The sequence below is a fragment of the Shinella sp. SUS2 genome, from assembly GCF_001262505.1.
Lineage (GTDB): Bacteria > Pseudomonadota > Alphaproteobacteria > Rhizobiales > Rhizobiaceae > Shinella.
Genome location: NZ_KQ410728.1, coordinates 165,046 through 220,362, shown reverse-complemented (window position 1 = coordinate 220,362; position 55,317 = coordinate 165,046). Strand labels below are relative to the sequence as shown.

The following is a 55,317-nucleotide window of genomic DNA, read 5'->3' as shown; positions in this document are numbered from 1 at the left end:
ACTGGAGCCTACCCAGGAGGCAACCATGACACATGATCTGGTAGAGCGGCTGCGGAAAACCGGGCATACGGACTACGCCTTAATGGATGAAGCCGCAGACAAGCTGGAAGCCTACATGGCCGAAAACGCAGCTCTCCGCGCCGAGAGGGACGACATACGGAAGGCACTGGAGCCGTTTGCGAAACTTGCTGGACGCTTCATGGATGAAACCAGCCGGCGGCTGAAGCCCGATGACCACAACGTTTGGGGGTATGGCGACGAGACGCTGACCTATGGCGATTTCCGTCTGGCTGCCGCCGCCATCCGCAATATGGGAGAGCGGACATGAAGCTGACAGACGATCAGTCGCGCGTCCTACGCTATCTCGCCCGCCGCAAAGAATACGATGGACCACCGGCCGGCCCAGAGATTTCAAAGGCGCTCGGGCACTCTGTGCGATGGGCTTCCGGCAAGATATCGTCCCTTGAGAAGGCGGGGCTTGTCGAGCGCCTGGGGACAACCTTCAGCAGCGGAGTTTGCTACCGCATCACCCCCGCCGGCCGCGCTGCGCTGGAGAAGGAGCCGCGAGATGGCTGAACTATCGCATCATGCAGACCATCCCGGCGTCCTCGCAGTCGGTTGTCCGCTGCGGATCACCGTCACCGCTCGCCGTACGGATGGCGGGCGCGGCGGGTATGCATGCTCCTACACGGGAGGACATTGCTTGCCGGGGGATCAATGCGCAGATCGGCGCGCCGAGGCTGCTGAGGAGCCGCGAGATTGACGGCGCCTGCGCCTATCCAACTGCCGAAACGGATTCGCGCCAGTGAGCGGGCGCTTAGGATTGCTCTGAAGGTTGTTCAGGAAACCGGGCGGCCTGTGGAGAAGCTGTGCGTAACCGGTGGACAAATTGAAATCCATTGCGGCCACGTTGATGCCGCCGCCCCCTCACCCGACCATGGAGGCCTCAAGGATTGGTGAGGGGTTCCATGAAGGTCAATTATCCGGGCCTGATACGGCAGGTGCTGCCGTCGGGCACCGTCGTGTATCGCGTCCGCCCAAAGGGCCAGCATGGCAAGCGAATACAGATCAGCGGAATACCGGGGAGCGAGGAGTTCAGCCGGCAGTACACGCTCGCGCGTCGGGGCGTGAAGCCTGACCCCGCGAAAAAGCCCTCTGAAGAAGCTATCCCTCAATCTATAGGCTGGCTCGTCCATACCTACCTCGAGTATCTTGAGGAGCGAGTAAAGGCCGGGAACACGAGCGCCAAGACCGTCAAGAAAAAGAGGAACCTGCTTGCAAAGCTCATCGCGGATCCTGATCGCAAGATGCAGGTCCCGCGGGAGAAGCTAATCGAAATTCAGGATAAGATGGCCGCTTCTCCCGCTCAAGCAGACGCCTTTATTGAGGCCGTCGCCGTCTTGTTCGATTGGGCGATCGATCGAAAATATCTCAAGGAAAACACCGCACGGGGCATCAAGTCCGTGTATCGGAAGGGTGACGGGGCGAAGCCATGGAAGGCCGCAGACGTCACCGCGTTCTTTGCCAAGCACAAGACCGTCACGACCCCTCACGTCGCCATGTCCGTCCTCCTTTGGACCGGATGCCGAATCGAAGACTTAACGATCCTCGGCCGTGAGCATGAGTGCGTCATCGATGGCATTGAGGCGCTTCGGTGGGTTCCGCTGAAGAAGGGATCGACGGAGGTATGCATACCCTTGCTTGACCCGTTGAAGGCCGCGGTACGCGCGCCGAAGGTGTTGGCAACGACCTATGTCGCGAAGCGTGGGGGGATACCTATGCCAGCGGTGACGCGATGTCTGCCATGTTCAAGCGCTGGTGCCAGGATGCAGGTCTCGGGCACTTGTCTGCGCACGGGGTGCGAAAGGGCTTGGCGGAGGTGCTGGCTGAGATGGGGAGTTCGCAATACGACATCATGGCCATCCTGGGCCATTCCGAGGCAAAAACCAGCGAGGTTTACACCCGCCGCGTCGAGCGCTGGAACCTAGCCAAGGCTGCGCTGGCGAAGGTGGGGAAAATGGGTGGGTGGGGATGATTGGTCCAATGCGCCGAAAACGTTGGACCACGCGAAAATCTAAGTCATTGACCAGAAAAAGAAAAACCCGGCACTAGGCCGGGTTCTTGGTGCGGTCGAGAAGACTCGAACTTCCACGGGTTGCCCCACAGCGACCTCAACGCTGCGCGTCTACCAATTCCGCCACGACCGCATCGTGGTAGGTGTCGTCTTGCGGCGACGGGGGTCATGTAGCAAAAGGATTTTGGGTGCACAAGGCCGTTGCGAAAGAAAAATGACGAAAAGCGAACTATTTCAACAGCGCCTGTGTAAACACACTGAAACCCCTGAAATCCTTGCAGGATCGCGCCTATATCTGGCACAACGGAACGAAAAGGACGGCCCTCATGCAGCGTCAGGACATTTCCACCTCTCTTCATGCCCTCCCCGGCTCGCCGCCGGTGCGCTGGCGCGTTGCACAGGACCTCGTCGGCTACGATGAAGCCGTCGAAACCATGGAAAAAGAGGCCACGGCGATCGCCAACGGCGAGGCAGACGAGCTTGTCTGGCTGGTCGAACATCCCCCGCTCTACACGGCCGGTACCAGCGCGGATGCAGCCGACCTCGTGGCGCCGGATCGCTTTCCGGTGTTTTCCACAGGCCGCGGCGGCGAATACACCTATCACGGCCCCGGCCAGCGGGTCGTCTATGTCATGCTGGACCTCAAGCGGCGGCGCCAGGACGTGCGCGCCTTCGTGGCGGCACTTGAAGAGGTCGTCATCGATACGCTGTCCTCGATGAACGTGCGCGGCGAGCGGCGCGAGGACCGGGTCGGCGTGTGGGTGCGCCGACCGGACCGCCCGCCGCTGCCGGACGGTTCACCGGCGGAGGACAAGGTGGCGGCCATCGGCATCCGCCTGCGACGCTGGGTGAGCTTTCACGGCTTCTCGCTCAATGTCGATCCGGATCTCGACCATTTTTCCGGCATCGTGCCCTGTGGTATCCGTGGTTACGGGGTGACCAGCCTCGTCGATCTCGGCCTGCCCGTCATGATGAGCGATGTGGATGTGCGCATCCGCGATTCCTTCGAGCACGTGTTCGGACCCACCGTTTCGGATGCGCACTGTCAGCCGAGCAGCCTGTCGCAGGCATAGACGATCGCATAGCCGTGCAAGACGATGGCGGCATAGAGGCCGAATCCGGCGAGCAGGCGCTGCGGCGCAGTCATCGGGTCGAGCGCCGCCTTGGGCTTCACTCCGCCTGCGCCGATGAGGCTCAAGGCCGTGAAGACCGCAAGGCCGGCCATCAGCAGGCCGACCGGCAACCCGATCCGCCAGCCCACCCAGACAATCGCGAGCGTCACCAGGAAACTCGCAGCCAGAAGGCTGCGCCGGGTCGAAAAGACCTGCCGCAGCACCTGTCCACCGTCGAAACGGTGCATGGGCAGGAGGTTCAGGAGATTGAAGGCTCCGAGAATCAACAGGAAGATCAACAGTATCGCGCCCGTGGGGCGACCCGCCGCATCGTGCAGCGCAATGAGCGGCGGTACGAGAAAGGCCGGCATGCCGGCGCCCATCAGGGCGCACACCGCGACCTCGAAGCGCGAATTGTACGGCCGCCCGCCGACGGCGATGCCGCCGAGCAGCGGTACGAAGATCATGCGCACCCGCTGGTGCCCGAAGGCGCGGTAGGCGGCCATGTGGCCAAGCTCGTGGAGCACGATCACCACCGTCAAGAGGGTCGATAGCAGGAGGCCACGGGCATTCAGCCCGAAGAACGGCCAGAGCAGCAGTGTGGAAAGCACCGCAAGCCCCGCCTGCGTCACCGGTCGCTCCAGCACGCCGCGCACCTCGCCGCTCCCCGTCTCCAGCCACTGTTCGAGTGCCTTCATCTCCCGGCGGAGCTGGATGTAGCGGTAAAGCAGGAAGGCGACACCGCGATAGCGGTCGGTCTGCTCGACGGTCAGGGCCGTACCGCCCGCCACCGGACGTAGCGTGCGCCGCTCCACAAAATGGTGCCAGAAGGCGGCGTCGAGCGCACTGTCCTCGATCACCCGTGTTTCGCAAGCGATGGTTTCCGCTTCTGCCGCCTCGTTCACCGCCAGCATGCGGGTGATCGGGTTTCCTTGGCGGTCGGGATGGGAGAAGGTCTGCCGGACCCGTTCGGCCGACAGCCGCTCGCTGGAGAGGATCGAGGGATGCCAGTCCGCCTCTCTGCCGAGCGGACTGACGAGCGCGGCGATCCGCGGCGGGGAAGCCTTGAAGGTGCGGGTGATCTGCAGCGTCCGGCGACCGATTGGCGCCGCGATCAGCAGCCAGATCAGGCCGAGGTTGATCGCAAGAAGCAGGATGACCGAAACCGATGTCGACATGCCGTCCTCCCCGGCCGTCATGGCAGGCAGGATCAGGCTAGTGGCAATATCCTAACAAATATTAAGGTTCGGCCCGCATCGAAGAACCGTCACTCGAAGGCGATGTCGGCCTTGAGCTTGCGGCTCCTGTGCTCGCGCCAGATGATGAAGAGGCCGGAGGCGACGATGATCGCGATGCCGAGCCATTTCGACGGCGTCGGGAAGTCGCCGAAAATGGCGTAGCCGAGCACGGTGGCCGAGATGATCTCGAAATACTGGAACGGGGCGAGCAGCGAGAGCGGTGCCATGCGGAAAGCGCGCACGACCAGCATATGGGCATAGCCGGAGAGCGCACCGAGGATGACGAGCAGGATAAGGGCGAAGAGCGACCCCGGCAGCGAGAGCTCGAAATCGGCGATGCCGGCGGAATTGCCGAGGAACAACGCCGCGCCCATGAAGATCGTGCCGCCGAAGCCGGCGATGGTCTGCATGGTCAAGGGCGAATCGGCATCGCCGATCGCCCGGTTCATGAAAAGATAGATGGAGTAGAGGAAGGCGCAGGCGACCGGCAGCAGCGCCGTCCAGCCGAACAGCACGAAGCTCGGCTGGATGACGATCAGCGCGCCGCCAAAGCCGACGACGATGGCGAGCCAGCGCCGCCAGCCGACCTTGTCGCCGAGGAAGGCCGCGGACATGGCGGTCAGGATGAAGGGCTCGACGAAGTAGATCGCGAAGACGTCGGCAAGCGGCATGTATTTCACCGCCGCGAAGAACAGGAGGCTTGCCGCCCCGTGGATCGCGCCGCGCAACAGGTTGAGCCAGGGCCGCTTCGGCCGCAGCATGGCGCCGCCGGCGACCGTGAAGATCAGCGGGATCGTGCAGACCACCTGGAAGAAGAAGCGGTAGAACGTCACCTGGCCCGGCGACATGCCCGCGAAGGTCGCCATATATTTGGCGATGGCGTCCATGCAGGGGAGCAGCAGCATGGCGACGGCCATCAGTGCCACGCCCTGCATCGTGCCGGCGCCGGGCTGGTCGTTGGTGCTGGTCGTGGTGTTCATCCGCGTCTCCTTCGTTCGCCCTTGCATATTCCTTTTCCGCACGCTGGCAATGCCGGAAATCGCGTCATCGGCGCGGCGCATTTGGGGCAGCCTGCCGGCACGCCTTGCCTGTAGACTGGCGGCAAAGACAATGGAGGCCGCGATGACCTTTCCCGGCGAGAGCAACACCATCCCCTTCCCTTCGGGCCGCGCCGACGGCGATACGCTCGGTGGGCGCATCTGGCGGGCGCGTGATGCGCTGGGGCTCAGCCTGGAAGACCTCGCCTCCCGCCTCGGTCTGCCGGAGGGCACGGTGAGCGGCTGGGAGCGCGACCATGCCGAGCCCGAGACGAAGGCGCTGTTCATGCTGGCCGGCGTCCTCTCGGTCTCACCCTCCTGGCTGATCGCCGGCATCGGCGAGGCGCCGGCGGACCCTTCCGGCGAGGAGCACCTGCATCCGCTGCTGCGCCAGCTGCAGGAAATCCACCAGCTGCACGACCAGACGGGCAAGGCGATCGCCGCGCTCGAAACCGAGGTCGCAAAATTGATCAAAAAAGATCAAGGCTGACATTTTTCCATATACCGCACTTGAGAGGCCGGACCCGCTCTGCAATGGTCGGCCCGACACAGAATCCGCATAGGGAGACGAAGATGGACGTACGCGCCGCCGTTGCCGTTCAGGCTGGAAAACCACTTGAGATCATGACCGTACAGCTCGAAGGCCCGCGTGCCGGCGAGGTTCTGGTCGAGGTGAAGGCGACGGGCATCTGCCATACGGACGACTTCACCCTGTCGGGCGCCGATCCGGAAGGCCTCTTCCCGGCCATCCTCGGCCACGAGGGTGCCGGCGTGGTCGTCGATGTCGGCCCGGGCGTCACCTCCGTGAAGAAGGGCGACCATGTCATCCCGCTCTACACGCCCGAATGCCGCGAATGTTACTCCTGCCTGTCGCGCAAGACGAACCTGTGCACGGCCATCCGTTCGACACAGGGCCAGGGCCTGATGCCCGACGGCACCTCGCGCTTCTCCATCGGCAAGGACAAGATCCACCACTATATGGGCTGCTCCACCTTCGCCAACTACACGGTCCTGCCGGAGATCGCGCTGGCCAAGGTCAATCCGGACGCCCCCTTCGACAAGATCTGCTACATCGGCTGCGGCGTGACCACCGGCATCGGCGCCGTCATCAACACGGCCAAGGTCGAGATCGGCTCGACGGCCATCGTCTTCGGCCTCGGCGGCATCGGCCTCAACGTGCTGCAGGGCCTGCGCCTTGCCGGCGCGGACATGATCGTCGGCGTCGACATCAATCCCGACCGCAAGGCATGGGGCGAAAAATTCGGCATGACGCATTTCGTCAATCCGAAGGAGGTCGAGGGCGACATCGTGCCCTATCTCGTCAACCTGACGAAGCGGAACGGCGACCTGATCGGCGGGGCGGACTATACGTTCGACTGCACGGGCAACACGAAGGTGATGCGCCAGGCGCTGGAATCGGCCCATCGCGGCTGGGGCAAGTCGGTCATCATCGGCGTTGCCGGCGCGGGACAGGAGATCTCGACGCGTCCGTTCCAGCTCGTCACCGGCCGCCAGTGGATGGGCACGGCCTTCGGCGGGGCGCGCGGGCGTACCGACGTTCCGAAGATCGTCGACTGGTACATGGACGGCAAGATCCAGATCGACCCGATGATCACCCACACCATGCCGCTCGACGAGATCAACACAGGCTTCGACCTCATGCATGCCGGTACGTCCATCCGCGGCGTCGTCGTCTATTGACGGGCATGGCACCCTATCTGATCGACGTGCGGAGGATGGCAGCATTCTCCGCCGTCGAGCTTTATGCCCTCCTGAAACTGCGTGTCGACGTCTTCGTCGTCGAGCAGGCCTGCGTCTATCCCGAACTCGACGGCAAGGACGCAGATGCCCGGCATCTGCGGCTGCTGATCGACGGCGAGACGGCCGCCTATGCCCGCCTGTGGCAACCGGAGAACGGGGCGCCGCGCATCGGCCGCGTCCTCGTTTCGCCTAAGCATCGCGGCAGGGGCCTCGGCGAGGCGCTGATGCGCGAAGCGATATCGGCCTGCGAGGCGCATTTCCCCGGACAACCGATCGCCCTGTCCGCGCAAAGCCATCTGGAACGCTTCTACCGGTCCTTCGGTTTCGTGCCGACATCGGGAGAATATGTCGAGGACGGCATTGCCCATATCGACATGCAGCGTCCCGCCGGCCATTCTTGAACCTGCGCAGAGCCACCGAAATACAGGAAATTGCGGCGCCATGATCTACGTTGACGCGGATGCGTGCCCGGTAAAGGCCGAAATCCTCAAGGTGGCGGAACGCCATGGCATGGAGGTGACCTTCGTCGCCAATTCGGGCCTGCGCCCCTCGCGCGACCCGATGGTGCGCAACATCATCGTCTCCGGCGCCTTCGACGCCGCGGACAACTGGATCGCCGATCATGTTGGTGCAGACGACATCGTCGTGACGGCCGACGTGCCGCTTGCCGTGCGCTGCGTCGAGAAGGGCGCGCATGTCACCGGCCCCACCGGCCGGCTCTTCGACAAGACGAATATCGGCATGGCGAGCGCGATGCGCGATCTCGGCGCGCACCTGCGCGAAACCGGCGAGAGCAAGGGCTACAACGCCGCCTTCTCCCCGCGCGACCGGTCCGCCTTCCTCGAAATGCTCGACCGGCTTTGCCGCCGGGCGAAGAGCGCGCAGGCTGAGCCCTCCCCATGACACGTTCACCGGGGCCGAGGATCTATGGCAGGCACCTGCCCTTCTATGTCGGCGCCGGCGCAGCCGCTGTCAGCCTTCTCGTCGCACTCTGGTTCAAGCCGGATTTTTCGATCGACATCGCGGCTGTCGTCTTCTTCCTCTGCTATCTCCTCCTGACCGCATGGCGCGTGCCGCGCCTGACCGCCGCTCATCTCGAACATTATGCGACGGACACCGACGAGCCGATCGCGGTCATCTTCGCGGTCACCGTCGCAGCCGTCGCCGTTTCCACGGGCTCGCTCTTCGTGGTGCTCAACCGACCGGCCGCTTCGCTCGGGGAATTCGCGCTCGCCTTCGCCTCCGTCGCGCTCGGCTGGCTGACCATCCACACCATGGCGGCCATGCACTATGCCCATCTCTACTGGCGTCCCGGCAATCTTGACGAAGGGAACGGCCTCGATTTTCCCGGCAAGGCCGAGCCCGGCGCCTACGACTTCCTCTATTTCGCCTTCGTCATCGGCATGACGGCACAGACCTCGGATGTCGCGATCACCTCCACGGCGATGCGCAAGGTCAACCTGCTGCACGCGGTCGTTTCCTTCTTCTTCAATACGGTGCTGGTCGCCGCCGCAGTCAATGCGGCGGTGTCGCTCGCGTCCTGAACCATACGGAGTTTCCAGATGAAAGTGCTTTCCCAGAACACGGCCTTCGGCGGCATGCAGGGTGTGTTCGCCCATGATTCGGAGGCCTGCAAATGCGAGATGACCTTTGCCGTCTTCGTGCCGCCGCAGGCGATCCGGGAGCCGCGTCCGGTGCTCTGGTATCTGTCCGGCCTGACCTGCAGCCACGCCAATGTCATGGAAAAGGGCGAATACCGGCGCATGGCCGCCGAACTCGGCCTCATCGTCGTGTGCCCGGACACCAGCCCGCGCGGCAATGACGTGCCGGACGAGATCACCAACTGGCAGATGGGCAAGGGCGCCGGCTTCTATCTCGACGCCACCGAAGCGCCCTGGGCAGAGCACTACCAGATGTACAGCTACGTGACGGAGGAACTGCCGAACTTCGTCAGCCAGCATTTCCGCATGGACATGACACGCCAGGGCATTATCGGCCATTCGATGGGTGGCCATGGCGCCATGACGATCGCGCTCAAGAACCCGGACCGCTTCAGGAGCTGCTCGGCCTTCGCGCCGATCGTCGAGCCTTCCACCGCCGACTGGTCGGTCCCGGCCTTCGAAAAGTATCTCGGCGCCGACAAGGCGGCATGGCGGGAATACGATGCCTGCGCCCTTGTCGCCGATGGTGCCCGCTTCCCGGAATTCCTCATCGACCAGGGCAAGGCGGACGGTTTTCTGGAAAACGGCCTGCGTCCCTGGCTGTTCGAGGATGCGGTCAAGGATACGGACATCGGGCTGACGCTGCGCATGCACGAGCGCTACGACCATTCCTATTACTTCATCTCGACCTTCATGGACGACCATCTGAAGTGGCATGCCGAACGCCTCGGCTGAGCCGGTGTCATGGCGGGCGCGCATGGCTGGCATGCCGCCCCCGACCTTGCCCTTCGCCGTCCCCCGCGTATAGTCCGGACCGGTAGACGGCTGCCGCCGGAGCACATCCGGTCACGACTGCGGGGACGGCCTCGCTCCCTTCATGGAGTGGGCTATGCCCTGGATCTATCTCACGCTCGCCGGCCTGTTCGAAATCGGCTGGGCGATTGGCCTCAAATACACCGACGGCTTCACCAAGCCGCTGCCCACCGCGCTCACCGCCGGCTCGATGATCATCTCCATCGTGCTGCTCGGCCTTGCCGTGAAGACACTGCCGATCGGCACCGCCTATGCGATCTGGACCGGCATCGGCACGGTCGGCACCGTGATGCTCGGCATCATCCTCTTCGCCGAGCCGGTAACCGCCGTTCGCATGGGCTGCATCGCCCTCATCGTCACCGGCATCCTCGGCCTGAAATTTGCGGCCTAACGGCGGTTGTCGAGGGCGAAGGCGCCTGGCCCCGCGGCTGTCAGATACAGGAAGACGAAGCAGAACAGGATCGCGGCATCGCCGCGATTGTTGACGGGGAAGAAGTCCTGCGGCGCATGCGCCATGAAATAGGCGATCGCCATGAAGCCGCAGAGCACGAAAGCCACCGGCCGCGTGAAGAGGCCGAGAAGGATGAGAACCCCGCCGACGATCTCCAATGCGCCGGCCGCGCCGATCAGGTTCATGAGGTCGCTGAAAGGCTGTTCGGCTGGCGGGAAATTGAAGAATTTCTGCGTTCCGTGCTCGATGAAGAGCAGTGCCGTCATGATGCGCAGCGCCGCCAGCGCTTGCGGCCGGTAGGCGGATAGTCCGTCGAGCATGCGGTTCACCCCTCTCCATTTTTACGAGAGAGGGAGGCTAGCATGCTTTGTCCGTGGTTTCGCCTGGCGGATGGACCTTTTGCCTTGGGATCAGTCGCAGCTGATCGCCTGCGTGACGACGCAGGGCGCGATCTTCTTCGTGGAGCCCTCCGGCAAAGCGCGCGAGCGCACGCTGAGCGCCGCTTCGGTGGGAATGACGAGCGGTCGCTTCTGTCCACCCGAATAGGCCTGGACGGAGGTCGTCGCCGCCGTGCGCCGCTTGCCGCCGGCATATTTGCGGCCCTTGCCGGGACGCTTGCCATGCGGCGCCTTGGCATTTGCGACGGGCGCGAGGTGATAGGCCAGCGCCACGCGCTTGGCGATCGCATCGCCCAGCGCCGCCTCGCGGCCCTTGCGTTCCGGCATGAAGCTGTTGATCGTCAGCGTCCGGCTCGCTGCAGCCCCGGGCCCGCTCAGCGTGACCGTGACACGCGCCGTGCTCTCTCCGTCGCGGCCCTGCCTGACGCCGGAAACCCGCACATCCATCGTCGCGCGGTCGATCGCGACAGCGCGGCGCGTAGCCCTTGCGGCCCGTTTCAGGTGCTCGCCGGTGCGCTTCAGCACCGTGGCGGACGCACTGTCGTCACCGCTGACGACGACCTTGCGGATATCGCGGACCGGAAAAGCCTCATCGGCGCTTGCGGCAAGGGGCATGGAAAGGAGAAGGCTTGCGGAAAGAAGCGTGCGAACGAGGAACTGCATGAAAATACCGGTATGCGATGTCGGATTTCGGCCGCGTGCCAAAATGGTGCGAACCTCTTAACAAAGTCTTTTCAGCGCGGAATTTCCGCAAGAACGGCGGCGGCGACGTCCATTTCCGCCCGGCGCAGTTCACGGCGGCGGAAGGCTTCCTCGTCCGTGCCCCAATGTTCGATCTGCCAGTCCTCGTCGACATGGGCGAGCGCCCAGGCCCTGTCGGCGTCGATGACACCTTCCGCAAGCGCCAGCGCCAGAAGCGCCGAACCAGTAAGCGTCGTCACGGTGTGTAGGCAGGCAAGCGCCAATGGATCGCGGAAGCTGGAAAGCGCCTCGGAAAAGGCCTCGATCGCCGGCGCCGGCTGTTCCTGATGCATCACGCCTTCGATGAGAATGAAGCGCGCGCCCCGGTTATCGGCCGCCCAGCGGAGGATCGGATCCCAGCCCTCGCGCTGCCGTTCGACGAGCCCGGCCGGTGAATCCGCGCGATAGCAGAGCATGTCCGTGCCGGCAAAGCGCACGATCTCGTCGAAGACCGCGTCGAAGTTCTCCGCGACACCGTCGACGGCCGTGTTGACGAGGCGGGTCACCGGCATCTTCGCCGGATCGATCTCCTCGCCCTGCCCGTCCCATTCGGCGACGAGGCGCGTAGCGATCGGTTGTGTCGGCACGGCAAGGAGTTTCTTACCGGGCGTACGCACCGGGCGGCCGTCGAGCAGGATGCGATGGCCCTCCTCCACCTTGTCGGTCGAGACCTCCTTGTAGAAGCGCTTCGGCAAAGGGCGCTTCATCTGGATCTGCGCGCGGCGCACCGGATCGGGATCGCTCATCGCATCGGAAAGGTCGCTCAGAATGTCACGCATCGGAAATCTCCAGCCATTCGAGGAGGTCGGCGGGCGTGCGCAGGATATGGTCCGCGCCGGCCTCGACCAGTTCGGGCACACTGGCATAGCCCCAGGAAACGCCGATCGCCTTCGCGCCCGCCGCTTTCGCCATCTGCATATCGTAAATCGCGTCGCCGATGACAACCGTGCGGGCCGCATCGATGCCCGCCTCGCTGCAGCATTCGGTCACCATGGCCGGGTGCGGCTTGGAGGGGCAGTCGTCCGCCGTACGCGAGACGAAGAAGGTCTTGTCGAAGCCGTGCGCGGCGCGGATGAGGTCGAGGCCGCGGCGGGATTTGCCGGTGACGGCACCAAGGATCAGGTCGTCTTGCCGTTCGAGGCGCGCGATCATGGCGGCGATGCCGGGAAAGAGCGGCTCCTGGAAACCGGGTTCGGCGCGCACGCCGGAATAGGCCGCCTTGTAGTGTGCGGTCATCGCCAGCGCCTCGTCGTCGACATGCGGCTTGCCCTGCATGCGGGCAATGGCGATGTCGAGCGTCAGGCCGATGATCGCCTTGGTCTCGGAAATATCCGGCCGCGCATGGCCGAAATCGACGAAGGTGCGCGCCATGACCTCATGGATCAGGTTGACGCTGTCGACCAGCGTGCCGTCGCAATCAAAGAGAACGAGCCGCATCAGTCTTCCTCGTCAGCCGCGTTCTGGTCGAAGCCGAAGAGGTTCCAGGTCTGCACCATATGCGGCGGCAGCGGCGCGGTGACGCGCAGGCGCCCGCCGTTGGGGTGCGGAATGTCGATGCGGCGGGCATGGAGGTGCAGGCGGTTCTGTACGCCGCCGGGGAAATTCCAGTTGATGTCGGCCTCGAAATATTTGGGATCGCCGAGGATCGGGTGGCCGATATGGGCAGCGTGGACGCGCAGCTGGTGCGTACGGCCGGTATAGGGCTCCATTTCAAGCCAGGCAAAATTCTGGGCGGCCTGCTCGATGACCCGGTAGAAGGACACGGCATGATCGGCGCCGTCCTCGCCGTGTTTGGCGATGCGCATCCGGTCGCCATCCGGCGTTTGCTCCTTGACGAGCCAGGTCGAGATCTTGTCCTCATGCTTCTTCGGCACGCCCATCACCAGCGACCAATAGGTCTTCTTGGTATCGCGCTCGCGGAAGGCGGCCGTCAGCTTCTGCGCCGCACCGCGCGTGCGGGCTATGACGAGCACGCCCGACGTGTCGCGGTCGAGCCGGTGCACGAGGCGCGGCTTTTCACCCTTCTGGTTGGTCCAGGCCTCGAGCATCTGGTCGATATGGCGATTGACGCCGGAACCACCCTGCACGGCGATGCCGGCCGGCTTGTTGAGCACGATGACCTTGTCGTCCTCATGCAGCAACATGCGAGAGAGCAGTTCGTGATCGGAGGAATGCTTTAGATCGCGACCGGCTATGGGTCCGCCCTTCGCAGCCTTGGCATCGACCTCCATCGGGGGGATGCGGATCATCTGTCCCGGCTGTACGCGGGTATCGCTCTTGACACGGCCGCCATCGATGCGCACCTGGCCGGAGCGCAGCAATTTCTGGAGCGGGCCGAAGCCGAGGCCCGGATAGTGGATCTTGAACCACCGGTCGAGCCGCATGCCCGCCTCGTCGTTCTCCACCTGCTTGTGTTCGATGCCTGCCATGTCAGCCTTCTTTCGTTGCGCCGTGCTTTAGCGCAAGAACCGGCTGAGGGGAACCGTCTAGAATGCGCGGAAGGTCAGCGTCGTCAGCGAGCGCACGATGCCCGGAATGGAGGCGACGTGATCGTTGATGAACTTGCCGATATCCTCCTCGCTGTCGACATAGATTTTCAGGAGCAGATCGTAGTCGCCACTCGTCGAATAGAGCTCCGAAATGAGTTCCGTAGCGTAAAGCGCATCGGCAACTTCGTAGGTTTTGCCCGGAGCGCATTGCAATTGCACGAAAATCGGCTTCATCGGTCCTCCCGTGCCATCGGCGGCATGCTTGTTGCCGCCCGATTCCGGCGGCCTACAGTGCTTCTTATGACGGAATTCCGCCGGCAAAGGCAAGGCCGGCCGAAATTCGCACAGACCGTTAAAATTCGATGAAAATGCAACCCTTGCGGTTCATGTCTCGGAAAGGCGCAACTGTTAAATTGCGAGAACGTAACCAACACCGTAGAACGCCATGACACAGATCGTGACAGTTTCGCCGGCAACGGCCGCTTACGCATCACAAGGGATGCGGCTGCAGACGCGCGCGAACACGCTTTTCGAGGAACGCATCCACGCCTGGAGCCAGGACGCCAAGGTTCGGGGTGACGCCCGCGCGATCGCCGCGCTCAATGTCATCCAGCCGCCGGCCCTCGCGCTCGCGCTGATCACGGCGCCCGGAGGCACGCCGCAGGTAACGGTCGCCGAGGCGCAACGCCTCTATGACGAGAACGAACTGCCCGCCCTCCCGGAATCCGCCTGATCCTCCCCACAGAAACAGCCGTCCTCCGACCTCTGGCCCCCTCGGGGGCCTTTTCTTTGCAGCCCTCTCCCGGCCCTTTCCCGCTACGACAAAAATTCGCTTGGGAGCGACGCAACGCTCTTGCCAAAGCGCAGGCAACGCCGTTATCTGGAGGCAACCTCGCTGGGAGAAGCTGGCCGTCCGACCACGGGCATGGCCGGTGCCGAAGGAGCAACCGCCCCGGAAACTCTCAGGCAAAAGGACCAGCAAGGTGCCGTCGTAACTCTGGAGAGAAGCGTTTTTCGAGCGCTCGCCGAAGGGATAACAATCTCAGGCGAAGGGACAGAGGGGGCTCAGGAGAGCGGCGCGAGAGCGCCGGGATTGTGAGCCGGTGCCCGTTAGATCGTGGGCGCCACAAGACTGGAGGGCGCCTTTTGGACGAAACGTCTGAACTCAAGAAAACCCCGCTTCATGCGCTGAACGTTTCGCTCGGCGGACGCATGGTGCCGTTCGCCGGCTATGAGATGCCGGTGCAGTACGCTGCCGGCGTGATGAAGGAGCATCTGCACACCCGCGGGGCCGCCGGCCTCTTCGACGTGTCCCATATGGGCCAGGTGACTGTGCGCGCCCGCTCCGGCGACAATGCCGACGCCGCTCGCGCGCTGGAGACGCTGGTGCCGGTCGACGTGCTCGGCCTCGGCGAAGGCCGCCAGCGCTATGCCCTTTTCACCAATGACGAAGGCGGCATCCAGGACGACCTGATGATCGCCAACCGCGGCGACCATTTCTACGTCGTCGTCAATGCTGCCTGCAAGGACGCGGATTTCGCCCATATGCAGGCGAAGATCGGCGATGTCTGCGAACTGACATTGCATGACGACCGCGCCCTCATCGCCCTGCAGGGCCCGCATGCCGAGGCCGTGCTTGCCGAACTCTGGGCGGACGTCTCCTCGATGCGCTTCATGGACGTGCGCGCCTGCGACCTGCACGATGCCGACTGCATCGTCTCGCGCTCGGGCTATACGGGTGAGGACGGTTTCGAGATTTCCATCCCCGCCAGCCTCGCCGAAGCGGTCTGTCGCCGCCTGCTCGACCATCCGGACGTGTTGCCGATCGGCCTTGGCGCGCGCGATTCGCTGCGTCTTGAAGCCGGCCTCTGCCTCTACGGCAACGACATCGACACGACGACGACGCCGGTGGAAGCCGGTCTCGAATGGGCGATCCAGAAGGTGCGCCGCACGGGTGGCGAGCGCGCCGGTGGTTTTCCGGGCGCCGCTGTTATCCTCGACCAGCTTGAGAACGGTGCCTCGCGCCGTCGTGTCGGTCTGAGGGCGGAAGGCCGGGCGCCGGTGCGCGGCGGTGCGGTGCTTGCCACCGACGCCGAGGGCGAGGATGTCGTCGGCACCGTCACGTCTGGCGGCTTCGGCCCGAATGCCGACGGCCCGGTGGCCATGGGTTACGTCACCAAGTCCGCGATCGCGCCCGGCACCCAGCTCTATGCCGGCGTGCGCGGAAAATTCCTGCCCGTCACCGTCGCGGCGATGCCCTTCGTCAAGAACACCTTCAAACGCTGACCAGCGAACAGATTTTCCCAGGAGAGGAACGAACATGCTGAAATTCACCGAAGAACACGAGTGGCTGAAGATCGAGGGCGGCGTCGCGACCGTCGGCATCACGCAGCACGCAGCCGAACAGCTCGGCGATCTCGTCTTCGTGGAACTGCCTGAGGTCGGCGCGACCTTCGAAAAAGGTGGCGATGCCGCGACCGTCGAAAGCGTCAAGGCCGCCTCCGACGTCTATTGTCCGCTTGACGGCGAGATCGTCGAGGTCAACGAAGCGATCACCGCCGATCCCTCTCTCGTCAACAGCGACCCGCAGGGCGCCGGCTGGTTCTTCAAGCTGAAGCTCGCCAACCCGTCCGATGCGGATGCGCTGCTCGACGAAGCCGCCTACAAGGAGCTTGTCGGCTGATGTCTCTCCCCAAGGATTTCGCCTTTACCGATTACCAGCCCTACGATTTCGCCAACCGTCGCCATATCGGCCCCTCGCCGAAGGAGATGGAGGCGATGCTGAAGGTGATCGGCTATGACAGCCTCGACGCGCTGATCGACGACACCGTGCCGAAATCGATCCGGCAGGAAAAGCCGCTCGAATGGGGCGCGGCGATGACCGAGCGCGAAGCGCTCGACAAGCTGCGCGAGACCGCCAACCGCAACAAGAAGCTCGTCTCGCTGATCGGCCAGGGCTACTACGGCACGATCACCCCGCCGGTCGTCCAGCGCAACATCCTGGAGAACCCCGCCTGGTACACGGCCTATACGCCCTACCAGCCGGAAATCAGCCAGGGCCGTCTTGAAGCGCTGCTCAACTATCAGACCATGGTCTGCGACCTGACCGGCCTCGATGTCGCCAACGCCTCGCTGCTCGATGAAGCGACGGCCGCCGCCGAAGCCATGGCCATGGCCGAGCGCGTCTCGAAGTCGAAGGCAAAGGCCTTCTTCGTCGACGAGAACTGCCACCCGCAGACCATCGCGCTCCTGAAGACCCGTTCCGAGCCACTTGGCTGGAGCGTCATCGTCGGCGACCCCTTCACCGATCTCGACCCCGTCGACGTGTTCGGCGCGATCTTCCAGTATCCCGGCACCTACGGTCATGTACGTGACTTCTCGGGCCTCATCTCGCGTCTGCACCAGACCGGCGCCATCGCCGTCGTCGCGGCCGATCCGCTGGCCCTCGCCCTCCTGAAATCGCCCGGCGACATGGACGCGGATATCGCCATCGGCTGCACCCAGCGTTTCGGCGTGCCGGTCGGTTACGGCGGGCCGCATGCGGCCTATATGGCGGTCAAGGACGCCTACAAGCGCTCCATGCCCGGTCGCCTCGTCGGCGTTTCCATCGACGCACGCGGCAACCGCGCCTACCGCCTGTCGCTGCAGACCCGCGAACAGCACATCCGCCGCGAGAAGGCGACGTCGAACATCTGCACCGCGCAGGTGCTGCTCGCCGTCATGGCCTCCATGTATGCCGTATTCCACGGCCCGCAGGGCCTGAAGGCGATCGCGCAGAGCGTGCACCAGAAGACCGTGCGCCTCGCCAAGGGCCTCGAGAAGCTGGGTTACACGGTCGAGCCCGAGGTCTTCTTCGACACGATTACCGTGCATGTCGGCAAGTTGCAGGGCATCATCCTGAAGACCGCTGTCGCGGAAGAGGTCAACCTTCGCAAGATCGGTGACGACCGCATCGGCATCAGTCTCGACGAGCGCTCGCGCCCCGTCACGCTGGAAGCCGTCTGGCGCGCCTTCGGCGGCGATTTCGAGGTGGCGGAGTTCGAGCCGGACTACCGTCTGCCGGAAGACCTGCTGCGTACCAGCGAATACCTGACGCATCCGATCTTCCACATGAACCGCGCGGAAAGCGAGATGGTGCGCTACATCCGCCGCCTCTCCGACCGTGACCTCGCGCTCGACCGCGCGATGATTCCGCTCGGTTCCTGCACGATGAAACTCAATGCGACAGCGGAAATGCTGCCGATCACCTGGCCGGAATTTGCAGAAATCCATCCCTTCGTTCCGGCCGACCAGGCGCAGGGTTATCGCTACCTCATCGAGGACCTGTCGCAGAAACTCTGCGACATCACCGGCTACGACGCCGTTTCCATGCAGCCGAACTCCGGCGCGCAGGGCGAATATGCCGGCCTGCTGACCATCCGCGCCTACCACCTCGCCAACGGCAACACGCACCGCGACGTCTGCCTCATCCCGACCTCCGCGCACGGCACCAATCCGGCCTCCGCCCAGATGGTCGGCATGAAGGTCGTCGTCGTGAAGGTGTCTGACAACGGCGACATCGACATGGACGATTTCCGTGCGAAAGCAGAGCAGTACGCGGAAAACCTCTCGTGCTGCATGATCACGTACCCCTCCACGCACGGCGTCTTTGAGGAAAATGTGCGCGAGATCTGCGAGATCGTCCACAAGCACGGCGGCCAGGTCTATATCGACGGCGCCAACATGAACGCCATGGTGGGCCTTGCCCGCCCCGGCGATATCGGCGGCGACGTCAGCCACCTCAACCTGCACAAGACCTTCTGCATCCCGCACGGCGGCGGCGGTCCCGGCATGGGCCCGATCGGCGTCAAGGCGCACCTTGCGCCGTACCTGCCGGGTCATCCCGATATTCCGGGTCTCGGCGGCACCGGTGCGGTCTCGGCAGCGCCCTTCGGCTCTGCCTCGATCCTGCCGATCTCGTGGAGCTACTGCCTGATGATGGGTGGTGCTGGCCTGACGCAGGCGACGAAGGTGGCGATCCTTAACGCCAACTACATCGCCGCCCGTCTCAAGGGCGCCTATGACGTGCTCTACACGTCCTCCAGGGGCCGCGTGGCGCACGAGTGCATCATCGACACGCGCCCGCTTGCCGAAAGCGCCGGCGTCACCGTCGACGACGTCGCCAAGCGGCTGATCGACTGCGGCTTCCACGCCCCGACCATGAGCTGGCCGGTGGCCGGCACGCTGATGATCGAGCCGACCGAATCGGAGACCAAGGCCGAGATCGATCGGTTCTGCGAGGCGATGCTGGCGATCCGCGAGGAAGCCCGCGCCATCGAGAACGGCACGATGGACAAGGTCAACAACCCGCTGAAGAACGCCCCGCACACGGTGGAAGACCTCGTCGGCGAATGGGACCGCCCCTATTCGCGCGAACAGGCCTGCTACCCGCCGGGCGCCTTCCGGGTGGACAAGTACTGGTCGCCGGTCAATCGCGTCGACAACGTCTATGGCGACCGCAACCTCGTCTGCTCCTGCCCGCCGCTCGAGGACTACGCGGAAGCCGCCGAGTAAGCATCGCAAGACTTTGAGTCCCCGGCCGATCCTATCGGCCGGGGCTTTTCGTTGCGGGCAGGGAAAGATTGGCGGTGGGGCGAGCCCTTACGGGGAGACTGCAACGTCCACCCAGAAGCGGGTAAAGCCTTCTGCAAAATCACGGTAGCCGCTCAGCGTGGAAGGCTTGACCGCATAGGCATTGGCACCGTTTTCATAGGCGCGGTTGACGTCGGTGGCGCTGGACGACGAGGACAGCATGATGACGGGCGTCACCGCCGTGCGGGCGCGTCCGCGCAGCCGCTTGAGCAGCTCCATGCCGCTGGTGCCGTGCATGTTGATGTCGAGAAGGATATAATCGAAGGCCTCGCGGTCGAGCCGGTCGCTTGCCAGTTCCGCATCGGCGACATGGGTGATTTCGAGCGCACTGCCGGTATCGCTGAAGGCACGCATGACGAAGCGCACGTCCACCGGGTCGTCGTCCACGACGATCAGCTTTCTAGCCGAGCCTCCCACGATCGTTCCCCTTTGACTTTATGGGTTGCGGAAACGTCACGACGAAGCGTGCCCCCGGACCATACTGCGTGTCAAGCGCTATCACACCGTTGTGGCTCTCGACGATCCGGCGCGCCAGGGCAAGTCCGACGCCGGTGCCCTGATACACAGTCTCATCGCGGTGAAGACGCTGGAACACCTCGAATATCCGCCCGACATGCTGCGGATCGATGCCGATACCGTCATCCTCGACGACGAATTCAGTGCCGTCAGCCCCCTCGCGGCAATAGACCCGCACGACGGGCGCGTCGCCCGGCCGGCGATATTTCAGCGCATTGCCGATGAGGTTTTGCGCCAGCCGCTTCAAGAGCTCGGGATCGCCCATCACCTCGGGCATCGGTGCGGTCTCGACATGTCCATCGGCCTCCCGCACATGGCTTTCCAGGAGCGCCAACGCCTCACGCACCACGTCGGAGAGCGAAACGGGCTTCGGCGCCGAGATCCGGTAGGCGATCTGCGAATATTCCAGCAGGCTGTCGATGATCCGGCGCATGCGCGCGGCACTCTTGCGGACGTGGTCGGCATAGTGCGGCAATTCGGTCATGTCGCCGCGATGCAGGTCTTCCGAGATCATCTCGGCAAACATGGACAGATGGCGCAGCGGCGCCTTCAGGTCATGCGAGACGGTGGCAGTGAACTGGTCCAGCGCCTCGTTCTTGCGGCGCAGCTCGTTCGTCTGGGCCTCCACCTGCTGCTGCTGGCGCTTGGCCTCGGTGATGTCGCGGCCGACGCAGACAATCTCGCAGGCGCCGTCCTCGTCGAAGATCGCGACGGTCGTCCACAGAAGCCATGTCTCCTGCCCGCCGCGCCCCTCCATGCAGACTTCCAGCGTCTTCATCGGCTCAGCGCGCGTGTAGCTGCCGATGTCCATCAGCACCGCCGTGTGCTCCGGCGCGCAGGACACGTCCGGCAGGTACCGCCCGATCAGCTCGTCCGTCGTCGAGCCGACGAAATGGGCGTATTTGTCGTTCGCAAAACGGATCGTCAGGTTCCGGTCGAAACGCAGGATCATGTCGGGCAGGATCTGCAGCAGCGAAAGATATTCGCGGCGTTTCGCCTCCAGCGCCGCTTCGGTGCGCTTCAGCTCCGATATGTCGACACGCAGCGCGACGATGTCGCCGGTCTCCGACACATGGCTCTCACCGCGAATCCACCGGTCCTTGCCGAACTCGAAGATGGCGCCGCCGCTGCCGGTGTTGCGATGGCTTTCGAGACGCTCGCGCACCATCGCCTCGGCCTCCGGCGTGCCCTCGCGAATGCCAGGAAACATGCCGACGCGGATGTTGGCACGCGCGATGCTTTCCAGCGTCACGCCGACACGCACGGCATCGCGGGCAAGGCCGCAACGCTCCTTGTAGGAACGGTTGAACAGGACGAGGCGCTCTTCCCGATCGAAGATTGCAAAACCCTCCGTCATGGTGTCGAGCGCCGCGGCGATGCGCTGGCCCAGCAGGATCTGCTCGCCATGGCTGCCCCCGCTCAAAAGACTGCGCAGGAGAAGCGCATAGGACGGGCCGGCTGCCTCATCCGGCAGCGCGATCACATGGGCTGACGCTTCGAAAATGTTGCCGTTGTCGTGGCGAAAACCGAGGGCATGGGTGTTTTCACGGCCGGCCGCGGCCTGGCCGGCAAGAAGCGCCGCCGCGACCTCCCCGGCGAGAACAACCGTGCCCGCAGGCCGCCTGTCGTCGCGATTCCAGCCGAATGTGCGGGCGGCCGCGTCGTTGTGGGAGACAAGGCGCGCCTCGGCGTCGACGATGACCACAGGAAAGGGCAGGTTCTGGTACAGTGTCGCGGTAAAGCCGTCCATCGCTCGCGCCCCTCCCGCTGGCAATCACGCCGGCACCGGATTCGCGCGCCGCGCGTGGGAGACTAGGCAAAACTGCCAGAGAAGAAAAGCCGCAAGGATTGGCAGTCCGCGCCGGCCTGCCGGCAGTTCAGCCCGCCCGTACGGTCGGCTGGCCGGAAGCGGCAAGGGCCGCAAGATCGGCAGGCTTCAGCTCGACCGATTCGCCGCAGCCGCAGGCCGACGTCTGGTTCGGGTTGTGGAAGGTGAAGCCGGAGCGCAGCGTCGTCACCTCGAAATCCATCTGCGTGCCGAGAAGGTAGAGCACCGCCTCCGGCGCAACCCAGACCTTTGCACCATTGTGCTCGATCAGGTCGTCCTTGGCATTGGGTTCGGTGACGAGGTCGATGGCATATTCCATGCCGGCGCAACCGCCCTTCTTGATGCCGACGCGAATGCCCTTGGCATCGCTGCCGGCATTGTCGACGATCGCCTTGACGCGGTCTGCCGCCGCATCGGTGAGTGTCATCACTGCAAAGGCCATGGGCCGTTTCTCCTTCGCCGACCGGGTTCAAGGCCCGGCGGTCTGTGATTCCGAATCTAGTGACGACGGGTTAACGGATCAAGTCACGGAAAGCACAAGTGCCTTGCCCTATCCGGCTGCGTTGCCGAAATCAGTACCAGCCGACGGCGACCTGCGCCTCTTCCGACATGCGGTCCGGCGTCCATGGCGGATCGAAGGTCATCTTGACCTCGACGCCGGATACGCCTTCGACCGCACTGACCGCATTCTCGACCCAGCCCGGCATCTCGCCGGCCACGGGGCAACCGGGTGCCGTCAGGGTCATGTCGATCTTGACCATGCGGTCGTCTTCGATGTCGATCTTGTAGATCAGGCCGAGCTCGAAGATATCGGCCGGGATTTCCGGATCGTAGACCGTCTTCAGCGCGGAGATGATGTCGTCGGAAAGGCGCGCCAGTTCGTCGTCCGGGATCGCCGAATGGACGATACCGTCGCGGACGTCGATCTTGTCTTCCGTTGCGTCGAGGGACATGGGCCTACTCCTCAGGCGAAAAACTTGCGGGCATGGTCGAGCGCGTCGGCCAGGACATCGACTTCGGCACGCGTGTTGTAGAGGCCGAACGATGCCCGGCATGTGGAGGTGACGCCGAAGCGTTTCAAGAGCGGCTGGGCGCAATGGGTGCCGGCACGCACCGCCACCCCTGCCCGGTCGATGACCATCGAGACGTCATGGGCGTGGATGCCTTCCAGCTCGAAGGAGAAGATCGAACCCTTGCCCGGTGCCGAACCGAAAATCCTTAGCGCGTTGATCGAGGACAACCGCTCATGGGCATAGTCGCGCAGGTCCGCCTCGTGGGCGGCGATTGCCGCGCGGCCGATCTTTTCCATGTAGTCGAGCGCATGGCCAAGGCCGATCGCCTGCACGATCGGCGGCGTGCCCGCCTCGAAGCGGTGCGGCGGGTCGTTGTAGGTGACGATGTCCTCGGTGACGTCGACGATCATCTCGCCGCCGCCCTGGAAGGGGCGCATCTCTCTAAGGCGATCCATCTTGCCATAGAGCACGCCGATGCCGGAGGGGCCGTAGAGCTTGTGGCCGGTCATCACGTACCAGTCGCAATCGATGTCGCGCACGTCGACCGGCATATGCACCGCGCCCTGCGAACCATCGACCAACACCGGAATGCCGCGTTCACGGGCGATGCGGCAGATTTCCTTGACGGGCACGATGGTGCCGAGCGCATTCGACATATGCGTGATGGCGATGAGCTTGGTGCGCTCCGTCAGGCACTTTTCGAACTCTTCGATGTGGAAGGCACCCGCATCGTCCACCGGGGCCCAGACGAGCTTCGCGCCCTGTCGCTCGCGGATGAAATGCCACGGCACGATGTTGGAATGATGCTCCATGATCGACAGAACGATCTCGTCGCCCGCGCCGATCTTGGGCATGCCGTAGCCGTAGGCGACGGTGTTGATCGCCTCGGTCGAGGATTTGGTGAAGATGATCTCGTCGACCGAGGAGGCGTTGAGGAAACGGCGCACCTTTTCGCGTGCCGCCTCGTAGGCATCGGTGGCGGCATTCGACAGGAAGTGCAGGCCGCGATGCACGTTGGCATATTCGTTGGAATAGGCGTGGGCAATCGCGTCGATTACCGACTGCGGCTTCTGCGCCGACGCGCCGTTGTCGAGATAGACCAGCGGCTTGCCGTAGACCGTCTTCGACAGGATCGGGAAATCCTTGCGGATCGCCTCGACGTCATAGGCCAGTGCAGGGGCGTGTTCCATCTCGTTCGTCCTATGTCAGGCGTGCCCTGGAGCGTTCCCGTTCCTTCGAACCGCGAGCGCTCCTTTTCTTGTTTGCGCAACCCCCGGCCGACCGTCCTGCGGTCCGGCCCGGGATAGCGCCTGATCAGGCGTGCTTGTCGAGCCAGTCGGCGATGACGCCTTCCAGCGCCTCGACCAGCGGCTCGTCTTCCAGCTCCTCGACGATCTCGGCGACGAAGGCGTTGACCAGCATGGCGCGCGCCTTGTTTTCCGGGATGCCACGGGCCATCAGGTAGAAGAGCTGCGTGTGGTCGATGTCGATCACGGTCGCACCGTGGCCGCACTGCACGTCGTCGGCGAAGATTTCGAGCTCCGGCTTGGCCGAGAAATCCGCTTCGTCCGAAAGCAGCAGCGTGTTGCACGACATCTTGGCGTCGGTCTTCTGGGCATCCGGCGCAACGCGGATCTGGCCCTGGAAGACGCCGCGCGCGCGATCGAAGATCACGTTGCGGATCACTTCCGTCGAGGTCGTGTTCGGCACGTCGTGACCGACCGTGAAGGTCACGTCGTTGTGCGTCTCGCCGCCGAGCAGGTTGATGCCGCGCAGGATGAGGTCGGAGCCCTCGCCCGCCACCACGACATGGATTTCCTGCCGCACGAGCTTACCGCCGGCATTGATCACGTAAAGGCGGAGCTTTGCGTCCGTGCCGAGCGTGATGCGGATCTGGCCGAGATGGGTGTCCGCCCCACCCTGCCCCTGCAAAATAACCCAGGTAATATCGGCACCGTCGGCAAGCGAGAGGTCGCTGACCGTCGTGACGAAGGCCGCGGTGTCGCCGACCGCCGCATGGCGCTCGATGACAGTCGCCTTGGTATTCGCGCCGAAGCTCACCGGGAAGCGCGTATGGGCCTGGCCCGCATTCTGGACCGTCTGGATTTCGAGCGGTGCTGCCAGCTCGGTGCCCGCGGGGAAATCGAGCACGAAACCGTCCCGAACGAACGCGCCGTTGATACGGCCGATCGCGTCGTCGCGGTCACGGGCAGCAAGGCCGGCCGCGGCCGTGCCGTCGGCCAGCGCATCGGCAAAGGTGCGCAGCGTCACGCCCTCGACCGAGCCGCGGGCCTCCGCAAGGCCGTTGACGACGGACAGCACCGTCGCCCCCTCGACCAGCGGCCCGATCCGCGCGGCGGAGGCTGCGGGATCGAAGGCCGGAACGGCGCGCAGCAGCGCCTTGAGGTCCGTATAGTGCCAGGCCTCGATGCGGCGCGTCGGAAGGCCGGCATCCTTGAAGTCGCTGATGAGGACGTCGCGGGCAGCGAGCACGGCACCATCACCCGGCAGTTCGCCGAGCGCGTGGTCGTAGGCTTCGCAAAGCGCCGTCTCGGCGACGGAGAGCTTCATGCCTGTCTGCATGTTCATGAGATCACTCCTTCGCCAAGCCGTCAGGCGGCGGCGCCGATGATGTCGGCGTAACCGTTTGCTTCCAGCTCGTGCGCCAGCGTCTTGTCGCCGGACTTGATGACCTGGCCCTTGTAGAGAACGTGCACCGTATCGGGCACGATGTAGTCGAGCAGGCGCTGGTAGTGCGTGATGACGATGACGGCGCGGTCGGGCGAGCGAAGCGCGTTGACGCCGTCGGCGACGATCTTCAGCGCGTCGATGTCGAGGCCGCTGTCGGTCTCGTCGAGGACGCACAGCTTCGGCTCGAGCAGCGACATCTGCAGGATTTCAGCGCGCTTCTTCTCACCGCCGGAAAAGCCGACATTGAGCGGACGGCGCAGCATTTCCGGGGCGATCTTCAGCTCGGCGGCAGCTTCCTTGACGCGACGCATGAAGTCCGGCGTCGTCAGTTCCGCCTCGCCGCGCGCCTTGCGCTGTTCGTTCATCGCAACCTTCAGGAACTGCATGGTGGCAACGCCGGGGATTTCGACCGGGTACTGGAAGGCGAGGAAGATGCCCTTGGCGGCGCGCTCGGCCGGGTCGAGTTCCAGAATGCTCTCGCCGTTGTAAAGGATGTCGCCGTCGGTGACTTCGTAGTCCTCGCGGCCGGAGAGGATGTAGGAGAGCGTCGACTTGCCCGAGCCGTTCGGGCCCATGATGGCGGCGACTTCGCCGGCCTTCACGGTGAGATTCAGGCCGCGGATGATCTCGGTGCCGTCTTCGGCGATGCGGGCGTGCAGATTCTTGATTTCAAGCATGGTCTCTCGGTCCTGCGTTCGGAGCGGTCAAACGCTCCCGTCTTGGTTTCAGAAGCCGAGGAAGAAGTGGACCAACGGGAGCATCGCGGCGGACAACCCGCCAAGGCCGAGCCCCAAAACCGTGCGTATCGCCACGTTCCGAACGTTGGGCGCATACGCTGCCAGTCCACCGCATACCACGGCGTAATACGTCAGATTGACCGGATCCATGTCGTGTCTCCCGATGAGAACCGCATCCCGCTAATATAACGGATCACACGGAAACTTCATCGAAGGACCTGTCCGGCCCCCCCGGCGGAAGCCGCCGGGACATTCCTTCACCCGATCAGCCGACCGAGCCTTCCAGCGAGATGCCGATCAGCTTCTGCGCCTCGACGGCGAACTCCATCGGCAGTTCCTGGATGACTTCCTTGACGAAGCCGTTGACGATCAGCGCGATCGCCGCCTCGGTCGGGATGCCGCGCTGGAGGCAGTAGAACAGCTGGTCTTCCGAGATCTTCGAGGTGGTCGCCTCGTGCTCGAAATGGGCCGTCGCGTTCTTCGCCTCGATATAGGGCACGGTGTGCGCACCGCACTTGTCGCCGATCAGCAGCGAGTCGCACTGGGTGAAGTTGCGTGCGTTCTCCGCCTTGCGGTGGGCCGAGACCTGGCCGCGATAGGTGTTGTTGGAGAAGCCCGCGGAAATGCCCTTGGAGACGATTCGGCTCGACGTGTTCTTGCCGAGATGGATCATCTTGGTGCCGCTGTCGATCTGCTGGTGGCCGTTCGAGACGGCGATCGAATAGAACTCGCCGCGCGAACCATCGCCGCGCAGGATGCAGGACGGGTACTTCCAGGTGATGGCGGAGCCGGTCTCGACCTGCGTCCACGAGATCTTGGAGTTCTTGCCCCGGCAATCGCCGCGCTTCGTCACGAAGTTGTAGATGCCGCCCTTGCCTTCCTTGTCGCCCGGATACCAGTTCTGGACGGTGGAATACTTGATCTCGGCATCGTCGAGCGCGACCAGCTCGACGACGGCAGCGTGAAGCTGGTTCTCGTCGCGCTGCGGCGCGGTGCAGCCTTCGAGGTAGGAGACGTAGGCGCCCTCTTCCGCGATGATCAGCGTGCGCTCGAACTGGCCGGTGTTCTTCTCGTTGATGCGGAAGTAGGTCGACAGCTCCATCGGGCACCGAACGCCCTTCGGCACGAACACGAAAGAGCCGTCGGTAAAGACCGCGGAGTTCAGCGTCGCGTAGAAATTGTCGGTCGTCGGCACAACGGTGCCGAGATACTTCTTCACAAGCTCGGGATGCTCGCGAATGGCCTCCGAGATCGACATGAAGATCACGCCGGCCTTCTTCAGCTCTTCCTTGAAGGTGGTGACGACGGAGACCGAATCGAACACGGCGTCGACGGCGATCTTCGACGTCTGCACGCCGGCAAGGATTTCCTGCTCGCGCAGGGGAATACCGAGCTTCTCGTACATCTTCAGAAGCTCGGGATCGACCTCGTCGATGGACTTCGGGCCGGTCTGGTTCTTCGGCGCGGCATAGTAGTAGAGATCGTTGAAGTCGATCTTCGGATAGTCGACGCGCGCCCAGGTGGGCTCTTCGAGCGTCAGCCAGCGGCGATAGGCGTCGAGGCGCCATTCGAGCATCCAGTCGGGCTCGCTCTTCTTGGCCGAGATGAAACGGATGATGTCCTCGGAAAGCCCCTTCGGAGCCTTCTCCACCTCGATGTTCGTCTCGAAGCCGTATTTGTACTGGTCGACGTCAATCTGACGGACCTGATCGATCGTTTCCTGCACCGCAGGCATATCGTTCTCCAATCTCGCCGGATCCAAGGTCCGGCAGTTTGTCAACGTCTGGCGGGGCCTCCCGCCGCTTATGTAAGCGCCAAAGGCGGTTTTTCCCACCTTTTGGCAAGCGAAAACTTGCGTTCCCGCAAGATTCCCGTCAGGCCGCCCGTCGCCGCGCCATGACGCGCGAAAAGGCAGCCAGAAAACGCGCGACATCCGCCTCTGTCGAGGCCGGACCGAGCGACACGCGAAGCCCGCCGAGCGCCGCGTCGAACCCCATGGCGGTCAGAACGTGGCTCTGCCCGACCTTGCCCGAGGAGCAGGCCGAGCCGGCCGAAAGCGCGATACCCTCGAGATCGAAGGCGATCTGCCCGGTCTCCGATTTCAGGCCGGGCAGGCTGAAGAACGAGGTGTTGGCGATGCGCTCGACGTCCGTACCATGGATGACGACGTCGTTCGTCGCCGCCCGCATGCCGCTCTCCAGTGCGTCGCGCAGCGCGCCGATCCGTGCGTTGCGCCCGGCAAGATCCGCCACCGCCGCGCGGGCGGCTGCGGCAAAGCCGGCAAGCGCCGCCGGGTTCTCCGTGCCGGAGCGATGGCCTTTTTCCTGGCCACCGCCGCGGATCAGCGGTGCGGGCATCAGAACCTCGCCGCGCGAGATCAGCGCGCCGGCGCCCTTCGGGCCGCCCAGCTTGTGCGAGGAGACGATGAGGAAATCGGCGTCGAGTGCCGCAATGTCGATGGACACGCGGCCGGCGGCCTGCACCGCGTCGACGACGAGAAGACCACCGTGACGGTGCACGACCTCGGCGACGCTCTTCACGGGCTGCACGATGCCCGTCTCGTTGTTGGCGAGCATGACCGCCACCATCGGCAGGCCCTTCGCCTTGTCATGGCCCGCAAGAAGCGTTGTCAGGGCCTCGAGATCGACGAGGCCGGCGCGGGTGACGGGGATCGTCGTCACGGCATCGCGCGCAAAACGCCCGCCCTCGCGGATCGCCGGATGCTCGATCTCGGAAACATAGAGACGGCCGATGGCAAGCGGCGTGCGGCCCATGCGGTAGTCGGGCGTCAGGGCGAGGTTCGCCGCCTCGGTGGCGCCGCTCGTGAAGATCACATGGGCCGGCGCCGCATTGAGCAGCGCGGCGACGTCACGGCGCGCGGCCTCCACCAGCATGCGCAGCGCCCGGCCCTCGCCATGCACGGACGACGGGTTGCCGACGCTGTCGAGCGCAGCAAGAACGGCCTCGCGCGCCGCCGGCAGCAGGGGTGCCGTGGCGTTCCAGTCCAGATAAGTGCGCTCCGTCTTCGTCATTTCTCACCCATGCGCGCACGATACATTCGATACGGCGTGCATTTTCCTTGAATTTTCCGTCGGGCTTGCCTTATGACACCAAGCTCACGGCGTCCCGTGGGCGCCTATACAGTTTCGAATGGTTCTAAACTAGGTTCTAGAAAAGCTGACTGGTTTCGTCAAGACTTCAGTTGACAAGAATCCGTTCCAGAACGCGAACTTGCCGGAGTAAGAATGCCCGAAATCATCTTCAACGGACCCGCCGGTCGCCTTGAGGGCCGTTACCAGCCGTCCAAGCAGAAGAACGCCCCGATCGCCATCGTGCTGCATCCGCACCCGCAGTTCGGCGGCACGATGAACAACCAGATCGTCTACCAGCTGTTCTACATGTTCCAGAAGCGCGGTTTCACGACGCTGCGCTTCAATTTCCGTGGCATCGGCCGCAGCCAGGGCGAATTCGACCACGGCGCAGGCGAATTGTCGGATGCGGCCTCCGCACTCGACTGGGTGCAGAGCCTGCATCCCGATTCGAAGAGCTGCTGGGTCGCCGGCTATTCCTTCGGCGCCTGGATCGGCATGCAGCTGCTGATGCGCCGCCCGGAGATCGAAGGCTTCATGTCCATCGCCCCGCAGCCGAACATCTACGACTTCTCGTTCCTCGCCCCCTGCCCGTCGTCGGGTCTCATCATCAACGGTGATTCCGACAAGGTGGCACCGGAGAAGGACGTCAACGGCCTCGTCGAGAAGCTGAAGACGCAGAAGGGCATCCTGATCACGCACCGCACGGTGCCGGGCGCCAACCACTTCTTCAACGGCCAGACGGAAACGCTGATGGCCGAGTGCGAAGACTACCTCGACCGCCGTCTTGCCGGCGAACTGACCCCGGAACCGGCCGCCAAGCGTATTCGCTGACCGGCGGAGAGAGACAAAGGAAAAAGCCCGGCGACATCTCGCCGGGCTTTTTCTTTGCCATATGTTCGCCTGATCAATTCGCGCGCTTGACGACCTCGAGCACCACAGCGGGCGGCTCCGCCTGGCGCACGCAGTCACGTCCGGCGTTCTTGGCGGCATAGAGCGCATCGTCCGCCCGGCGCATAGCAAACCGCAGCGGCTCGCCGCGCGTCACCTCGGCAACGCCGAAGCTGGCGGTGATGCGCACAGCCGGCGGCAGGCCGGGAATGGGCGCGACGGCGCGGGTTGCGCGCAGGGTCTGCGCGAAAAGCAGCGTCGCCTCCTTGCCGGTGTTCGGCAGGAAGAGCGCGAATTCCTCGCCGCCGATGCGCGCGACCAGCGCGCCCACCGGCGCCGCGACACGCAGTGCCTCGCCGAAGGCGCGGATGGCGTTGTCGCCGCCCTGGTGGCCATGGGTGTCGTTGACCGACTTGAAGTGATCGATATCGCACAGGATGAGGCCATGCGGACCCGCGCCCGCAAGCAGCGCATCGATGCGGTTGTCGAAACCACGGCGGTTGAGGAGACCGGAGAGCGGATCGACCTCCGCATTGCCCTTCTCCTCCGCGACGATCTCTAGCACGAGCACACAGAGCAGCATCAGGCCGACGGTAACGATCAGCACTGCGCCCATGCTCTGCGAGACGAGCGCAAACTGGCTGGCGAGATAGTCCTTTGCCGTATTGCCTGCCCCGGCGAGCACGGCGGCATAGGCCTTTGCCAGGAAATGCACGCTGGTCAGCGCAAGAAGCACGATGAGCGCCCGGTCGACGAAGCTTGCCGGGCGGGCGCGCCAGACCGCGAAGGCGCTCATCCCGAGCGCCACCGCGAAGGGGGTCTGGTAAGGCAACGCATGGGCGAGCGTGCCGCGCGGCAGGTCGTAGATGACATAATCGAGCGCGACGAAGGTGACGAAGATGGCGGCAAGGACCCAGCGATTCGTACGGAGGCCGTAGAGATGGCCGACACCGATGCGCAGCATCAGCATGCCGCCGAGCATGGCGGCAAAGGCAAGGATCGCCCAGAGCCTTGCCGGCGGCGCATAGGCGACGAGGAATTCAAAAAGGGTGGAAAGCGAGGCGACGGCATAGGTGCCGGCAAACCAGCGGGCTGCGACGCGATTGCGGCTCCGGGCGGACACCGCGAGGAAAAACATGCAGAAACACTGCGCGATGAGAAAATTCACCGCCAGCAGGAAGCCCGCGCCACTCATTGGCCACCTTACGCAAGACAAAAAGGCCGCTCCGTGCAAAAGCGCCCCGGAGCGATCCGAACGAATCCTAGAAGGCGCCCGCGAAGAAAGCGTTAATCGCCGGTTGCGTGTTTCTGGAGTACGCCGCCGGAAACAGGCGTCTTCACGCCCGTCGTGCCTGGGAAGGTGAGCGGCAGGCCACGCAGCGAGCGGACGGCAAGATAGGCCCAGGCCTCCGCCTCCATGCTGTCGCCGTCGAGATCGACCGCCTCGGCCGTCACCACCTCAGCCGCTTCCGTCTCGGCAAGCGCCGCCAGATCCCCCATGATCACCCGGTTGAGCCGGCCGCCGCCACACACGACATAAAGTTTCGGCCTCTCCGGCAGGTGGCGGGCGGAGCGCAGGATGGCGGCGGCGGTGACATGGGCGAGCGTGCGCGCACCGTCCTCAAGACTTGCGTCCGGCCCCTCGGGCGGGCGGAAATCGTTGCGGTCGAGCGAGCGGCGCACCGGATCGGTGAAGAAGGCATGGTTGAGATAACGCTCCGCAAGGCCGGGATCGACGCGGCCCTCCGAGGCGATCATGCCGCCCTGGTCGTAGGGAATGCCGGCATGGGCCTCGACCCACTGGTCGATCAGCGTGTTGCCGGGACCGCTGTCAAAGGCGACGATCGCCCCGCCGGCGCCGATGAAGGTGATGTTGGAGATGCCGCCGATATTGACGAAGACGACCGCCTTGCCGGTGGCGCCGGAAAGGCCGGCGGCGAGCGCGGCGTGATAGGCGGGAATGAGCGGCGCCCCCTGCCCGCCATGCACCATGTCGTTCGCCCGCATGTCATAGACCACATCGATGCCGGTTTCACGGGCGAGCAGCCCGCCGTCGCCAAGCTGCACCGTCAGGCCGGCATTCGGCCGGTGCAGCACGGTCTGGCCGTGGAAGCCGATGACGTCGATGTCGGATGCCGTCAGGCCGTTCCCATCCAGGAAGGCGCGCACGGCCTCGGCGTGGCGCAACGTCAGCTCCCGTTCGATCTCGGCGAGCTCGCCCGGCCGCTGGCTGCGAACGTCGATCGCCTTGGCGGCCTCCAGCGCGCCCTGCAGACGGCGGCGGAAGGCGGCGTCGTAGGGGCGCGCGAGACAGGGGCCGCGCTCGACGACGGCCTCGCCGTCCGTGCGCAGCAGCGCGACATCGATGCCGTCGAGGCTCGTGCCACTCATCAGACCGATCGCCGTTTGCAGTCCCGTCATGCATCCGCTCCAGAATCACTTTTGAAGTGATTATGCGGCGAAACAGTGCTAAACGCCCGGCGGTCCGCCGGAAAATTATCTCCGGCCGCCCCATCCCGCCCAAAGCATTCCGGCAAGAGAGACAGGCCATGTCCGAATTCAAATCCGATTTCCTCCGCACGCTGAAAGAGCGCGGTTTCATCCATCAGATCTCCGATGAAACCGGCCTCGACGATCTTCTCGCCAAGGAAACCGTGACGGCCTATATCGGCTTTGATCCGACCGCGCCGAGCCTGCATGCCGGCGGCCTCATCCAGATCATGCTGCTGCACTGGTTCCAGAAGACCGGCCACCGGCCGATCTCGCTGATGGGCGGTGGCACCGGCATGGTCGGCGACCCGTCCTTCAAGGATGAGGCACGCCAGCTGATGACGCCGGAGACGATCGACGGCAACATCGCCAGCATCAAGAAGGTCTTTTCGAGCTATCTCGCCTATGGCGAAGGCCCGAAGGATGCGCTGATGATCAACAATGCCGATTGGCTGCTCGGCATCAACTACCTCGAGTTCCTGCGCGACGTCGGCCGCCATTTCTCGGTCAACCGCATGCTGTCCTTCGACAGCGTGAAGATGCGGCTCGAGCGCGAGCAGTCGCTGTCCTTCCTCGAATTCAACTACATGATCCTCCAGGCCTACGACTTCGTCGAGCTCAACAAGCGCTACGACGTGCGCCTGCAGATGGGCGGCTCGGACCAGTGGGGCAACATCATCAACGGCATCGACCTCGGCCACCGCATGGGCACGCCGCAGCTCTACGCCATGACCTCGCCGCTTCTGACGACCGCGTCGGGCGCCAAGATGGGCAAATCGCTCTCCGGTGCCGTATGGCTGAACCCGGACATGCTGTCGGCCTATGATTTCTGGCAGTACTGGCGCAACACAGAGGATGCGGACGTCTCGCGCTTCCTGAAGCTCTACACGACGCTGCCGATGGACGAAATCGCCCGGCTTTCCGCGCTCGGCGGCGCCGAGATCAACGAGGTGAAGAAGATCCTCGCCACCGAGGTGACGGCGATGCTGCACGGCCGCGAGGCGGCCGAACAGGCCGCCGAGACCGCCCGCAAGACGTTCGAGGAAGGCGCGATCGCCGAAAACCTGCCGTCCATCGACGTTTCCACCAGTGAGCTCGAAGCCGGCATCGGCCTCCTCAGCCTCGTCGTCAAGGCCGGCCTTGCCGCCTCGAACGGCGAAGCCCGCCGCCACGTGCAGGGCGGCGCGGTGCGCATCAACGACACCGCCGTTTCCGACGAGCGCCGCGTCATCGGCACCGCGGACGTTTCCGCCGATGGCGTCATCAAGCTGTCGCTGGGCAAGAAGAAGCACATCCTCGTCCGCCCGGCCTGAGAGCGGGCAAACGAAACCGAGATCAAGGCCGCCTCCGGGCGGCCTTTTTCATTGGAATTCGAAAATGTTGCGGAAGACGCCGGGGGCGATGATCGACAGCGGGTTGATCGTCAGTTTCGGCTTGTCGAAGGGGCCGGAGAGCTTGAAGGTGATACCGATCAGGCCACGATCGTTGCCGTTGCCGAGGATGATGCCGATCAGCGGCAGCTCGGCGAACAGCCGGTTGAGGCCATAGGCCGGCATGAAGGTGCCCGTCATGTCCGTCCGGCCGTTGGCATCGCGCACCGTGCCCTGGAAGGTGGCGCCGACGGTTTCGCCGCGCACCACACCATTTTCGAGGCTCAGCGCACCGCCACCGGTGCGCACCTGGGCAAAGCCGCGGGAGAATTTCACGGCGCTGACGTCGATCTCGCGGCGCACCGCATCGTTGAGGCTGCGCCCGCTTTCTCCGGCCGGCGTCGAGACCAGCGAGCGCAGCCGCTCCTCGCCGACAAGCGCGAAGTTTCTGACATCGACGGATCCGCGCCAGATGCTGCCTGCCGTCTCGCGCAGGCGGACATTCAGGAGGCCGCCGCGCATGTGGCCATAGATATCGGCAAAGCGCGCGACGGCACCGGCATCGCCGCTGGTGAGCTGAATGGCATCCGAGGCGCCACTACTGGCAAGCTGCGCCACGACCGGCGCACCGCTCTTCGTCACCGCCGAAAGATCCACGCCGGAAATGCGGCTGCCTGCCGTGCTGTAGCGGAAGCTGACATTGGAGAGCGTTTCGCCATTGAAGCCGACAGCACGCGCGAGATCGGCCCGGATGGTAACGCTCTGTTTTTCGCCGCCACCGCCGGTCGGGTTCTTGAGACGCGCCAGCACGGCGCGCACATCGGCCGCCTCGCCGTCTGCCACGATCGTATAGCCGGACTTTCCGCGCTCCACCTTCACGCGAAAGCGGTCGTCCGCCGAAAGCCGGACGGTGGAGAAGTTTGCCGCATCGAGCCGCGCACCCCGGAAGGTGAGATTGCCCGCCACGCTGAAACCGTCGCCGGCAAAGCGGAAATCGGAGACGCGGGTGACACCCTCCTTCTTGTCGGCCGTCAACGTGATCTTGCCGCCGATGCCCGCGCCCTTGGTCCAGCCGATCCATGGAATGGAGACCGCGGCCGCACCGACATCTGCCTCCGCCGCCATAGGGCCGTCACCATCCTGTTCCAGCCGCACCCCGACCGGGCCTTCCACCACGTCGTCGAGGCCCGGCAGCAGCTTGCGACGGTCCCTGTTGTCGAGCGTGCCCGACAGCACCGTCTTGCGCTTGAAGCTCGCCGCCTTGCCGACGGGCTCGACCAGTTCGATGTCGAGCGTCACGCCGTCGATATCCCCCTTGGCCTTGAGGTCGGCCTTCTGCGGATCGATGGCGAGGAGACCGCGCAGGCCGGTGACAGCGCGCCCTGCAATCGGCTTGGCCACGTCGACATTGTCGAGCGTCAGGGCGGCCGTCCATTGTGGCGGCGGCGGATTGTGGGCGGAGATGACGCCGAAATGCGCCTTCACCTTCGCCTTCACCTGGCCGCTGAAATCGTCGGGCGCAAAGCCCGTCGCCGGCAGGGCGCGGATTGGCCGGTAGGTCACAAGTTCGGCAATCGCGTCGGCATTGCCGGCGACATCGATGTCCATGTCCGCCATCAGCGGCTTGGTATAATTGTCCGGCAGCACGAAGGTGCCGCCGGTCAGCCCGACGGAACGGCCGGACGGGAAGTAGGCTGTGCCGCCGTTGATTGTGATCTCCGTGCGCGGGCCACGGAGGCGGAATTTTCCCGACGTGTCGCGCAGCGGCGGGATTTCGCCGGCGACATTCATGCGCGCACCCTCGATGTCGAAGTCGATCTTCAGCTCCTCGGGGCCGAGATGCATCGGCACGCCCGGCAGACGCTCGCGGCCTTCGGCAAGATAGAATTCGATCCGGCCGTTGGTGACCGTGCCGCCGAAAATGTTCTTGATCACCCAGCTGCGCGCCGTCTTGGCCATCCAGAACGGCCAGAACTGCTTGACGGCCGCCGATTCCAGCTCGCTGGCAATCATGACGAAGCTGACCTCCGGCTCCCGGTCGCCGAACCGCATGGCGAGCGAGCCGGCGACATTGCCCTTCTCGCTGGAGACGGCCATTTCCTCGAACAGCAGGTTCTTCGTCTTCGGGAGATAGTAGCCGTTGACCTTGGCATCGAAATGGATCGGCGCCTCGCTGGAATCGACGGGACGGCTTACCGCATTGCTGAAGACGAGGTCGATGGCAAAGCCCTTGTCCGGCCGGTCGGAGACCCGATCAAGGTCGATCAGGCCGCCGGTGAACGGAAACCGCGACTGGCCGACGCCGGCATCCTGCGAGGCAAGCTCGATCGACCCCTTGTCGAAATTGTAGCCGACCTTGAGGGTGGACGGGCGCAGCTCCGCGGCAACGCCATCGCCGTAGACCGAGCCTGCGGCAAGCGCGACGTCGAGGCCGAGCACCGGCTTCGTATTGTCAGTCTCACGCACCGCATGGACCGAGACGTCCGCCGACGTGTCGACCCCAGCATGCACATTGCCGTTGACGTCATTGCCGAGCAGGAATTTTCCAAGCGCCACGTTGCGGATCGAGCCGTCCAGCATGCGCACCGATCCCGCGCCGCCCGAGGCGGTCAGGTCGATCTCCCCCTCGGCCCCGTCCATTGTGAAATGCCCGTCGATCGACATGGTGCCGTCGTCATCGCGGGTGAACTGCAGGCTGGCGATGGCCAGCGTCACCGGCTTGCCGCCCGGCCCCTGGAAGGTCGCGCCGAGGTCGGAAATCTTGACGGTCTCCATGCCGTTCGTGTCGATGAGGCGGCTGACGCCGTCGAGGCGTTCGAAGGTCGTTTCGAGATAGTCCGGCACGTCGGAAATGCGCAGCGCCGCCAGGTCGAGCGGCTTGCTCTTGGGCAGAAGCGCGGCATTGAACATCGCCCCGTCCACGTCGAGCCGCGAGACGGCGATACGGCCTGAGGCAAGCCCGAGCGGATCGAGCACAATGCCGATCGATTCGGTCGTCGCCAGCTCCTTGCCGGATTCGATCTCGACGATGCGGACATTCTCCGCCTTCAGCGCAAAACCGCTGAACCCGGCAAGCCGCAGCACGGTGTGGTCGACGGAGACACGGTACCGCGCGCCGAGCGCCTGGTTGAGCGCGGCGACGGCGCGTGCATTCAGCGTGTTGTCGAAAAGACCGGTCTCCACCAGGCCGATGATGACGGCGCCGAGAAACAGGACGAGCGCGATCGTTGCGGCAACGATACGGCAGGCGATACCGGTGCGGCTCGCCTCGACCGCGTGCAGGACGATGGGCTCGTGCGCCTGCGCGGACGGCAGTTCGTGCAGCGGAACGATGTCCTTCCTGCGGAACACGACCTTCTCGTCGCGGAGTTCTGCCATCGCGCGCTGGTTTCCTTTGCCCTTTGCGCAGCGTTATCCCATGGAATCGCTGCCTGCCGTCCGCTCGCCGCTGGACGATTCTGCCTGCCACTATATATGCGGGAGGCCGGCTCCCTGACTCAAAAAGCCGGCCAAAGAAAGGAAATCCCATGACAGAACTGGCCCCGGGCGCCGTTGCCCCGGACTTCACCCTTCCACGCGATGGCGGTGGAAGCATTTCCCTCTCGGCGATGCGCGGCCGGCCCGTCGTCCTGTTCTTCTACCCGAAGGATGACACGGAAGCCTGCACGACGGAAGCGAAGGATTTTACCGCCGCAAGGGCGGATTTCGAGGCGGCCGGCGTCGCCCTTGTCGGCCTTTCGCCCGATCCCGTGAAGAAGCACGACAAGTTCGTCAAGAAGCATGAACTCGGCGTTCCGCTCGCCTCGGACGAGAGCCTCCAGACGCTGGAAGCCTATGGGGTCTGGAAGGAAAAGAGCATGTATGGACGCACCTATATGGGCGTGGAGCGCACGACCATACTCGTTGACGCCGAAGGCGTGATCGCCGAGATCTGGCACAAGGTGAAGGTCAAGGGCCATGTCGAGGCCGTACTGGAAGCCGCTAAAAAGCTTTATATTTTCAAGGCAACAGTTTGAAATGACGGAACTTCCCCACATTGAAAGCCTTCGGGGCGGCACCACGGCGGCCATCGTGGCCGCCGACCTCGACCTGAAGACGGCGCTGGCGCAGGAGACGGCGCGCCGCTGGTTCGCCCGCACGCTTTCGATGCGCTCGCCGCTTGACCCGGCCCTGCCGGCGCGGCCGGGCCGACCGGAAAAGCCGGAACTCATTCCACCGAAACACATGGAAAAGCGTTCGTTGCACACGTTGAAGGGCCGCATCGCGCTTCTCCATGCCCTTGCCCATATCGAGCTCAACGCCGTCGACCTCGCGCTCGACATCGTCGCGCGCTTCACCACGGAGCGCGTGCCGCATTCCTTCTTCGACGGCTGGATGCAGGTGGCCTTCGAGGAGGCCAAGCACTTCCGCCTCATCCGTGACCGCCTGCGCGATCTCGGCGCCGACTATGGCGACCTGCCGGCCCATGACGGCCTCTGGCAGGCCGCGCACGACACGCGCAACGACTTGACCGCGCGCCTTGCCGTCGTGCCGCTTATCCTGGAAGCGCGCGGGCTCGATGTGACCCCGACGCTGCAGGCCAAGATGCGCGAGACCGGCGACGATGCCAGCGCCGATATCCTCGACATCATCTACAATGACGAGAAAGGCCACGTCGCGGTGGGCGCCAAATGGTTCCGCTTTCTCTGCGCCCGCGAGAAGAAGGATCCGTCGGCCACCTTCAAGGAACTGGTGCGCACGAATTTTCGCGGGCCGCTGAAGCCACCGTTCAACGATGTGGCCCGCGCCGAGGCAGGGCTGACACCCTCCTTCTATCGCGCGCTCGTTTCCGTCAGTCAAAGCTGATATTCCGGGGGCACGCCACCTCCGGGAAAGACTTTGTTAACCCTAACAATGTGTAATTCCCCGCACGAGACCTTAAAGAATCGGTCGGGGAGAAAATGGTGGCGGAGCGTCCTGAAAACCGCATCTTCGGAAAACGCGCGCAGCAGCATGTCGTGATCCTTGCGAGCGGCGACCGGATCCGTCACATGACCATCCGCCCCTGGATGACCGCTGTCACCTTCTGCTTTGCCGGCATGTTTACCGTCGGCTATCTCGCCGCCACGTCCTATCTCGTGCTGCGCGACGACCTGATCGGCGCCACCATGGCGCGCCAGGCCCGCATGCAGCACGACTACGAGGACCGCATCTCCGCGCTGCGCGCCCAGGTCGATCGCGTCACCAGCCGCCAGCTGCTCGATCAGCAGGTCGTCGAGGAAAAGGTCGAGAAGCTGATGCAGCAGCAGCTCGCTCTCTCCACGCGTCACGGCAAGCTCGACGCACTCCTGAACCGCACAGACAATGCCGGCACGGCGGCAACCGACACCGCCCCCCTCACCGGCGAGACGCCGGTCGTGGACGGGCGGCGGGCCGATGCGGCAGGCGCCATCAACGCCATCATGGGCATGACCGGCGCATCGCAGAAGACGACGCAGCTCGCCTATGCGGCGACCGGCGAATCAGTGGCCGACCGTGCCGACCGGCTCTTCTCGAAGGTCACGCTTTCGCTGAAGGACCTCGAACATGACCAGATCAGCCGCATCCAGTCTTTGACGACAGGCGCCTCGCAGACTGCGGATGCCATCCAGACCATCGTGCGCCGCACCGGCCTGGATGTCACCGACGAGGCAGCCGGGGGCGATTCGGAAACGGCGATCGGCGGCCCGTTCGTCGAGCCGGTGGACGTCACCGATCCGTTCGAGGCCTCGATCAACGATCTCGACACGGCGCTGGATCGCCTCGATACCGCGCGCCGTAGCGTGCGGAAATTGCCTTTCGGCAACCCCTCGCCCGCCAGCAGCATCACAAGCCGTTTCGGCAACCGCACCGACCCGTTCCTCGGCCGTCTCGCGCTGCATGCCGGCATCGATTTTCGCGCCGGCACGGGCACGGAAATCGGCGCAACCGGCGCGGGCACGGTCGTTGTCGCCGGGCGCAACGGTGGTTATGGCAACATGGTTGAAATCGATCACGGCAACGGCCTGAAGACGCGCTACGCCCACCTGTCCCGCGTTCTTGTCAAGATCGGCGACCACGTTGAAGCCTCCGCGCCCATCGGGCTTTCCGGCTCGACCGGCCGCTCCACCGGCCCGCATCTGCACTATGAGGTACGCCGCGACGGCAAGGCGCTCGACCCGATGCGTTTCCTCACTGCCGGCATGAAGCTGACGACTTATATGGATTGACGTTACGCGAGACGAAGCGGCTCCGCATGGCAAAAATATCGGCCATGGGCTTCAAATCGCTCGCCGATTTACCAAATTCGCTGAATTCCTTGACTTTCCGGCACTTTCGGCATATCTGCGCTGCATCCTCGCGGCGATAGGGCCGCTGAACCCATTGCGTTCGCAAGAACCGGAACGGAAACTGTTTTCCCTTTGACCACTTTTGCTGATCTTGGCCTGAGCCCGAAAGTCCTGTCCGCCGTCACCGATGCCGGGTACACGATCCCGACCCCGATCCAGGCTGGCGCCATTCCGCCGGCCCTCGCGCGGCGCGACATTCTCGGCATTGCCCAGACGGGCACCGGCAAGACCGCCTCCTTCGTTCTGCCGATGCTGACGCTCCTGGAAAAAGGCCGCGCCCGCGCCCGCATGCCGCGCACGCTCATCCTGGAGCCGACACGCGAGCTTGCCGCCCAGGTTGCAGAGAACTTCGAGAAGTACGGCAAGAACCACAAGCTGAATGTCGCCCTCCTCATCGGCGGTGTTTCCTTCGACGAGCAGGATCGCAAGCTGGAGCGTGGCGCCGACGTGCTGATCTGCACCCCCGGCCGCCTGCTCGACCATTGCGAGCGCGGCAAGCTGCTGATGACCGGCGTCGAGATCCTCGTCATCGACGAAGCCGACCGCATGCTCGACATGGGCTTCATCCCCGACATCGAGCGCATCGCCAAGCTGATCCCCTTCACCCGCCAGACGCTGTTCTTCTCGGCCACCATGCCGCCGGAAATCCAGAAATTGGCCGACCGCTTCCTGCAGAACCCGGAGCGTGTCGAGGTAGCCCCGCCGTCTTCCACGGCCAAGACCGTGACGCAGCGGCTCGTCGCCACGCACAGCAAGGACTATGAGAAGCGCGCGACGTTGCGCGATCTCATCCGCGCCCAGCAGGATCTCAAGAACGCGATCATCTTCTGCAACCGCAAGGTCGATGTGGCGGATCTCTTCCGTTCGCTCGATCGCCACGGCTTCTCCGTCGGCGCGCTGCACGGCGATATGGACCAGCGTTCGCGCATGACCATGCTTTCGAATTTCAAGGACGGCAACATCAAGCTGCTCGTCGCCTCCGATGTCGCCGCGCGCGGCCTCGATATTCCGGACGTGAGCCACGTCTTCAACTTCGACGTTCCGATCCATGCCGAGGACTATGTCCATCGCATCGGCCGCACCGGCCGTGCCGGCCGCTCGGGCGCCGCCTTCACTTTGGTCTCAAGGCGCGACACCAAGTTCGTCGACGCCATCGAAAAGCTGATCGACCAAAAGGTCGAGTGGCTGAGCGGCAATCTGGAAGAGCTGCCGCAACAGGTCGAAAGCGAGGAACGTCCTCGCAACGGCCGTGACCGCGGCGGTCGTGATCGCGACCGCTCCCGTGGCCGCAAGGGGGAAACCCGTTCGGCCGAGCCCCGTATCGAGACCAGCGAGACTGAAGAGAAGGTGGAAGCCGTGAAAGCTGAACGCAAGGCGGAAGGGCGGCCGCAGAATCCCGCTCGCAATCCGCGTGCCGCAAACCATAGTGCGCCGCGTCCGGCCAATGACGACAGCCGCGATCGCCGCAACCGCTACCGTCGCGACGAGGATGACGGTCCGACGCCGCTCGGCTTCGGCGACGAGGTTCCGGCCTTCATGCTGATCGCCGGCAAGGCCTGATCTTCCAGAATGTCCATTCCAGGCATCGATGTGCCAGGCCTCGGTTGCGGCCTGGCCATTTTGCGTGAGGGCAAGCTCCTGCTCTACCGGCGCCTGCGTGCGCCGGAAGCCGGCGCGTGGAACATCGTCGGCGGCAAGGTCGATCACATGGAACGCGCGCTCGATTCCGCCCGCCGCGAGGCGGAGGAGGAATCGGGGCTGACGATCGGCGCCGTCGATTTTCTCTGTGTTTCCGAACAGATCATCGTCGAGGAACGCCAGCACTGGCTGTCGCTTATCTATGTGACCGAGGACTTTTCCGGCGAGCCGCGCGTCATGGAGCCGGAAAAGCTGCCGGAATTCGGCTGGTTCGCTCTCGACGCCCTGCCCGAGCCGCTGTCGCGCTTCGCCAGAGATGCGGTGGCCGCGCTCCGCCGCTAACGGGTTTTGCCTGCCGGAGACCGGCCCGGATCAGAACCGGGCCGTCGCGCCGATGATGAAGGTGCGGCCGCGGCCGTTCTTGACGCCGCCATAATTGTCCATCAGGCCGGAATTCGCCTTCATATAGGTCGTGTCGAAGACGTTCTCGACATTGAAGAAGACTTTTGCATTCTCGCTGATCTGCCAGGAAGCGTGCGCGTCGAACAGCGTATAGGCGTCGACGTCGAAAGCCCTGTCCTGATTGATATAGGCCTGGCTGCTCTTGCCGACATAGCGCATCCGGCCGCCGACCGTGAGCGTTTCCTCCAGGAAGCGCATGCCGGCATCGATCGTCAGGAAATCGTCCGGCAGCCGTCCCGTATCGCTGCCGACGCCGGCGGCGGAGCCTTCCGGCTGGTTGGTGTCGGCAAGCGTCAGCGAGAAACCGGCATAGTAGCGGCCGGCATCGTAGCCGCCCTCCACTTCCAGCCCCTTCATCACGGTCGTGCCATCCACATTGACCCAGCGCGCCGCGCCATCCGTATCGATGGCATAGGTGATGTAGTCGCGGACGCGGTTGTGGAAATAGCCGATCTTCAGCCAGGCGGAATCGCCGGGTGTCAGAAGGTCATCCGTCGTCATGTTGACGCCGAGCTCCCAGCCTCTGCTCTTTTCGGGCAAGAGGTTCGGGTTGTTGTTGACCGGGTCGGAAGAGCCGTCGAAGCTGTGGCCACCGGGATAGAACATCTCGGCCGCCGTCGGCGGGCGGGCGGTGTGGGCGTAGGTCACGTAGGGCTGCAGCCATTCGAGCGGGCGGGCCGAAAGGGTGATCTTCGGGTTGAGGTCGCCGCCATCGCGCGACAACGTGTCCATCGGGCACGGATCGCCGCCGGCAGCACAGCCGTTCGTGCCCGGCGCGTCGTAGCCGCTGATGCCTTCGAGAGACCAGTAATCGTAGCGCAAGCCTCCGGTCAGGTCGAAGATACCGTGGGAGATCGTCGCCTCGCTGAAAACGCCAGCCTTCACCAGCGTTCCGTCCGGATTGGCGCCGCGCTTGGCGTTGCCCTCGTAGCGGTCGCGGCTGTAGGCGCCGCCATAGGTGAGCTTCAGCTCCGTTTCCTCGCCGAGGTCGAAGCGCATGCGGTTGGAGATGTCGAAGCCGGTCGTCGTGTTGGTGCCCTTGCGGCCGTCGAAGGTGCTGACATTGCCGTTGGTGCCGTCGAATTCGAGATCGGTGATGTTGAGATAGGCGTTGATCGAGAGGTCGATCAGGTCGCTGCCGGGCTGGTAGCGGTATTTCGCCGTATAGGTCTGGTTCTCGACGATCCAGTTGTAGCCGGAGCTGCCCGGCAGGAACTCGTTGCCATACCAGACGCCGCCGAGCGACAGCGTGTGATCGGAATTCGGCGACAGATTGACCTTGAAGAGGCCCGACTTCGGATGCTGGTCGCCGGCATTCGGGTAGAGGGTGCCCGAGCCGTTCTCGTAAGGGCTCTTCTTCGTGTCGCTGAGTGCGCCGACGATACTGATCTCGCCCTCGCCCATCCCGGTGCGTACGGCACCGCTGACAAGGCGCGAATAATCGAAGCCGTTGGTGCCGGCGCGCACCGAAGTCATCACACCATAGTCCTTGCCGGGCAGCAGCACGTCGTCGACGTCGAGCGTGCGGAAATTGGCGGCGCCCGCCAGCGTACCCATGCCCTCGGCGCCCGAGACCGCGCCGCGCGTCACGTCGACGCCGACCAGCATGTTCTGTTCGACATAGAGCAGGCTATCGAAGGTACCGCCGTGACCGGAGAGGTTGCTGAAGGTCTGCGGCACGCCGTCGATCATGCTGTTGACACGGCCCATGCCCTGCATGCCGCGGATGTTGACAGTGATACCCGGCTGGTCCGCCGGTTCGCGCGTGAACGTTCCCGGTGCCGAGCGCAGGACCTGCATCACGTCGCCGGCATAACGATCCTGGATCTTCTCGCGGTCGGCGGTCGAGACACCGGCCGGAACATCGACGATGCCGTCGCCGTCATTGTCGCCTTCCACATTGATCTGCTCGAGGTCCGTCGCTGTCGCGTCCTGCGCGGCTGCGGGATTGGCGGCTGCCAGCAGCGCAAGCGCCATGGCCGTGCCCGCAAGAAGCGCCGACGCGTGGAAACGAACCTTTTTCATGGAGACCTCACCGCACACTGCCCGCGCAATTTTGACGCGCGGACAGACCGGTAATGGACAACATGACAATGTAAGTCAAGTTTGAATGCCGCGTTTTCCGGCCTGCCGTTATTTCGCGCGCAGTGCCGCCTCATAGGCCCGGCGAACCCAGAGCGCCATGAGGTCGGGATCGTCGAAGGCCTCGTCGGGAACGGACCAGTAAGGCATCTTCACCGGCTTGCCGCTCTTGCCGTCGTAGAACCATTGGCGGCAGCCGGCCGCCGCGAAATCCGGCGCACTGATTTCGTCGGCCTTGAGCAGGATCTCGTCGTAGACCTCCAGCGCCAGGATGCGGCCCTGGTGGTAGATGCCCTTGCCACCGAACATGCGCTTGATCGTCACCGGTCCCAGCGCCTGGAACATTTCCTCGATCGCGTCCCGATCCATGCCCTACCCCTTCAGGACCCCGCCGGCGGCCAGCACCGCCTCCGGCGTGTCGACATCGATATGTGCCGCCGCGCCGATCTCCACATCGATGACATCGAGCCCGGTGCTCTCGACGATATGGCGCGCGCCGACATCGCCTTCAAGCTGCAGCATTGCGGCAAAGGTGGTACGCGGCAGCACAACGGGATTGCCGCGCTTTCCGCCGGAGACCGCCCGCACGACGGCATGGCCGCCGGCCGCGGCAAAGGCGTCGAGCAGCCGTCGCACGTCCTCACCGGTGACATGCGGCATGTCCGCCAGCATGACGGCGAGACCGTCGCAGCCCGGGCCGAGGGCGGCGACACCCGCGCGAAGCGATGTCGACATGCCCTGCGCGTGGTCGGGATTGCGCACGAGATCGACCTTAAGGCCGGATAGCTCCGCCTCCACCTCCTCCGCCCGGTGCCCCGTCACCACCAGCACGCGCGCCGGCCGCGCGGCCAGCGCCGCCTCCGTCGAGCGGCGGACGAGCGCCTTGCCGTCGAAGGCGGCGAGCAGCTTGTGGCTACCGTTCATGCGGCTGGCGCGGCCGGCGGCGAGCACCAGTGCTGCAACGCAGAGCGGCCGCTCCGCTGCGCGGACATCGCGCGGCTGCGGCCGGCTCGGAATTTCGGCGAGCAGGCCGCCGACGCCCATGCCGGTGATCTCCATGGGACCGGGCGTCTCGCCAGCGAGGATGCGGGCGAGGATCCAGTCGAAACCGTTTTCCTTGGGGCTGCGCGCGCAGCCGGGTGCGCCGATGACCGGCACCGCGCCCAAGCGGCCGAGGACCAGAAGGTTGCCGGGATCGACCGGCATGCCGACATGCTCGACCACGCCGCCGGCAGCCCGAATGGCCGCGGGGATCACGTCGTTGCCGTCGGTGACGGCGGAGGCGCCGAAGACCAGCACGAGGTCGTTGTCTGCCGCAGCCGTGCGGATCGCCTCGGCGACGCCGGCCGCCTTGTGCGGCACCCGCGCCTCGCCGGTCAGGCGGCTGCCGGAGGGATGGAGGCGCTGTTCGAGCAGCCGGCGCGTCTTGTCCATCACGGAGGGCTTCAGCGTCGGCAATTCCGTCGCGACCAGGGCGACGCGGCGGGGTGCGAACGGCTTGACCTCCAGCGCCCGGCTGGAGGCCATCACCGCCGCCGCCTTTCGCGCAAGGTCGCCGGCCACCGCCAGCGGAATGATCTTGATCGTCGCCACCATGTCGCCGGCCGCCACGCTGGCATGGTCCGGCAGCGTGGCGATGGTGATAGCCGGATCGACCCGGTTGAACCGGTCGATGGCAGCCCGGTCGGCGACAAAGAGCCCGTTGGCCGTGGCATGGAGGTTGATGCGCCCGGTTGTGGGCGGGCTGAAAGTCAGGTGATACGGCGGGATCGCCCCGGCGACCAGCGCGGCCGCCGCGTCCTCGTCGAGGTCGCCGGCTTCGAGGCGCACGGCGATGACGGTCGCGACGCCGGCGGCCAGCAGCCCGTCGCAGTCCGCCTGCGTCATCCCATGCCCCTTGCGCAGCGACAGGCCCTCGACACGCACGCCATGCGCCAGCCGCGCACCCACGGCCTCGGAAACCGGAACCTCCCCGAAGATCATGGGTGAGACTCGGCGAGCGGCCGGCGGCGCAGGTGTGCCACGATGTCGGCCAGGATGGCGACGGCGATCTCCGCCGGGCTGGCGGCGCCGATGTCGAGGCCGATAGGCGCCGAGATGCGGGCGATCTCCGCCTCGCCATGCCCCAGCGCCGTCAGGCGCTCCACGCGCTTGGCATGGGTCTTCCGGCTGCCGAGCGCGCCGACATAGAAACAGCCGGTGGACAGCGCCTGCGACAGCGGGAAGTCATCGATCTTCGGATCGTGCGTCACGGCGACAAGGGCAGTGTAGGCATCCAGCGGACGGGCCGCCAAAACATCCTCGGGCCAATCGGCGACAAGGTCGATGCCGGCAAAACGCGCCTCCGTCGCAAACGCGGTGCGCGGGTCGATGATGGTGATGTCGAAACCGGCGACACCGGCCATCTGCGCCAGCGCCTGGCTGATATGGACCGCGCCGATGGCGACGATGCGGGCGGGCGGCAGATGGACATTGAGAAAGAATTTTCGGTCCTCGACCTCCGCCAAAACGGACCGGCCGGAACGGAAAGCACCCGTGACCGCCTCGCCGAGCGGACCGGCGACCGGATCGCCCTCGCGAATCACCCGGTCGCGGCCGTCGCCGAGATCGGTGAGGTGGATGACGGCGCGACGGGCGGCACGTTCCGTGTTCAGCTTGCGCAGGAGATAGGGGTCCATCAGCCGACGCGCTCCACATAGACCCGGATACGCCCGCCGCAGGACAGGCCGACGCGCCAGGCGGTCTCGTCGGCGACGCCGAATTCCAGAAGACGCGGCTCGCCATCGGCGATCACCTCCATCGCCTCGCCGATGACAGCGCCCTCGACACAGCCGCCGGAGACCGAGCCGTGAAAATTGCCCTCGCCGTCGATCACCAGATGGCTGCCGACCGGGCGCGGCGCCGAACCCCAGGTCTCGATGACGGTGGCGAGGGCCACCATGCGCCCGTCGTCCATCCAGCGTTCCGCGATGGCCAGTGGATCGAGCACGTCGTTGGTTTCCATTTTCCCCTCCTCATGCCGCCGGCAGGAAACGCCGCGGATCGCCGGTGCCGCGCGGCGCCTCGCCGGAAAGCGCCGCCACCAGGTCGGCCATGGCCTCCAGATTGTGCACCGGCCGCAATTCGTCGACATGCGGCAGCATCGCCCGCACCCCGCGCGCCCGCGCCTCGAACCCTTCGAAGCGCAGGAGCGGATTGAGCCAGACGAGCCGCCGGCAGGAGCGGTGCAGCCGGTCCATCTCCTTTTCCAGGAGATCGATGCCCTCGCGCTCCAGCCCGTCGGTGATGAGCAGCACGACCGCGCCCTGCCCCAGCACGCGCCGCGACCAAAGCCGGTTGAACTCCTTCAGCGTCTCGCCGATGCGCGTGCCGCCGGACCAGTCGCTGACCGACTGGCTGCACGCCTCCACCGCGACATCGGGATCGCGGTGCCGCATCTGGCGCGTGACATTGCTGAGCCGCGTGCCGAACAGGAAGGCATGCAAGCGGTGGCGGTGCTCGCTCAGCGCATGCAGGAAATGCAGGAAGATGCGTGTGTACTGGCTCATCGAGCCGGAAATGTCGGCCAGCACCACGAGCGGCGGATGCACCGTCTTCGGCTTCCGGTGGCGCGGCAGGATCAGCGCGCCGCCGGTGCGCATGGCGTGGCGCATCGTGGCGCGCGCATCGATCGCCACCGGCCGGGTAGACCGGCGGAAACGGCGCGTGCGCACCTCGTCGAGAGGCAGCACGAGGTGCGCGATGGCACGCTTGGCGGCGGCAAGCTCCACCGCGGACATCTGCGCGAAATCCGTCTTGCGCAGCACCTCGCTGCCGGAGGCCGTGAACCGGGCGTCGATCTCGATATCCGGTTCGTCGCGCAGGCGCCGCTCGTCCTGCCGGCCACCGAACAGCGCATCGGAGACGCGCGTCTCGCCCGCCTTGCGTTTTTCGCGCTCTTCCTCGCGCCGCACCACCGGCGACATCAGCGCGATCATCTTGCCGACGAGATCGCGCGAGCGCCAGAAAAGCCGGAACGCCTCGTCGAACACCGCGTCGTCCTCATGCCGCTTGACCAGCGTCGCGTGCAGCGCCGTATAGAACTCCTCGCGCTCGCCGATGCCGATCGCCTGCACCGCCTCGATGGCATCCGTCACCGCGGCCGGCCCGATGCGCAGGCCCGCCTTGCGCAGAACACGGGCGAAGAACACGATATTGTCGGCAAGCCGCCCATCGAAGGCGTTTCCCGGCAGGCTGTTGTCCGCCGCCACCATCGCTCAGTTCGCCGCCGCCAGATCGGCCTTCACGCCGTCCAGCAGCCTGCGCCCCTCCGCGCCCTCGATGCGGGCGATATCGTCCTGGTATTTAAGCAGGGTCCCGAGCGTGTCGGACACGGTTTCCGGGTCGAGCGCGACACGGTCGAGCTCGGTAAGCGCCGTCGCCCAGTCGATCGTTTCGGCGACGCCCGGATTCTTGAAGAGATCGAGCCCGCGCAGCTTCTGCACATAGGCGACGACCTCCCGCGAAAGCGCCGCGTTGCAGCCCGGCACCTTGCGACGGATGATCTCCAGCTCCTGCACGGCGGCGGGATAATCGACCCAGTGGTAGAGACAGCGGCGCTTCAGCGCATCGTGCACCTCGCGGGTGCGGTTCGTCGTGATGATGACGATGGGCGGCTCTGCGGCACGGATGGTGCCGAGCTCGGGCACCGTCACCTGAAAATCGGACAGCACTTCGAGCAGGAAGGCCTCGAAGGCCTCGTCTGTGCGGTCCAGCTCGTCGATCAGGAAGACCGGCGCCCGGCCATCCGGCGCGGACAGCGCCTGCAGGACAGGCCGGCGGATGAGATAGCGCTCGGAGAAGATATCGGCCTCGATGCGGCCGCGATCCGTGGTGCCGGCGGCTTCGGCAAGGCGGATCTCCAGCATCTGCGCCGGATAGTTCCACTCGTAGACCGCCGAGGAAATGTCGAGGCCCTCGTAGCATTGCAGGCGGATCAGCGGGCGGTCGAGCGCGGCCGCGAGCACCTTGGCGATCTCGGTCTTGCCGACGCCGGCCTCGCCCTCCAGGAAGAGCGGTCGCTTCATGCGCAGCGCGAGAAACAGCACGGTTGCCAGCGAACGGCCGGCGAGATAGTTGCCCGCCGCCAGTATGTCCAGGGTATCGTCGATGGATTGCGGTATGTTTCCGCGCTGATAGGCCACGCCATTCCTCCGTCTGGAAGAACGAACTTATAGCGTGTGGTAGCCCCGGTCCATATAGAGAAGGGCCTGTCCGGGCTCCCCGAAGGAGACGCCCATCACCTCGCCGATCAGCACCATATGCGTCGCCATGACCTTGAGCTCGACGAGCCGGCAATCGAAGGCGGCCAGCGCATCCTTCAGAACGGGCGCACCGGTCACCAGGTCCTGCCAGTTGCCCATGGCAAAGCGCTGCTCGGATGTCAGCGACGGATCCCGACCGGAAAAAGCGTTGGCAAGATCGACCTGACCGGCCGAGAGCGTGTTGAGCGCAAAATTGCCGCTCTTCGAAAAGATCGCGTTCTTCGGATTGGACGCGTTGACGCAGGCGAGCACCATGGCCGGACTGTCCGACACCGAGCAGGCGGCGGTGATCGTCACCCCGCGCTTTTCGCCCGCATGTGCCGTCGTCACGATCTGCACATGGCCGGCATAGCGGCTCATCGCATCACGGTAGAGCGACGGGTCCAGCATCAATCTGTCCAACACGGCATTCTCCTTCACCACAGGTGATACATGGCGAAAGTGAAGAAAAATGTAAGCCCCGTTCTCGAATTTTCCTGTCCCATCAGAGACAAGGCCGCTCCCTGCATCGATATTTCTCTTTGACGCTGCCGGCCCGTTCCTTACAAAGAGCGTCATCGTGATCGATGGATTGAGAATGAGAGCCGCTTTCCTAGCCTGCCTGCTCGGCGCCTCGGTGCTTGCCGCCTCTCCCGCGGCAGCGGCAGGCCTCACCTTTGCCGTGGTCGCGCCGACGGAAGGACCGCTCGCCATTCTCGGCCAACAGGTGCGCGACGGCGCCCGCTTCGCCGCACAGGCGAACGGCGACACGGTGGTGGATATTCCCGAGGCCTGCGACGAGAGCGACGGCGCGGCGATCGGCAAGGCGATCCTTGCGGCAGACGCTGTCGCCGCTGTCGGCTTTCTTTGCACGGAAGGGCTTGCAGCCGCCCTGCCCGCCCTTGCCGAGGCGAAGGTGCCGGCAATCACGCTTTCCGTGCGCTCGGGCATCCTCATGGAGGATGCGCTGAAGAAGAAATGGCCGCTCTTCCGCCTCGCCCCGGGGCCGAAGGCGGAGGCCGACAAGGCGGTGGAGGTCATCGTCAGGGATTGGAAGGCCGAGCCGTTCGCGCTCATCGACGACGGCACGATCCATGCCCGCGAACTGGTCGAGACGATCCGGCTGCGGCTGGAGGAGGTCGGCATGAAGGCCGCCTTCGTCGATACCTACCGCCCGGCACAGGAACAGCAGCTTACCCTCGTTCGTCGTCTCGCCCAGACGGGGGTTACCCGCGTCTTCGTCGGCGGCGACCGGACGGATATCGCGGTGATCGCGCGCGATGCCAGGGCGGAAAAGGTGGCGCTGACACTTATCGGCGGCGAAGCCCTTCTGGGCGCCGATCCGCTCGTGCCGATGACCGATGGCGTCGAGGCGATCGCGCTGCCGGATTACCAGGCCTTGCCGGAAGGCGAAGCCATCGCGGCGGCGATGAAGGAAAAGAACATTTTTGCAGAAGGCTACGTGCTGCCGGCCCATGCCGCCGTCACCGTCCTTGCGACGGCAGCGAGCCGGGGGGGCGATCTGGCAACGGCGCTTTCCGGCGAGCCTTTCCCCACGGCGCTCGGCACGGTCGCCTTTGGCGCCGACCATGAACTGCGCGAAAATCCCTATCGCCTGCTCGTCTGGCGCGCCGGCGCCTTCATGCCGGCCGAGGCGGCGCCGGAGAGCGAATGATGCGGCCCGGCCCGAACAACCGTTTGACGGACGTCGCCGGGCTCACGGTCGGCAACGCCACGGACCATCGCCTTCGTTCCGGCGTCACCGTCGTCCTCTGCACCGAACCGGCGACGGCTGCCGTGCAGGTGCTGGGCGGCGCGCCGGGCACGCGCGAGACGGATCTTCTCGAGCCGCACAACACCGTCGAGACCGTCGACGCGCTGGTCCTGTCCGGCGGCTCGGCCTTCGGGCTCGATGCGGCATCGGGCGTTCAGGCCGGCCTTCGCGAAATGGGGCGCGGCTTTGCCGTCGGCCCCCACCGCGTGCCGATCGTCCCGGCCGCCATCCTCTTCGACCTGATGAACGGCGGCGACAAGGATTGGGGGCGCTACCCGCCCTATCGCGAACTCGGTTATGCGGCGCTTGCCGGGGCGGGAGCGGATTTTGCCACCGGTAGCGTGGGTGCCGGCACCGGCGCGCTGACGGCAACCTACAAGGGCGGGCTCGGCACCGCCTCCAGTGTGGTCGAGGGCGGCTTCACGATCGGCGCGCTCGTGGCGGTCAATGCGCTCGGCTCCGCCACCGTCGGCGATACGCGGCATTTCTGGGCAGCGCCCTTCGAGGAGGCGAACGAATTCGGCGGTCTCGGCCTGCCCTTCCCCTTCCCGCCCGAAGCCCGCACGCCGCGCACGAAGCTGTCCCGGCGGCCGACCGGCACCGAGAACACGACGATCGCCGTCATCGCCACCGATGCGGTCCTTAACAAGGCCGAGGCGAAGCGGCTGGCGATTGCCGCGCATGACGGTTTTGCCCGCGCCCTCTGGCCGGCCCATACGCCGCTCGACGGCGACCTCGTCTTCGCGCTTGCGACCGGCGGGAGCGGCCGCCGGCCGGCACCGGAGGACTTCATCACGCTCTGCGCCGCCGCTGCCGCCACCATGGCGCGCGCCATCGCCCGCGGCGTGCACGATGCGACGCCGATGCCCGGCGACGCGCTGCCAAGCTGGGCCCTGCGGTAATTCAACCGTTGTTCGCCCCTGCCGGGAGTGGTATGGCGACGCCAAAATTCCTTGCTCACGGAGCCTGACATGACCCTTCCCATCCGGATCGCGCCCTCCATCCTCGCCGCCGACTATGCGAAACTCGGCCAGGAAGTGCGCGACGTCGTTGCGGCCGGGGCGGACTGGATCCACCTCGACATCATGGACGGCCATTTCGTGCCGAACATCTCCTTCGGCCCCGACGTCATCAAGGCGCTGCGCCCGCACACCGACGCCTTCTTCGACTGCCACCTGATGATCGCACCCGCCGACCCCTATCTGGAAGCCTTCGCGAAGGCCGGCTGCGACGGCATCACCGTGCATGCCGAGGCCGGTCCCCATCTCGACCGCTCGCTGCAGGCGATCCGCGCGCTCGGCAAGCGTGCGGGCGTTTCGATCAATCCGGCCACCTCGGAAAGCGTGCTGGACTACCTGCTCGACAAGATCGACCTCATCCTCGTCATGACGGTCAACCCCGGATTCGGCGGCCAGAAGTTCATTCCCGCCATGCAGGAAAAGCTGCGCCGCGTGCGGAAAATGGTTGGCGACCGGCCGATCGACATCCAGGTCGACGGCGGCATTGCGGTCGATACGATTGCAATGCCGGCCGCTGCCGGCGCGAATGTCTTCGTCGCGGGCTCGGCCATCTTCAGCGGCGGTCATGTTGACGCCTATCGCAAAACCATCGACACTTTGCGCGGCAATGCGGAGGGAGCGCGGGCGTGACGATTTTCCGGAAAGCGGCAGGCGCGCTTGCAGCCTGCCTGCTGGCAGCGACGGCGGCCACCGCCGGCGACTTCTCGACCTTCCAGTCGCTCGGCTTTTCGCCTGACGGCAAGGTCTACGCCTTCGAGGAATTCGGCGTCCAGGACGGCTCCGGCTTTCCCTATTCCAACGTCTATTTCATCGACACGGCGAAGGACGCCTATCTCTCGGGCACACCGATCCGCGTGCGCATCGACGACGAGGCGGCCGACATCGCCACGGTGCGCGCGCAAAGCCGCGACAAGGCCAAGGCACTGATCGAGACGCACAAGGTGCTCTCCAATCCCGGCGTTCTGGCCGCCTTCAACCCGATGGGAGAAGTCGGCGCTGACCGCAACCGTATCGAATATCTGCAATATGCGGTCGAACCGACGCCGGGCGGCAGTTTCGCCCTTGCGCTGGAGGATATCCCGCTGGCGCTCTCCGACAAATGCCGCGACATCACGCCGGACGGCGGCAAGGGGTTTCGCCTGAAGCTCGTCAAGCGTGATGGCGAGACGGCCGACACGGTTGTGCACAAGGATACGCGGATACCCGACAGCCGCGCCTGCCCGCTCTCCTACCAGGTTTCCGGCGCGCTCACCTTCAATCCGCTCGATGGCGACCCGGTCCACGTCGCGCTCGTTCTGGTGCGCAGCTTCGGTTTCGAGGGCGCTGACGGCCGCTGGATCGCCGTGCCCTTCCGGCCCTGATCGTGGAGCTGGCCGCGGCGGCACGGGATGACACGGGCGCTGCGAGGCTGAAACCGTCCGCGCCGATCTTCCCGCCGTTGCCGGTCCTTCTCGGCGGCGCCCTTGGCTGGGGCGCGCTGATGGCGGCCTGTGCCGTTGTCTCGCTGACGCTGCAGGGCCGCGCGGAAAACTTCCAGCTTCTGCGCATCCTCGCGATCTATTTCGCGGGAGGCCTTGCCGCTTGGCCCATCGCCCTGCCGGTGGCCCGTGTCCTCACCCGCCACCGGCCGTTCGAAACCCGTTTTGCCGCCCATTTCGCACTGCTCAGCCTCGGCACCATCGCCGTGACGGCCTTTTTCTTCGCCCTGGACTACCGGCTGTTCTACGCGCAATGGCACCACCCGCCCGGCACGCGCATCTGGCTCTACCAGTTCATCTTCACTATAGCCGGGGCAGTCTACCAGTTTCTCGTCATGGGCCTCAGCCTCTATCTGCCGGTCGGATTGCCGGTCGTTGTAGGCGCCAGCCTGTGGCTCTCCCGATCCAAACGTTGAGCTTGCCGGCCATCTTTGCTAAAGCGGCGGCAATTCCCACCCTCCCAAGGAAAGCCTAGAGCCGATGATCCCTCGCTATTCCCGACCGGACATGGTCGCCATCTGGTCGCCCGAAACGAAGTTCCGCATCTGGTTCGAAATCGAAGCCTATGCCTGCGATGCGCTCGCCGAGCTCGGCGTCATCCCGAAATCGGCGGCCGAAACGATCTGGGAAAAGGGCGGAAAGGCCGAATTCGACGTCGCCCGCATCGACGAGATCGAGGCCGTCACCAAGCATGACGTCATCGCCTTCCTGACGCACCTTGCCGAGTTCGTCGGCCCGGACAGCCGCTTCGTGCACCAGGGCATGACCTCCTCCGACGTGCTCGACACAACCTTCAACATCCAGCTCGTGCGCGCCGCCGACATCCTTCTCGCCGACATGGACCGTGTTCTTGCGGCGCTGAAGACGCGCGCCTTCGAACACAAGGATACGATCCGCATCGGCCGCAGCCATGGCATCCACGCCGAGCCGACGACGATGGGCCTGACACTCGCGCGCTTCTATGCCGAGATGGACCGCAACCGCGCCCGCCTCGTTGCCGCCCGCGCGGAAATCGCTACCGGTGCGATCTCCGGTGCCGTCGGCACCTTCGCCAACATCGATCCGCGCGTCGAGGAACATGTCTGCGTCAAGCTGGGCCTGACGCCGGAGCCGGTCTCCACGCAGGTCATCCCGCGCGACCGCCACGCCATGTTCTTCGCCACGCTCGGCGTCATCGCCTCGTCCATCGAGAACGTCGCCATCG

General features: G+C 64.9%; 58 protein-coding genes, 1 tRNA gene and 1 riboswitch (2 of these 60 cut by a window edge). Of the genes, 29 read left to right on the top strand and 30 right to left on the bottom strand.

What is annotated here, in order from left to right; translation table 11 throughout:
* From AKG11_RS11420 to AKG11_RS35395, 4 genes are all read left to right on the top strand, one after another.
* On the top strand, positions 1–36 hold the final stretch of the coding sequence (locus AKG11_RS11420; protein ID WP_050743961.1) for a hypothetical protein. The gene continues 234 nt to the left of window position 1, outside the view; the window shows 36 of its 270 coding nt (coding positions 235–270); its start codon lies beyond the left edge, outside the window; its stop codon occupies positions 34–36.
* Positions 26–328, top strand: a complete 303-nt coding sequence (locus AKG11_RS11415; RefSeq protein ID WP_156334086.1) for a hypothetical protein — start codon at positions 26–28, stop codon at positions 326–328. The genes AKG11_RS11420 and AKG11_RS11415 overlap by 11 nt, the downstream gene beginning before the upstream one ends.
* Positions 325–576: a MarR family winged helix-turn-helix transcriptional regulator gene (locus AKG11_RS11410; protein WP_050743959.1), complete on the top strand. Its 252-nt coding sequence runs from the start codon at positions 325–327 to the stop codon at positions 574–576. Before AKG11_RS11415 ends, AKG11_RS11410 begins: the two co-directional genes overlap by 4 nt.
* 1,219 nt (positions 577–1,795) lie before the next feature.
* The gene (locus tag AKG11_RS35395; RefSeq protein WP_371260056.1) at positions 1,796–2,035 is read left to right on the top strand and encodes a tyrosine-type recombinase/integrase; all 240 of its coding nucleotides are present in this window, start codon (positions 1,796–1,798) and stop codon (positions 2,033–2,035) included.
* A gap of 87 nt (positions 2,036–2,122) precedes the next feature.
* Here AKG11_RS35395 and AKG11_RS11395 read toward each other — a convergent pair.
* Positions 2,123–2,207: transfer RNA gene (locus tag AKG11_RS11395), tRNA-Leu, on the bottom strand.
* Between the two features lie 193 nt (positions 2,208–2,400).
* Between AKG11_RS11395 and lipB the strand changes: the two genes are divergently transcribed.
* Positions 2,401–3,147, top strand: a complete 747-nt coding sequence (gene lipB, locus AKG11_RS11390) for a lipoyl(octanoyl) transferase LipB (RefSeq protein ID WP_050744043.1) — start codon at positions 2,401–2,403, stop codon at positions 3,145–3,147.
* Here the strand turns inward: lipB and AKG11_RS11385 are convergent.
* Positions 3,120–4,364 (bottom strand): zinc metalloprotease, encoded by a 1,245-nt coding sequence (locus tag AKG11_RS11385; RefSeq protein ID WP_050743957.1) that lies wholly within the window; start codon positions 4,362–4,364, stop codon positions 3,120–3,122. The two genes, lipB and AKG11_RS11385, sit on opposite strands and share 28 nt — an antisense overlap.
* Positions 4,365–4,453: 89 nt before the next feature.
* Positions 4,454–5,404 (bottom strand): DMT family transporter, encoded by a 951-nt coding sequence (locus tag AKG11_RS11380; protein WP_023515311.1) that lies wholly within the window; start codon positions 5,402–5,404, stop codon positions 4,454–4,456.
* Positions 5,405–5,546: 142 nt separating this feature from the next.
* Between AKG11_RS11380 and AKG11_RS11375 the strand changes: the two genes are divergently transcribed.
* The 7 genes from AKG11_RS11375 to AKG11_RS11345 all read left to right on the top strand — a co-directional run bounded on the left by AKG11_RS11375 (position 5,547) and on the right by AKG11_RS11345 (position 10,087).
* Positions 5,547–5,951, top strand: a complete 405-nt coding sequence (locus tag AKG11_RS11375) for a helix-turn-helix domain-containing protein (RefSeq protein ID WP_023515310.1) — start codon at positions 5,547–5,549, stop codon at positions 5,949–5,951.
* Positions 5,952–6,034: 83 nt separating this feature from the next.
* Positions 6,035–7,162 (top strand): S-(hydroxymethyl)glutathione dehydrogenase/class III alcohol dehydrogenase, encoded by a 1,128-nt coding sequence (locus AKG11_RS11370; RefSeq protein WP_023515309.1) that lies wholly within the window; start codon positions 6,035–6,037, stop codon positions 7,160–7,162.
* A gap of 35 nt (positions 7,163–7,197) precedes the next feature.
* Positions 7,198–7,623 carry a GNAT family N-acetyltransferase gene (locus AKG11_RS11365; RefSeq protein ID WP_245290200.1) on the top strand — a complete coding sequence of 142 codons (426 nt, stop codon included), beginning with the start codon at positions 7,198–7,200 and terminating at the stop codon, positions 7,621–7,623.
* A gap of 40 nt (positions 7,624–7,663) precedes the next feature.
* Positions 7,664–8,125: a YaiI/YqxD family protein gene (locus AKG11_RS11360; protein ID WP_050743955.1), complete on the top strand. Its 462-nt coding sequence runs from the start codon at positions 7,664–7,666 to the stop codon at positions 8,123–8,125.
* Positions 8,122–8,766, top strand: a complete 645-nt coding sequence (locus tag AKG11_RS11355) for a DUF1345 domain-containing protein (protein WP_023515306.1) — start codon at positions 8,122–8,124, stop codon at positions 8,764–8,766. Before AKG11_RS11360 ends, AKG11_RS11355 begins: the two co-directional genes overlap by 4 nt.
* 18 nt (positions 8,767–8,784) lie before the next feature.
* Positions 8,785–9,618, top strand: coding sequence for an S-formylglutathione hydrolase (gene fghA, locus AKG11_RS11350; protein WP_050743954.1), 834 nt, complete (start codon positions 8,785–8,787; stop codon positions 9,616–9,618).
* Positions 9,619–9,772: 154 nt separating this feature from the next.
* Positions 9,773–10,087, top strand: coding sequence for a DMT family transporter (locus tag AKG11_RS11345; RefSeq protein ID WP_050743953.1), 315 nt, complete (start codon positions 9,773–9,775; stop codon positions 10,085–10,087).
* Here AKG11_RS11345 and AKG11_RS11340 read toward each other — a convergent pair.
* From AKG11_RS11340 to AKG11_RS11315, 6 genes are all read right to left on the bottom strand, one after another.
* A complete protein-coding gene (locus AKG11_RS11340; protein WP_050743952.1) occupies positions 10,084–10,467 on the bottom strand; it encodes a DoxX family protein in 384 nt (127 codons plus the stop codon). The genes AKG11_RS11345 and AKG11_RS11340 overlap by 4 nt on opposite strands.
* Positions 10,468–10,557: 90 nt before the next feature.
* On the bottom strand, positions 10,558–11,208 hold the full coding sequence (locus AKG11_RS11335; protein ID WP_156334085.1) for a hypothetical protein: 651 nt from the start codon (positions 11,206–11,208) through the stop codon (positions 10,558–10,560).
* A 71-nt stretch (positions 11,209–11,279) separates the two neighbouring features.
* Positions 11,280–12,065 (bottom strand): ATP12 family chaperone protein, encoded by a 786-nt coding sequence (locus AKG11_RS11330; protein WP_023515301.1) that lies wholly within the window; start codon positions 12,063–12,065, stop codon positions 11,280–11,282.
* The gene (locus AKG11_RS11325) at positions 12,058–12,723 is read right to left on the bottom strand and encodes an HAD-IA family hydrolase (protein ID WP_050743950.1); all 666 of its coding nucleotides are present in this window, start codon (positions 12,721–12,723) and stop codon (positions 12,058–12,060) included. Before AKG11_RS11325 ends, AKG11_RS11330 begins: the two co-directional genes overlap by 8 nt.
* Positions 12,723–13,715 carry an RluA family pseudouridine synthase gene (locus AKG11_RS11320; protein WP_050743949.1) on the bottom strand — a complete coding sequence of 331 codons (993 nt, stop codon included), beginning with the start codon at positions 13,713–13,715 and terminating at the stop codon, positions 12,723–12,725. The genes AKG11_RS11325 and AKG11_RS11320 overlap by 1 nt, the downstream gene beginning before the upstream one ends.
* A gap of 57 nt (positions 13,716–13,772) precedes the next feature.
* Entirely contained in the window at positions 13,773–14,009 is a 237-nt protein-coding gene (locus tag AKG11_RS11315; protein ID WP_024271053.1) for an Lrp/AsnC ligand binding domain-containing protein, read from the bottom strand.
* 211 nt (positions 14,010–14,220) lie between these two features.
* Between AKG11_RS11315 and AKG11_RS11310 the strand changes: the two genes are divergently transcribed.
* From AKG11_RS11310 to gcvP, 4 genes are all read left to right on the top strand, one after another.
* Entirely contained in the window at positions 14,221–14,508 is a 288-nt protein-coding gene (locus tag AKG11_RS11310) for a hypothetical protein (RefSeq protein WP_023516894.1), read from the top strand.
* Positions 14,509–14,661: 153 nt separating this feature from the next.
* A riboswitch (glycine riboswitch) is annotated at positions 14,662–14,763 on the top strand.
* Between the two features lie 158 nt (positions 14,764–14,921).
* Complete coding sequence (gene gcvT, locus AKG11_RS11305) at positions 14,922–16,061, top strand: glycine cleavage system aminomethyltransferase GcvT (protein WP_023516893.1); 1,140 nt, start codon at positions 14,922–14,924, stop codon at positions 16,059–16,061.
* Between the two features lie 34 nt (positions 16,062–16,095).
* Complete coding sequence (gene gcvH / locus AKG11_RS11300; protein WP_050743947.1) at positions 16,096–16,458, top strand: glycine cleavage system protein GcvH; 363 nt, start codon at positions 16,096–16,098, stop codon at positions 16,456–16,458.
* Positions 16,458–19,328: an aminomethyl-transferring glycine dehydrogenase gene (gene gcvP / locus AKG11_RS11295; protein WP_024271052.1), complete on the top strand. Its 2,871-nt coding sequence runs from the start codon at positions 16,458–16,460 to the stop codon at positions 19,326–19,328. The genes gcvH and gcvP overlap by 1 nt, the downstream gene beginning before the upstream one ends.
* An 87-nt stretch (positions 19,329–19,415) precedes the next feature.
* Here the strand turns inward: gcvP and AKG11_RS11290 are convergent, their stop codons facing one another.
* The 10 genes from AKG11_RS11290 to AKG11_RS11250 all read right to left on the bottom strand — a co-directional run bounded on the left by AKG11_RS11290 (position 19,416) and on the right by AKG11_RS11250 (position 29,223).
* Positions 19,416–19,823, bottom strand: a complete 408-nt coding sequence (locus tag AKG11_RS11290; protein WP_050743946.1) for a response regulator — start codon at positions 19,821–19,823, stop codon at positions 19,416–19,418.
* On the bottom strand, positions 19,807–21,672 hold the full coding sequence (locus tag AKG11_RS11285; RefSeq protein ID WP_050743945.1) for an ATP-binding protein: 1,866 nt from the start codon (positions 21,670–21,672) through the stop codon (positions 19,807–19,809). The genes AKG11_RS11290 and AKG11_RS11285 overlap by 17 nt, the downstream gene beginning before the upstream one ends.
* Before the next feature lie 127 nt (positions 21,673–21,799).
* The gene (gene sufA / locus AKG11_RS11280) at positions 21,800–22,192 is read right to left on the bottom strand and encodes a Fe-S cluster assembly scaffold SufA (RefSeq protein ID WP_050743944.1); all 393 of its coding nucleotides are present in this window, start codon (positions 22,190–22,192) and stop codon (positions 21,800–21,802) included.
* A 130-nt stretch (positions 22,193–22,322) separates the two neighbouring features.
* Complete coding sequence (locus AKG11_RS11275) at positions 22,323–22,703, bottom strand: SUF system Fe-S cluster assembly protein (RefSeq protein ID WP_023513107.1); 381 nt, start codon at positions 22,701–22,703, stop codon at positions 22,323–22,325.
* An 11-nt stretch (positions 22,704–22,714) separates the two neighbouring features.
* Positions 22,715–23,953 carry a cysteine desulfurase gene (locus AKG11_RS11270; RefSeq protein WP_050743943.1) on the bottom strand — a complete coding sequence of 413 codons (1,239 nt, stop codon included), beginning with the start codon at positions 23,951–23,953 and terminating at the stop codon, positions 22,715–22,717.
* A 124-nt stretch (positions 23,954–24,077) separates the two neighbouring features.
* A complete protein-coding gene (gene sufD, locus AKG11_RS11265; protein WP_050743942.1) occupies positions 24,078–25,352 on the bottom strand; it encodes a Fe-S cluster assembly protein SufD in 1,275 nt (424 codons plus the stop codon).
* Between the two features lie 23 nt (positions 25,353–25,375).
* A complete protein-coding gene (gene sufC / locus AKG11_RS11260) occupies positions 25,376–26,131 on the bottom strand; it encodes a Fe-S cluster assembly ATPase SufC (RefSeq protein WP_023513110.1) in 756 nt (251 codons plus the stop codon).
* A gap of 48 nt (positions 26,132–26,179) precedes the next feature.
* Positions 26,180–26,341, bottom strand: coding sequence for a hypothetical protein (locus AKG11_RS34535; RefSeq protein ID WP_023513111.1), 162 nt, complete (start codon positions 26,339–26,341; stop codon positions 26,180–26,182).
* 115 nt (positions 26,342–26,456) lie between these two features.
* Positions 26,457–27,926 carry a Fe-S cluster assembly protein SufB gene (gene sufB / locus AKG11_RS11255; RefSeq protein ID WP_023513112.1) on the bottom strand — a complete coding sequence of 490 codons (1,470 nt, stop codon included), beginning with the start codon at positions 27,924–27,926 and terminating at the stop codon, positions 26,457–26,459.
* A gap of 139 nt (positions 27,927–28,065) precedes the next feature.
* Entirely contained in the window at positions 28,066–29,223 is a 1,158-nt protein-coding gene (locus AKG11_RS11250; RefSeq protein WP_050743941.1) for a cysteine desulfurase family protein, read from the bottom strand.
* 213 nt (positions 29,224–29,436) lie between these two features.
* Between AKG11_RS11250 and AKG11_RS11245 the strand changes: the two genes are divergently transcribed.
* A complete protein-coding gene (locus tag AKG11_RS11245; protein ID WP_023516508.1) occupies positions 29,437–30,114 on the top strand; it encodes an alpha/beta hydrolase in 678 nt (225 codons plus the stop codon).
* A 73-nt stretch (positions 30,115–30,187) separates the two neighbouring features.
* Here the strand turns inward: AKG11_RS11245 and AKG11_RS11240 are convergent, their stop codons facing one another.
* Both AKG11_RS11240 and AKG11_RS11235 read right to left on the bottom strand, forming a co-directional pair.
* Positions 30,188–31,309 (bottom strand): GGDEF domain-containing protein, encoded by a 1,122-nt coding sequence (locus tag AKG11_RS11240; RefSeq protein WP_371260054.1) that lies wholly within the window; start codon positions 31,307–31,309, stop codon positions 30,188–30,190.
* Between the two features lie 149 nt (positions 31,310–31,458).
* Entirely contained in the window at positions 31,459–32,592 is a 1,134-nt protein-coding gene (locus AKG11_RS11235) for an anhydro-N-acetylmuramic acid kinase (RefSeq protein ID WP_023516510.1), read from the bottom strand.
* A 128-nt stretch (positions 32,593–32,720) separates the two neighbouring features.
* Here AKG11_RS11235 and tyrS point away from each other — a divergent pair, with 128 nt between their 5' ends.
* Positions 32,721–33,974, top strand: coding sequence for a tyrosine--tRNA ligase (gene tyrS, locus AKG11_RS11230; protein WP_050743939.1), 1,254 nt, complete (start codon positions 32,721–32,723; stop codon positions 33,972–33,974).
* Between the two features lie 48 nt (positions 33,975–34,022).
* Here tyrS and AKG11_RS11225 read toward each other — a convergent pair whose 3' ends face one another.
* Positions 34,023–37,409 (bottom strand): YhdP family protein, encoded by a 3,387-nt coding sequence (locus AKG11_RS11225; protein ID WP_050743938.1) that lies wholly within the window; start codon positions 37,407–37,409, stop codon positions 34,023–34,025.
* A 149-nt stretch (positions 37,410–37,558) separates the two neighbouring features.
* Between AKG11_RS11225 and AKG11_RS11220 the strand changes: the two genes are divergently transcribed.
* The 5 genes from AKG11_RS11220 (at position 37,559) to AKG11_RS11200 (ending at position 42,358) form a co-directional block, all read left to right on the top strand.
* Positions 37,559–38,047, top strand: a complete 489-nt coding sequence (locus AKG11_RS11220; protein ID WP_050743937.1) for a peroxiredoxin — start codon at positions 37,559–37,561, stop codon at positions 38,045–38,047.
* Between the two features lies 1 nt (position 38,048).
* Positions 38,049–38,876 (top strand): ferritin-like domain-containing protein, encoded by an 828-nt coding sequence (locus AKG11_RS11215; protein ID WP_050743936.1) that lies wholly within the window; start codon positions 38,049–38,051, stop codon positions 38,874–38,876.
* Positions 38,877–38,971: 95 nt separating this feature from the next.
* Positions 38,972–40,258, top strand: a complete 1,287-nt coding sequence (locus AKG11_RS11210) for a peptidoglycan DD-metalloendopeptidase family protein (RefSeq protein WP_050743935.1) — start codon at positions 38,972–38,974, stop codon at positions 40,256–40,258.
* A gap of 192 nt (positions 40,259–40,450) precedes the next feature.
* A complete protein-coding gene (locus tag AKG11_RS11205) occupies positions 40,451–41,938 on the top strand; it encodes a DEAD/DEAH box helicase (protein ID WP_050743934.1) in 1,488 nt (495 codons plus the stop codon).
* Positions 41,939–41,947: 9 nt separating this feature from the next.
* Positions 41,948–42,358, top strand: coding sequence for an NUDIX hydrolase (locus tag AKG11_RS11200; RefSeq protein ID WP_023514217.1), 411 nt, complete (start codon positions 41,948–41,950; stop codon positions 42,356–42,358).
* A gap of 30 nt (positions 42,359–42,388) precedes the next feature.
* Here AKG11_RS11200 and AKG11_RS11195 read toward each other — a convergent pair whose 3' ends face one another.
* The 8 genes from AKG11_RS11195 to AKG11_RS11160 all read right to left on the bottom strand — a co-directional run bounded on the left by AKG11_RS11195 (position 42,389) and on the right by AKG11_RS11160 (position 50,253).
* Positions 42,389–44,503 carry a TonB-dependent receptor domain-containing protein gene (locus tag AKG11_RS11195; RefSeq protein ID WP_050743933.1) on the bottom strand — a complete coding sequence of 705 codons (2,115 nt, stop codon included), beginning with the start codon at positions 44,501–44,503 and terminating at the stop codon, positions 42,389–42,391.
* A 108-nt stretch (positions 44,504–44,611) separates the two neighbouring features.
* Entirely contained in the window at positions 44,612–44,929 is a 318-nt protein-coding gene (locus AKG11_RS11190) for a TfoX/Sxy family protein (protein ID WP_023514215.1), read from the bottom strand.
* 3 nt (positions 44,930–44,932) lie between these two features.
* Positions 44,933–46,543, bottom strand: coding sequence for an NTP transferase domain-containing protein (locus tag AKG11_RS11185; protein ID WP_050743932.1), 1,611 nt, complete (start codon positions 46,541–46,543; stop codon positions 44,933–44,935).
* Positions 46,540–47,238: an XdhC family protein gene (locus tag AKG11_RS11180; RefSeq protein ID WP_050743931.1), complete on the bottom strand. Its 699-nt coding sequence runs from the start codon at positions 47,236–47,238 to the stop codon at positions 46,540–46,542. The genes AKG11_RS11185 and AKG11_RS11180 overlap by 4 nt, the downstream gene beginning before the upstream one ends.
* Entirely contained in the window at positions 47,238–47,564 is a 327-nt protein-coding gene (locus AKG11_RS11175; protein ID WP_023516916.1) for an XdhC family protein, read from the bottom strand. Before AKG11_RS11175 ends, AKG11_RS11180 begins: the two co-directional genes overlap by 1 nt.
* A 10-nt stretch (positions 47,565–47,574) precedes the next feature.
* Entirely contained in the window at positions 47,575–48,813 is a 1,239-nt protein-coding gene (locus tag AKG11_RS11170) for a vWA domain-containing protein (RefSeq protein WP_050743930.1), read from the bottom strand.
* A gap of 3 nt (positions 48,814–48,816) precedes the next feature.
* On the bottom strand, positions 48,817–49,743 hold the full coding sequence (locus AKG11_RS11165; RefSeq protein ID WP_050743929.1) for an AAA family ATPase: 927 nt from the start codon (positions 49,741–49,743) through the stop codon (positions 48,817–48,819).
* 27 nt (positions 49,744–49,770) lie between these two features.
* The gene (locus AKG11_RS11160) at positions 49,771–50,253 is read right to left on the bottom strand and encodes a flavin reductase family protein (RefSeq protein ID WP_081870678.1); all 483 of its coding nucleotides are present in this window, start codon (positions 50,251–50,253) and stop codon (positions 49,771–49,773) included.
* Positions 50,254–50,440: 187 nt separating this feature from the next.
* Here AKG11_RS11160 and AKG11_RS11155 point away from each other — a divergent pair, with 187 nt between their 5' ends.
* From AKG11_RS11155 to purB, 6 genes are all read left to right on the top strand, one after another.
* The gene (locus AKG11_RS11155) at positions 50,441–51,517 is read left to right on the top strand and encodes an ABC transporter substrate-binding protein (RefSeq protein WP_050743928.1); all 1,077 of its coding nucleotides are present in this window, start codon (positions 50,441–50,443) and stop codon (positions 51,515–51,517) included.
* Complete coding sequence (locus AKG11_RS11150; RefSeq protein ID WP_050743927.1) at positions 51,514–52,518, top strand: P1 family peptidase; 1,005 nt, start codon at positions 51,514–51,516, stop codon at positions 52,516–52,518. The genes AKG11_RS11155 and AKG11_RS11150 overlap by 4 nt, the downstream gene beginning before the upstream one ends.
* A gap of 69 nt (positions 52,519–52,587) precedes the next feature.
* Complete coding sequence (gene rpe, locus AKG11_RS11145) at positions 52,588–53,265, top strand: ribulose-phosphate 3-epimerase (RefSeq protein WP_023516398.1); 678 nt, start codon at positions 52,588–52,590, stop codon at positions 53,263–53,265.
* Positions 53,262–53,996: a DUF2259 domain-containing protein gene (locus tag AKG11_RS11140; protein WP_088016516.1), complete on the top strand. Its 735-nt coding sequence runs from the start codon at positions 53,262–53,264 to the stop codon at positions 53,994–53,996. The genes rpe and AKG11_RS11140 overlap by 4 nt, the downstream gene beginning before the upstream one ends.
* Positions 53,997–53,998: 2 nt before the next feature.
* Positions 53,999–54,529 carry a hypothetical protein gene (locus AKG11_RS11135; RefSeq protein ID WP_245290199.1) on the top strand — a complete coding sequence of 177 codons (531 nt, stop codon included), beginning with the start codon at positions 53,999–54,001 and terminating at the stop codon, positions 54,527–54,529.
* A 64-nt stretch (positions 54,530–54,593) separates the two neighbouring features.
* Positions 54,594–55,317, top strand: partial view of an adenylosuccinate lyase gene (purB, locus tag AKG11_RS11130; RefSeq protein WP_050743926.1) — the 5' portion only. It continues 584 nt past the right edge of the window; 724 of the gene's 1,308 nt are visible here — the first part of the coding sequence; it begins with the start codon at positions 54,594–54,596; the stop codon falls past the right edge of the window.

Coding starts and splice junctions, on each gene's coding strand:
- AKG11_RS11175 (WP_023516916.1), bottom strand. CDS start 47,564: ATGGAAACCAACGACGTGCTCGATCCACTGGCCATCGCGGAACGCTGG.
- AKG11_RS11245 (WP_023516508.1), top strand. CDS start 29,437: ATGCCCGAAATCATCTTCAACGGACCCGCCGGTCGCCTTGAGGGCCGT.
- AKG11_RS11330 (WP_023515301.1), bottom strand. CDS start 12,065: ATGCGTGACATTCTGAGCGACCTTTCCGATGCGATGAGCGATCCCGAT.
- AKG11_RS11195 (WP_050743933.1), bottom strand. CDS start 44,503: ATGAAAAAGGTTCGTTTCCACGCGTCGGCGCTTCTTGCGGGCACGGCC.
- AKG11_RS11310 (WP_023516894.1), top strand. CDS start 14,221: ATGACACAGATCGTGACAGTTTCGCCGGCAACGGCCGCTTACGCATCA.
- sufD (WP_050743942.1), bottom strand. CDS start 25,352: ATGAACATGCAGACAGGCATGAAGCTCTCCGTCGCCGAGACGGCGCTT.
- AKG11_RS11235 (WP_023516510.1), bottom strand. CDS start 32,592: ATGACGGGACTGCAAACGGCGATCGGTCTGATGAGTGGCACGAGCCTC.
- sufC (WP_023513110.1), bottom strand. CDS start 26,131: ATGCTTGAAATCAAGAATCTGCACGCCCGCATCGCCGAAGACGGCACC.
- AKG11_RS11355 (WP_023515306.1), top strand. CDS start 8,122: ATGACACGTTCACCGGGGCCGAGGATCTATGGCAGGCACCTGCCCTTC.
- AKG11_RS11410 (WP_050743959.1), top strand. CDS start 325: ATGAAGCTGACAGACGATCAGTCGCGCGTCCTACGCTATCTCGCCCGC.
- AKG11_RS34535 (WP_023513111.1), bottom strand. CDS start 26,341: ATGGATCCGGTCAATCTGACGTATTACGCCGTGGTATGCGGTGGACTG.
- AKG11_RS11380 (WP_023515311.1), bottom strand. CDS start 5,404: ATGAACACCACGACCAGCACCAACGACCAGCCCGGCGCCGGCACGATG.
- AKG11_RS11210 (WP_050743935.1), top strand. CDS start 38,972: ATGGTGGCGGAGCGTCCTGAAAACCGCATCTTCGGAAAACGCGCGCAG.
- AKG11_RS11180 (WP_050743931.1), bottom strand. CDS start 47,238: ATGGACCCCTATCTCCTGCGCAAGCTGAACACGGAACGTGCCGCCCGT.
- AKG11_RS11250 (WP_050743941.1), bottom strand. CDS start 29,223: ATGACGAAGACGGAGCGCACTTATCTGGACTGGAACGCCACGGCACCC.
- AKG11_RS11370 (WP_023515309.1), top strand. CDS start 6,035: ATGGACGTACGCGCCGCCGTTGCCGTTCAGGCTGGAAAACCACTTGAG.
- AKG11_RS11315 (WP_024271053.1), bottom strand. CDS start 14,009: ATGAAGCCGATTTTCGTGCAATTGCAATGCGCTCCGGGCAAAACCTAC.
- AKG11_RS11225 (WP_050743938.1), bottom strand. CDS start 37,409: ATGGCAGAACTCCGCGACGAGAAGGTCGTGTTCCGCAGGAAGGACATC.
- AKG11_RS11320 (WP_050743949.1), bottom strand. CDS start 13,715: ATGGCAGGCATCGAACACAAGCAGGTGGAGAACGACGAGGCGGGCATG.
- AKG11_RS11220 (WP_050743937.1), top strand. CDS start 37,559: ATGACAGAACTGGCCCCGGGCGCCGTTGCCCCGGACTTCACCCTTCCA.
- gcvP (WP_024271052.1), top strand. CDS start 16,458: ATGTCTCTCCCCAAGGATTTCGCCTTTACCGATTACCAGCCCTACGAT.
- AKG11_RS11340 (WP_050743952.1), bottom strand. CDS start 10,467: ATGCTCGACGGACTATCCGCCTACCGGCCGCAAGCGCTGGCGGCGCTG.
- AKG11_RS11385 (WP_050743957.1), bottom strand. CDS start 4,364: ATGTCGACATCGGTTTCGGTCATCCTGCTTCTTGCGATCAACCTCGGC.
- AKG11_RS11160 (WP_081870678.1), bottom strand. CDS start 50,253: ATGCTGGACCCGTCGCTCTACCGTGATGCGATGAGCCGCTATGCCGGC.
- AKG11_RS11150 (WP_050743927.1), top strand. CDS start 51,514: ATGATGCGGCCCGGCCCGAACAACCGTTTGACGGACGTCGCCGGGCTC.
- rpe (WP_023516398.1), top strand. CDS start 52,588: ATGACCCTTCCCATCCGGATCGCGCCCTCCATCCTCGCCGCCGACTAT.
- AKG11_RS11360 (WP_050743955.1), top strand. CDS start 7,664: ATGATCTACGTTGACGCGGATGCGTGCCCGGTAAAGGCCGAAATCCTC.
- AKG11_RS35395 (WP_371260056.1), top strand. CDS start 1,796: ATGTCTGCCATGTTCAAGCGCTGGTGCCAGGATGCAGGTCTCGGGCAC.
- AKG11_RS11275 (WP_023513107.1), bottom strand. CDS start 22,703: ATGTCCCTCGACGCAACGGAAGACAAGATCGACGTCCGCGACGGTATC.
- AKG11_RS11335 (WP_156334085.1), bottom strand. CDS start 11,208: ATGCAGTTCCTCGTTCGCACGCTTCTTTCCGCAAGCCTTCTCCTTTCC.
- AKG11_RS11185 (WP_050743932.1), bottom strand. CDS start 46,543: ATGATCTTCGGGGAGGTTCCGGTTTCCGAGGCCGTGGGTGCGCGGCTG.
- sufA (WP_050743944.1), bottom strand. CDS start 22,192: ATGGCCTTTGCAGTGATGACACTCACCGATGCGGCGGCAGACCGCGTC.
- lipB (WP_050744043.1), top strand. CDS start 2,401: ATGCAGCGTCAGGACATTTCCACCTCTCTTCATGCCCTCCCCGGCTCG.
- AKG11_RS11375 (WP_023515310.1), top strand. CDS start 5,547: ATGACCTTTCCCGGCGAGAGCAACACCATCCCCTTCCCTTCGGGCCGC.
- AKG11_RS11190 (WP_023514215.1), bottom strand. CDS start 44,929: ATGGATCGGGACGCGATCGAGGAAATGTTCCAGGCGCTGGGACCGGTG.
- AKG11_RS11155 (WP_050743928.1), top strand. CDS start 50,441: ATGAGAGCCGCTTTCCTAGCCTGCCTGCTCGGCGCCTCGGTGCTTGCC.
- AKG11_RS11215 (WP_050743936.1), top strand. CDS start 38,049: ATGACGGAACTTCCCCACATTGAAAGCCTTCGGGGCGGCACCACGGCG.
- sufB (WP_023513112.1), bottom strand. CDS start 27,926: ATGCCTGCGGTGCAGGAAACGATCGATCAGGTCCGTCAGATTGACGTC.
- AKG11_RS11240 (WP_371260054.1), bottom strand. CDS start 31,309: ATGTTTTTCCTCGCGGTGTCCGCCCGGAGCCGCAATCGCGTCGCAGCC.
- AKG11_RS11345 (WP_050743953.1), top strand. CDS start 9,773: ATGCCCTGGATCTATCTCACGCTCGCCGGCCTGTTCGAAATCGGCTGG.
- AKG11_RS11365 (WP_245290200.1), top strand. CDS start 7,198: ATGGCAGCATTCTCCGCCGTCGAGCTTTATGCCCTCCTGAAACTGCGT.
- AKG11_RS11270 (WP_050743943.1), bottom strand. CDS start 23,953: ATGGAACACGCCCCTGCACTGGCCTATGACGTCGAGGCGATCCGCAAG.
- gcvH (WP_050743947.1), top strand. CDS start 16,096: ATGCTGAAATTCACCGAAGAACACGAGTGGCTGAAGATCGAGGGCGGC.
- AKG11_RS11415 (WP_156334086.1), top strand. CDS start 26: ATGACACATGATCTGGTAGAGCGGCTGCGGAAAACCGGGCATACGGAC.
- AKG11_RS11200 (WP_023514217.1), top strand. CDS start 41,948: ATGTCCATTCCAGGCATCGATGTGCCAGGCCTCGGTTGCGGCCTGGCC.
- AKG11_RS11285 (WP_050743945.1), bottom strand. CDS start 21,672: ATGGACGGCTTTACCGCGACACTGTACCAGAACCTGCCCTTTCCTGTG.
- tyrS (WP_050743939.1), top strand. CDS start 32,721: ATGTCCGAATTCAAATCCGATTTCCTCCGCACGCTGAAAGAGCGCGGT.
- fghA (WP_050743954.1), top strand. CDS start 8,785: ATGAAAGTGCTTTCCCAGAACACGGCCTTCGGCGGCATGCAGGGTGTG.
- AKG11_RS11325 (WP_050743950.1), bottom strand. CDS start 12,723: ATGCGGCTCGTTCTCTTTGATTGCGACGGCACGCTGGTCGACAGCGTC.
- AKG11_RS11170 (WP_050743930.1), bottom strand. CDS start 48,813: ATGGTGGCGGCGGACAACAGCCTGCCGGGAAACGCCTTCGATGGGCGG.